A 54,958-nucleotide genomic window follows, 5' to 3' on the forward strand; every position below is an offset into this window, starting at 1 on the left:
CCGGCCGGGTCGCAGCGGACGGTGGACCGGGCGGGGGAGATCCACCTGCGGTTCCGGCGGCTGCTGCCCGGACTGCTCTACGGCGCCCGGTGGGGCAGCGCGGCGGTGTGCTCGGCGCGCAGGGCCTCATGACCGGCGGGGCTCGTACCAGGTCTCGCCCGCCGGTTCGCCCGCCATGTTCCACGCCCAGACGCGGGTCGGGGTGATCCGGCTGTAGACGCCGGGGCCGACGATGCCGGTGCGTTCGGCCGGGTCGTCGGCGATGCCGTAGATCCGGATGGCCCTCGCGACGAACGGGGTGAACGAGACCAGGTCGTCGACCACGAGCGACACCTGGCGGCGGCCGGCGGTGATGTTGCGGAACTTGCGGGTGTTCCTGACCTGGTCACCCGCGCCGCCGACCCAGATGTGCGTGCCGTCGCACTCGAACGCCAGCGGCACCACGTCGGGCCAGCCGTCCTCGTTGACGGTCGCGAGGCGGGCCAGCGGCTGTTCGCGCAGATAAGCGATCTCCTCGTCGGTGAACATGCCTCCTATACGACCAGCAACGCGCGTTTTCGACTACTTGGCGTCGCTGTTGAACGTGAAGAGGCACCAGCCGTCGGACTCCTTCTTCAGGAACCCGCCCGCCTTGGTCTCCGTACCGTTCAGCGTGTACCAGAGCCGGGCCTGGCCGGAGTCCTCCGCTTCGGTCGTGACGACCTTGTCGTGCAGCCGCAACTGCCCGCCCGCCGCGATGGCCCTCTCGGCCCACGTGTTGACGGCGCGGGCCGTCGAGCAGATGTAGAGGCGGGCGGCCGCGATGTCCTTGGCGTTGACCGCCTTGGCGAAGGCCTGCACGCGGCCCGTCGGGCTGTCCGGGTCCGGGTCCGGCGGCGGCTCCTGGGTGGTGGCCACCGGCACGAAGCCCATCTCGCAGACGACGTACCTGTTGTCCTCCTGGAAGAGCGCCAGCACGCCGCGCCGCTTCTCGGGCCCGCCGTCCGCCGGGTACTCGACGGACATGATCGCGACGGTCGCGTTCTTGTTGCCGTCGTTGTAGACCGGGTCGCTGGGCTTGATCTTGCGGACCTCGTCGACCTTGAAGACCGGCTTGGCGTCGCTCTTGCGCTTCGGGTCGAGCGGCTGGACGTCCCGGTAGAGGATCTCCTCGGCGAGCGAGATGTCCTTGTTCTCGGCTTTGTTGCGGCCGTCCTTGCACGTCAGCACGTTCACGAACTGGTCGATGTCGCGCCGGTTGAGCGCGTCCTCGATGGCCTTCGCGGCGCTTTCCGGCGTGGACTGGTCCACCGGGGCGGAGCTGGTCGCCGGTTTCTGCTTCATCCAGCCCGGCCAGAGCAGGCCCGTGCCGAGGACGCCGGCCCCCACGAGCAGCAGCGCCACGAGACCGAGCACGACGAAGACCACCGGGGACTTCTTCTTCGGCGGTCCGGGGTGCGGTTGCCCCCACGGCTGCTGCGGCGGTGGACCCCACGGCTGCTGGCCCTGCGGCTGGTGGTGCCACGGCTGTCGCGGCGGTCCGGACTGGTGGGGCGGCTGCGTCACGACGATCAGTCTGGCGGAGCCGGCGGCGCGGTGTGGCCCGAACGGGGGAACGTCCACCTGACGCGTGAGCGCCTGACCACCGCGAACTCAGGTCGCGGTCGCGGCCCGCAACGCCCACGGCACCACCGGGTCGAGCGACGTCAGCCGGTCGCGCAGCCGGGTGTCCACGGTCAGCACCCCCGACGCGAGCCCCGCCGCGACGTCGGGCCGGCGGTCGAGGTAGGTCTGGTGCAGCGTGCCGTCGCGGAGGCGTTCGTAGTCCTCGCGCCAGTGCCAGCCGACTCCGGGATCGAGGCGGGTGTTGGCCGCGTAGGACGCGCCGCCGTTCGCGATCTTGCGCTGGTACTGCTCGTAGCCGCGGTCCGGCACGTGCAGGATGTCGACGCCGGCCGTCGTCATCGGGCCGAGGAGCGGACCGGACACGCCGTGGTTGCCTTGGTCGACGGTGACCTCCGGGTCGCCGCGGTGGCAGGTCTTGGGCCCGATCCTGGTGCCGCGCGGGGACAGCGACGCCGTGTCGCGCAGGATCAACCGGTGCACCCAGCCACCGTCGGCGGACGGGTCGGCGACCAGGTTGTCGCGCCGCATCTCCACCACGCCGAACGCCGGGTCCACCGCGCCGAGGTCGTCCTTCAACGAGGCGGACGCGGGCCAGAAGAACTCGTCGGCGTCCGCGTTGATCACCCAGTCCGCGCCGTGCCCGGCGGCCGCGCGGCGGGCCATCGCGGTCACCCAGCGGCCCTGCTCGTAGTCCTGCGCCGGTTCGTGGTGCAGTTCGAGCACGCCCGCGTCGCGGTACGCCTCCAGGATCTCGATCGTGCCGTCGGCCGAACCGTTGTCGGTCGCGACGACGAGGTCCACTCCCGCGGCGAGGTGGTGTTCGATCATCGCGGCGACGACGTCCGCCTCGTCGCGGACGAGCAGGGTCATGATCAGGCGCACTCGCACAGCGTACGGACGGGGCCGGGCATGCTGGACGGATGCGTCCCCTGGTCCTGATCGACGTCGACGGCCCGCTCCACCCGTGGGCCGCGAACCCCAAGCCGGACAACTACCGGCTGTTCGAGATCAAGGTCGGCTGGCGCCGCAGGCTCCGCATCTGGCTCGACCCGGAGCACGGCACCCAGTTGAGACAGCTGGCGGAGGACACCGGCGCCGAACTGGCGTGGGCCACGACGTGGCTGCACCGGGCGAACACCGAGATCGGGCCACGTCTGGGCCTGCCGCAGCTCAAGGTGATCGAGTTCCACGACGAGACCGGCTGGAAGTACCCGGCGGTCGCCCGGTACGCCTACGAAAGGCCGCTCGTCTGGTTCGACGACGACTTCGGGCTGCACGCCGAGCGCCGCGAGCAGTTCGTCCACAAGCGACGACACCTGACCACCGCGCTGATCCACGTCGATCCCGGTACCGGGATCTCGGCACAACACCTGGGTGAGGCACGGAAAGCATTCAGCGGCAACCCGTAGGCCGCCGAGAATTCACGGTTGGAGTCGAGAAGGTCTCAACCGGCGCGGCTGGCTTGACAACGAAAGCATCCCGAGCCAATCCTCCGCTGGTGCTGAAGCGAGGGAACGTCACGACGAAGTTGATCGGCGTCGGTGCGCTGGTGCTGGCGGTGGCCGCCTGTGGCGCCCCGCCCGCCAAGGAGACGCCGGCTGGTGCCGCCGGAACCGCGAAGTCGGCGAGTGAGCTCGGTGGCATGGACAAGCTGGTCGAGGCCGCCAAGAAGGAGGGCAAGCTCAACGTCATCGCGCTGCCCCCGGACTGGGCGAACTACGGCGAGATCATCAAGGCCTTCGAGGCCGAGTACGGCATCAAGGTCGACTCCGCGCAGCCGGACGCCTCGAGCCAGGAAGAGATCAACGCCGCCAAGCAGCTCAAGGGCAACGACCGCGCGCCCGACGTGTTCGACCTCGGCCTGAACGTGGCGCTGGCCAACAAGGACCTGTTCGCCCCCTACAAGGTCAGCACCTGGGACGACATCGCCACGGAGCTCAAGGACGCGGACGGCCTCTACTACGGCGACTACGGCGGCTTCATGTCGATCGGTTACGACGCCGCGAAGGTGCCGGCGCCGACGAGCGTGAAGGACCTGCTCAAGCCCGACTACAAGGGCAAGGTCGCGCTCAACGGTGACCCGACGCAGGCCGGTGCCGCGTTCTCCGGTGTCGTCATGGCGGCGCTGGGCAACGGCGGCAGCGCCGACGACATCGCGCCCGGTGTCGAGTTCTTCAAGCAGCTCAAGGCGGCCGGCAACTTCCAGCCGGTCGACCCGTCGCCCGCGACGATCGAGTCCGGTCAGACGCCCGTCGTCATCGACTGGGACTACACGAACGCCGCCCAGACCGACAAGCTCAAGGGCAAGCTCGACTGGAAGGTCGTCGTCCCGGCCGAGGCCCAGATCGGCGGCTACTACAACCAGGCCATCAGCAAGGACGCGCCGCACCCCGCGGCCGCCCGCCTGTGGCAGGAGTTCCTCTACTCCGACGAGGGCCAGAACCTCTACCTGAAGGGCATGTCCCGCCCGGTGCGCCTGGACAAGATGGGCGACAAGGCGGACAAGGCCGCGAAGGAGAAGCTGCCCAAGACCGACGGCAAGCAGGTGTTCCAGACGCAGGCCCAGGCAGACAAGGCCAAGGCCGTCCTGACCGCGACCTGGGCACAGGCCATCGGATGACCTCGGTCGCTCCTGTAGCGGCGGCAAAGCCCGGCGGTCCCACCCCCAGGGGTGGGGCCGCCGGTCGGCCATCTGTGGCCGCCTGGCTCGTCGCGGTGCCGTTCCTGGCGTTCGTCGGCACCTTCCTCGTCTACCCCACGGTGCTCGTGCTGTTCGGTGCCTTCCAGGACTCGAACGGCGCGTTCACGCTCGACAACCTCACGACGTTGTTCACGGGCGTCGTCTTCGACGCCTTCGTGCGCAGCATCGAACTCTCCGCGCTCACGGCGGTCATCGGCGCGATCTTCGGCGCGCTGCTCACGTGGGCGATCGCGGTCGGCAACCCCGACGGGATGCTGCGCCGGACCGTCGTCGCGGGCAGCGGTGTGCTCGCCCAGTTCGGTGGCGTGCCGCTGGCGTTCGCGTTCCTCGCGACGGTCGGCTTCGAGGGTCTTGTCACGAAGTTCCTGCGTGACAACGTTGGCATCGACCTCTTCGCCGGCAGCGCGTGGTTGTTCGAACTGCCCGGCCTGACGCTCGTCTACACGTTCTTCCAGATCCCGCTGATGGTGATCGTGTTCCTGCCCGCGCTCGACGGCCTGCGCCCGCAGTGGCGCGAGGCCAACGCGAGCCTCGGCGGCACGAGCTGGACGTACTGGCGCCACGTCGGCGGCCCGATCCTGACGCCGCCGTTCCTCGGCGCGCTGCTCCTGTTGTTCGCCAACGCCTTCAGCGCCTACGCCACGGCCGCGGCGCTCGTCTCGCAGGGCAGTCCGATCGTGCCGCTGCAGATCCGCGGGTTCCTCACCGGCGAGGTCGTGCTCGGCCAGGAGAACCTCGGCAAGGCGCTCGGCCTCGGCATGGTGATCGTGGTCAGCATCGCGATGGGCGTGAACGTGCTGCTGCAGAAGAGGGTGGCCAAGTGGGTTCGCTAGTGAAACAGCGCGTCCTGCGCACGATCGTCCTGCTGGTCCTCGGCGTCTACTTCATCCTGCCGCTGATCGCGATGGCGGAGTTCTCCACGCGGGGCAAGAACGACACGCGCAGCCTCGAGTCGTGGACGTCCATCGTCGACGACGAAGGCCTGATGGAAGCCCTCGTGAACTCGCTGCTGTTGTCGGTGACGAGTGCGGTGCTCATGTTGGTGCTCCTCGTGCCGACCATGGCGTGGATCCGGCTCAGGCTTCCCCAGTTGCAGCGGCTCGTGGAGTTCCTTTGCCTGCTGCCGCTGGCGATTCCCGCCATTGTGCTCGTGGTCGGCATGGCGCCGCTCTACGCTTGGGTGAACTACTTCTTCGGCGACTCACCGCTGACGCTGACGTTCGCGTACACGATCCTGGTGCTGCCGTTCGCCTACCGCGCGGTCGACGCCGGACTCGCCGCCATCGACCTGAAGACGCTGGCCGAAGCCGCGCGCAGCCTCGGCGCGTCGTGGTTCACGGTGCTGTGGAAGGTCGTCGTGCCGAACATCCGCGTCGCGCTGATCGGTGCTTCGCTGCTGTCGGTGGCCTTGGTGCTCGGCGAGTTCACCATCGCGTCGCTGCTCAACTTCGACACGCTGCAGGTGCAGGTCAACCTGCTCGGCAAGCGCAACGCGGGTGTGTCCATCGCGGTGTCGCTGCTGTGCCTGATCTTCGCGTTCGTCCTTCTGTTCGCACTCTCTTATGTCGGCCAGCGTCGCCGTCAGACCGTGGTCGAGGAGTAAGACATGGGTCATCTGGAACTCAAAGGACTGCGCAAGTCGTTCGGCGGCAACGTGGCGCTCGACGGCCTCGACCTGGAACTGGCCGAGGGCGAGCTCGTGTCGCTGCTCGGCCCGTCGGGCTGCGGCAAGACGACGGCGCTGCGCATCGTCGCGGGCTTCGAGACGTCCGACTCCGGCACGGTCACCGTGGGCGGCAAGGACATCACGAAGGTGCCGGCCAACAAGCGGGACATGGGCATGGTCTTCCAGGCCTACAGCCTCTTCCCGAACATGACCGCGGCGCAGAACGTCGCGTTCGGCCTGAAGATGCGCAAGGCCGACGCCAAGAAGGCCGGCGAGCTGCTCGAACTGGTCGGTCTCGCCCACCTCGGTGGCCGGTACCCGCACCAGATGTCGGGCGGTCAGCAGCAGCGCATCGCACTGGCGCGCGCTCTCGCGATCCAGCCGCGGGTGCTGCTGCTGGACGAGCCGCTGTCCGCTCTGGACGCCAAGGTCCGCGTGAACCTGCGCGACGAGATCCGCCGCATCCAGACGGAGCTCGGCATGACGACGCTGTTCGTCACGCACGACCAGGAGGAGGCGCTCGCCGTCTCCGACCGGGTCGGCGTGATGTCGCACGGCCGCCTGGAGCAGCTCGACACCCCGTCCGTCGTCTACCGCGAACCGAAGACGGCTTTCGTGGCGCAGTTCGTCGGCGTCACGAACTCGGTCGAGGCCAAGGCCGAGGGCCAGACCGTGGTGGTGAACGGCGTGACCGTGGCGACGACGCACGACCAGCCGTCCGGGAGCGACGTCCGTGTCATCGTGCGGCCGGAGGACATCGGCGTTTCCGCGCACGACGGCGACGCCAATGGCAAGATCGTGGGCGACGTGCTGACCCAGTCGTTCCTCGGGCCGGTCACGCGGATCTCGGTCAGGGTGGGGGAGCAGGTGCTGCGCATCGACCAGCCCTCCAACACCGCCGCCGCGTACCAGCCGGGCACGCGGGTCGCGCTCGACCTCAGCGAATCAAGGATCATGGTGGTACCGGGATGATCAAGAAGCTCCTCGCGCGCGACACGGCGGAGGCCCACCGGGTCGCGACGCCGCTGGAGCTGCTGTTCGACCTGAGCTTCGTGGTGGCGGTCGCCCAGGCCGCCGCCTCGTTGCACCACGCCGTCTCCGAGAACCACGCCGGTGCCGGCCTGCTGGCGTTCTGCATGGCGTTCTTCGCGCTGTGGCTGCCCTGGCTGAACTTCACCTGGTTCTCCAGCGCGTTCGACAACGACGACACGCTGTACCGGATCATCACGATGGTCCAGATCGCCGGTGTCCTCGTGATCGCGGCCGGCATCCCCGCCGTCTTCGAGCACCAGGACTACCGGATCGTCGTCGGCGGCTACGTCGTCATCAGGCTCGCGATGGTCACGCACTGGCTGCGTGCCGCGCGGGACAACCCGGAGCACAAGGCGTGCGCGTACCGGTACGCGGGCGGCATCGCGGCCATGCAGGTGCTGTGGGTGCTGTGGCTCTTCGTGCCGCCGGGCCTCGCGCTCGCGTTCTGGGTGCTCGGCATGATCACCGAACTGCTGATCCCGGCCTGGGCCGAGCGGACGACCGCGACGACCTGGCACCCGCACCACATCGCCGAGCGGCACGGCCTGTTCACGCTGATCGTGCTCGGCGAGTCGATCCTGGCGGCCACGCTCGCGTTCCAGAAGGGCTTCGACAGCGGCGTCAACCTCATCTCGCTCGCCGCCGCCTCGCTCGTCATCGTGTTCTCGGTGTGGTGGATCTACTTCGAGGCGCCTTCCCACCTGCACAGCCTGAAGAAGGCGTTCCTCTGGGGTTACGCGCACCTGTTCGTCCTCGGCTCGATCGCGGCACTGGGCGCCGGTCTCGCGGCTTCGGTCGACTACGACCTGCACATCTCGCACGCGCCGGGCACGACGGTCGCCGCGTTCACGACGGTGCCGCTGGCCGTGTTCTTCCTGTGCGTCTGGTACGTGCAGGACTGTCCCGGCCAGGACGGGCCGCGCAAGTACCTTCTGCCGATCGGGTCGGCGGCGGTGCTGGCGGCGACGTTCGGACCGGCGCCGATCCACGTGACGGCGGGGATCTCGCTGCTCCTGGCGGTCGCGACGCGGCTGGTGCTGCCGGCCGATCAGCGCGTCGAGGTGTAGTCCCGCATCGCCGCGTTGCCGGCCGGCAGGCCGTACTCGGCGACGAGCCGGCCGAAGCTGACGCTGTAGGTCAGCCAGGCGCCGGGAGAGCAGGCGAGCGCGTCGACGAGCCGGCGCTGGCGGTCGTCCAGCGCGGGGTAGGCGGTGCCCCGCGGGAGCGCTCCCGCGGGGAACGCCAGGCGCAGGGCCTCCTTGACGGCGTAGAACGTACTGCCGCCGGGGACGTCGAGGATGCGCCGCAGGAGCGCGTCGAACGTCCGGTCCGCGTGCCGTCGGCCGGTCAGCCGCAGCGCACCGCCCGCGTAGCCGGCGAGGTTGCCGCGCAGGAACGGAACCTCGTCGTTGTCGGGAAGCGCGCGGACGGTGGTGATCAGTTCGTCGACGACGTCCTGGGTCGCCTCTTCTCCGTCGACGGTGGCCAGCGCGACAGCGGCGCCCCACCGGGCGATCGGCCTCGGGTCGTCGAGCGTGATCGTGGGACGGCCGCGAAGCAGCCCCATCGCGACTGACGCGGTCGCCGCCACCACGCCTTCGTCGTCTCCTCCGGTGATGTTCGCCAGTGCCTTCAGGCTTTCCGGTGCGTCCTCGGGGAACCAGGCCAGGGCGTACGCCGCCATGCGGGCGACCGGCGGTTCCCGGGTCAGGAGTTCGCGGAACACCGGAACCCCGGCGCGGACGGCGTCATACGCGCGCAAGCAGGTGCGTGCGTAGCTCTCATGGCCGTGCTCGTCGAGGTCGTCGCCACTTGCCGCCTGTGCCCGGTAGCGGGCGATGGGCAGACCCTCTGGCAGCCACCACTTCCCGTCGAACTCGGTGGCGATCGAGGTGAGCAGGCTCAGCACCTGCGGTTGCTCATGGCACTCGGGCGCGGTCAGCACCTCCAGCACGAACGGGATCGCGCCGGGCGTGGCCTCGTAGATCGTGTTCTGGTGGTAGATGTGCTCGGACAGCGCCCTGAGCGATCGCCGGCGATGCTCCTCGTCGCGGGACACCAGGCCGCGGAGTTGGTCGGGAAGGCCGGCAGCCGGTCCGAAGGCGTGGTCCAGCTCCGCCCAGTCGACCTGATCAAGTCCGTTCAGCACGGACGACATCCTGACAGGCCGTGGAGTTCGGCGGGTTCGCCTCGTTCTGACACCGGTGGTGCGATGATCGTCGCCATGACCGGTGTCCGTGAACTCCGCTTGGTCGTCACCGCTGACGACTACGACGAGGCCCTGCGTTTCTACCGAGACGTGCTGGGGCTTGAGCAACGGGCGGCGTTCACGTCCGACGGCGGCAGGGTCACGATCCTCGAAGCCGGCCGGGCCACGCTGGAGATCACCGATCCGCCGCACGCCGCGTTCATCGACGAGGTCGAGGTCGGCAGGCGCGTCGCGGGGCACGTCCGGGTGGCCTTCGAGGTGGACGACTCCGCCGCGGCCACCCGTGCGCTGGAAGCCGCCGGGGCCGAGGTGATCGCGGAGCCGACTCGCACGCCGTGGAACTCGCTGAACGCCCGCCTCCAGGCGCCGGCCGGGTTGCAGCTGACGTTGTTCCAGGAGCTGGGCGACTAGATGACGATCTCCGCTGCCGGGTACCGCGACCTCGCGAACCGGGACGTGCTGGCGTGCGCCGTGGTGACGGTCGCCGCGAAGCTGCCGATGTCGATGACGCCGCTGATGATGGTGTTCCTCACGAGAGGACTGCCCGGCGGGTACGTGCTGGCCGCATCGCTGGTCGCCGTCTACGTGCTGGGCGAGGTGCTCGGCGCCGCGCTGCTCGGGCTCTTCCTCGACCCGTCGCGGATGCGCGGGCAGCTGTCGGTCGGGCTGCTCGTCGGCGCCGGGGCGTTCACGACGCTGGCGCTGACGCAGAACGTGACGGTGCTGGCGATCGCGGCGTTCGTCGCGGGTGCCGGGCCGTCGACCACGCCCGGCGGGTTGCGGGCGATGCTGCTCGGGCTGGTGCCGGACGCGTTGGTGCCCAAGGCGATGGGCTTCGACGCCATGATCACGCAGGTGGTCTGGGCGGTGGCGCCCGCGCTGGTGACGGTGCTGGCGCTGAGCGTCGACCACCGGGCGCCCGTCGTCGTGTCCGTGTCGCTGGTCGTCGTGGCGGCGTGGCTGGTGTTCATTCTGCCGCGCGGGCACGTGACGTCGCGGTCCGGCACGGCGAAACCCCGTGTGGTGGCGTCGGCCTGGCCGATCTACCTCGTGAGCGCGGCGGCACTGGTGCAGCTGGCGGTCGCGGAACTGGTGCTGCCCGCGTTGCTGGAGCACCGGGGGATCGGGATCGGCTGGATCGGGCCGCTGCTCATGGGCTTCGCGGCGTGCAGCGCGCTCGGCGCGGTGCTGTACGGGCTGCGGCCGTGGCCGGGAACGTTCCGCACCCAGGGTCTGGTGCTGCTCGTCGTCACGGCGACGTGCGTCGGCGCGCTGGCGTTGTTCCCGAACCTGCCGGGCATCGCGGGCGCGTTGCTCGCCGCCGGGCTGTTCCAGTCCGGCGTGCTGGTGACGCGCAGTCTGGCGTTGCGCGAACGGCTTCCCGTCGGCGCGCACGCCGCCGGGTTCTCGATGATGTACGCCGTGACGGGCGCGGGCTACGGCCTCACGGCCGTCGTCGCCGCGTGGGCGATGGACGTCGGCTCACCGGTGTGGGCGGTCTTCGGCGGCGTCGCGGTGACCCTGGTCCTGACAGCAGTCAGCGCGGCTGCCGAACACCGGCAGCCGCGCTGATCTGGGTGGCAGCTACTACCCGCGGTAGAAGTTGCCCTGGGTCTGCACGTTCAGCTCGTCCGTGCGGAACAGCTTCGCCACGAACGTGCGCGGGTCGCGCATGTCGATGACGTCGAAGCCGCGGCCCATCTCCGAGGAGTAGATGTAGCCGTTGTACCAGTAGGTCGACCAGGTGCCGCCGCCCAGGCCGTTCGGCATCGCGCCGCGCTCGAAGAAGCCGATCTCACGAGGCTTGGCCGAGTTCGTGAAGTCCCACACCGAGATGCCGCCCTGGTACCAGGACTGCACCATGATGTCCTTGCCGGGCACCGGGATCAGCGAACCGTTGTGCGCGACGCAGTTCTCCGTGTCGCCCTGCATGCGCGGGATCTTGTAGTAGGACTTGAACACCAGCTTGCGGTTCTTGCCCTTGCCCACGATGTCGTAGATGCCGTTGGCACCCCGCGTCGGGCCGATCTTCTCGTTGCACGTCGCGGCACCACCGCCACCGAGCTCGTCGGTGAAGACGACCTTGGTGCCGCTGTTGTTGAAGGTCGCGGAGTGCCAGAACGCGAAGTTCTTGTCGTCCTGCACGCGGTTGATCTCGACCAGGTTCTCCCGGTCGGAGATGTCCCAGAGGACGCCGTCACCCATGCAGGCGCCGGCCGCGAGGTCCAGCTGCGGGTAGACGGTGATGTCGTGGCAACCCGAGGTGGCCGAGGTGTAGCCGGTCTCGATGGTGCCGGTGCGACCAGCGTTACCGCCGTCCGGGAAGAGGACCGGGGCCTTCAGCAGCGAGGCCGCGGCCGGGTTCTTCACCGGCACCTTGACGATGGAGATCTTGTCGTGCGGCGGCTGGCAGTCCGGGAACGTGGCGTTGGGCGAGTAGGAAGAGACGTAGAGGTACACGTCCTTCTTGTTCTTGCTCGGCACCATCGTGTGGGTGTGCGAACCGCAGGCGGTCTCGACGGCGGCGACGTAGCGCGGGGCGCTCTTGTCACTGATGTCGAAGACCTTGATGCCCTCCCACGACTCCTTGATCGTCGCGGGCTGGGAGACACTGGTGCACGAGTTGTCGCTGCGCGACGAGTCGGTCGACAGGAACAGGAGGTTCCCGTACACCGAGATGTCGTTCTGCGAGCCGGGGCACAGGACCTGGCTCTTGATCGTCGGCTTCTTCGGGTTGCGGATGTCGTAGATGACGAAGCCGTCGTAGTTGCCGACGAACGCGTAGTTGTCCTGGAACGCGATGTCGGTCTGCGTCGAGCTGAGCGGAGCCTGCTTGTCCAGGTGGGCGACCGGGACCATGTTGCGGCTGCGGCTGATCTCGTCGACGCCCGGCATGCCGTTGGCGCCCTCCGCCCGCGACTCGAGCTGAGCCTCGCTCAGTCCCTTGCCGTCCGCCGGCAGGTCTGGCTCGGCGTACGCGGGCGCGGTCACCGTCGACAGCGTCAGCGCGAGCGCCCCCAGAACCGCCAATGGCGCTCTGCGACGCCGGGCCGTTGCGCTTGAAGTCACAGCTGTACCCCCTCGGTACGGGTTTGTGTGGGGGAGTATGACCCTTTCGCCTTGCTAAAGGCCAGCGTCTTTCGGAGGGTATTGTCCGGAGCATGCGTTCTGGGGTCATGGTCATCGTGGCGGCATTCGCCCTGCTGGCAGGCTGTACGTCGGAGCCCGCCGCGGCACCGGTCATCGCGCCGGACACGCCCGGCGGCTCGGCGCCGACCGTGGCGCCCTCGGACGTCACCGGCAGGATCCCGCCGCCGCCGAACGACGCCGACCGCGAGTACGTGGCGATGATGATCGCCCACCACGAGCAGGCCCTCGCCATGACGAGGTTCGCTCCCGACCGTGCGCAGAACGAGACGGTGAAGGGCCTGGCGGACCGCATCCGGTTCAGCCAGGAACCCGAGATCGGCGCCATGAAGCAGTGGCAGCGCACGTTCAACGCCATCGGAACGCACGGTGACCACAGCTCGATGCCGGGCATGGCCACGCAGGACCAGTTGAACGCCCTGGGCGCTGCGCGCGGCAAGGACTTCGACCGGATGTTCCTCGAACTGATGATCAAGCACCACGAGGGTGCGATCAAGATGGCGACCGACGTGCGCGGGGCCGGCACCAACGTCCAGGTCGAGGAGATGGCCGACGACGTGGTGGCCACGCAGGACGACGAGATCAAGCGGATGAAGAAGCTCCTGACAGAGCTGTGAGCTCGGCGCGCACGGCGTCGGCGTCGGGCTGACCGAGGTCCTCGAACGTCCGCATCGCTTCGGTCCACGCCTCACGGGCTTCGCCGGTGTCGCCCAGTGCCAGGTGCACGTCGCCGAGCGACACCATCGTCACCGACAGGCCGTAGCGGTCGCCGCAGGAGCGGTAGGCCTCGACGGACGAGCGGTAGTGGTGGGCCGCGTCCTCCAGCCGGCCGAGTTCGCGCAGGCTGTAGCCGATGCTGTCTCGGCCTCGGCGAACCGGTTGCCGAGTTCGCGGTTCCCCCATGTGGGGCGAGGGCATCTCCTACTCGGTGCGCTGCCGGGGCAGAACCATGTCTTCGGCGTGCGTGAACCGCTCCGGCTCGTTGCCGGTGACCAGGCGCGCGATCGTGCGGTGGCCCTTGTGCGCCTCGCGGAACGCGTCGGAGGCGACCCAGGCGCGGAAGGCCTCTTCGGACTCGAACTCGTTGACCGAGACGTACGGCTGGTCGTCCTGGGTCGGCTTGAGCAGCGTGCTGCGCAGCAGGCCGGGGACTCCGGGCAGGTGGGTGCGCATGTTGCCGCGGAAGTACCGCTCGAACTCCTCGGACATGTCCGCGTTCACGAACATCCGGTTGGTCGCGATGAACATCCTGGCCTCCTGATCCCGACGCTCTGTCGGGAACTATTCCAACTCCCCGTCGGGAAATCAAGCGCGATACGATCCCGATGTGCCGAGGATCAGCGCAGACACCGTGGCGGAACACCGCGCGAACCGGTTGCGTGCCCTGCTGGACGCCGGGCGGGACATAGTGGCGACCGAGGGTGCGGAGGCGCTGACGCTCGCGTCGCTCGCCAGACGCGTCGGGCTGTCGCGGCCGAGCCTCTACGAGTACTTCCGGTCGCGTGAGGAACTGGTCGCCGCGATCGTGTCCGACGCGCTGCCGGAGTGGGCGGACAAGCTGGAGGACGCGGTCAACAGCGCGTCCTCCGTGCCGGCGAAGATCGAGGCGTACCTGCGCACCGAGCTCGCGATCATCACCGACGGCAGCCACGGGGCGGTGGTGGCGTTGTCCGCGCACACGTTGCCGGACTCGTCGCGCGAGCAGATCCGGGCCGAGCACGAACGGTTGCTGGCGCCGCTGGTCGGTGTCTTCAGGACGGCCGGGGTGGAGCGCGCGCCGTTGCGGGCGATGCTGGTGCACGCGATGGTCGAGGCGACGTCGCGGATGATCACACCGGGTCGCACCGAGCACAACGAGGCGGTCATCCGGACGTTGCTCGACCAGGTGGTGCACGGGCTGGACAAGCCCATCAGCTGAACGGCACGACCTCGCCGTGGCGGACGAGTTCGCCGTGGTGCCGCGGGTTCAGCGGGTCGAGTGCCAGGTCCAGCAACGCCGTCGCGGCCTGGGCCGGGGTCGGAGCGGTGCTGACGTCCCACCACAGCGCGGACGTGGGCGTGTTGATCATCCCAGGGCACACCGCGGCGACCAGGATTCCTCTGGCCAGGTCGGTTTCACGGCGTTCACGCGCGAGCACGCGCACGGCGGCGACCTGGCCGATCTTGGACGGGATGTTCGCGAACCCGGGCCACGCCCCGGCTTTCGCCCTGCCGTCCTTCACCTCGTCGCGCCAGCGGGCGATCTGCTCGTCCACCTCGTCCAAAGAGGACGGTTCGGTGAACCGCCTGTGCAGCACCGGTGCCAGCTGGCGGAGGGTGCCGAGCGAACTGGCGACCACGATCAGCCTGCCGTTGTCGTTCAGCAGCGGCGCGAAGGCTCTCAGGAGCCTGGTGGTGCCGAAGTTGTTGACCTCGGTGTAGGTGTCGATGAACGCGGGCGGGTCGTCACCGGGGCCGACGCGCATGACGGCGTTGCCGAAGACGACGTCGACGCCGCCGTGTCGTTCTTCCAGCTGTGCGGCGAGTTTCGCGGCGGCATCCGGATCCGCGACGTCCAGGAGTTCGCCGCGGACCTCGGCGCCGTTGCCGGGAACGCGCCGCACGGCGGCGGCGACCCTTTCGGCGTCCCTGCCGGTGAGGTAGACGGTGTCGGTGGGCCGCAGGCGCTGTGCGAGTCCTTCGGCCAGTGCCAGGCCGAGGCCCTGGGTGGCGCCGGTGACGAGCGCGATCGTCATGTCTCAGGCCTTCGCGAGGAGGGTTTCGGAGTACGTCCAGAGGCGGGCCGCGTTGTCCGGGTCGACGGCGTAGCGGGCGACGCCGTGCAGCGGGCCGTCCCACGCGCGGACGAACGCGTCGACGGAGGCGAGGTCGGTCAGGTCGACGCCTTCGGCGACCTCGGCGGCGGTGCTGCTGAAGCCGAACTGAGTCTTGATCACGCTTTCAAGCTAGGCCGCGCGGAGATATGCGGGTAGCGAGAGATTCTCATCTGGGGTATGCGTAGGCGTCATGGCCCTGACCGATGCGTCGCTGGTGGCGCTGCGCGTGTTCCGCGAAGTCGCCGAGCGCGGCACCTTGACCGCGGCGGCGACCGCGCTGGGTTACACGCAGTCCGCCGTGTCGCGGCAGATCGCGGCCCTCGAACGAGCGGCGGGCACGGAGCTGCTGGAGCGGCGGCACGACGGGGTGCGGCTCACCCCGGCCGGGCGGCTCGTGCTGCGGCGTGCGGCCGTGGTCGTGGACCAGGTCGACGCTGGTGCCCGCGAACTCGCGGGTCTGCCGGAGGACGTGAGCACCATCAGGCTCGGCTGGATCGCGACGGCCGGGGCGTGGATGGTCCCGCGTGCCCTGGCGGCGCTGGGACGCACGCATCCGTCGATCACCGTGGTCACGCGCGAGGGGAGCACGCCGGCGCTGGTGCGTGCGTTGCGGGCGGGCACGTTGGACATCGCGTTGATCTCGTCGGCGCCGCCGTTCCGCGCACCTGACGACGAGACGCCGCCGCTGGCGGTGGACACCCTCGTCGAACGCAGCCTGCGCGTTGCCGTGCCGTCCACGCATCCGGTGGCGCGCAACGACTTCATCGACGTCGCCGACCTGCGGGGCCAGCGGTGGATCTCCGGCCCCGGCGACCCGTGGGTGATGGGGGTCTGGCCAGGGCTGGACGAACGGCCCGTCGTCGCCCACACGGCGCGGGACTGGCTGGCGAAGCTGCAACTGGTCGCGGCGGGCCTTGGCATCACGACGATCGCCGCGTCGCTGGTGGGCGTCGCGCCCGCGGGAGTACGGATCCTGCCGGTGCGGGGCGGGCCCGCCGAGCAGCGCCGCACCGTGCTCGCGCGGCTGCCCGGACCCGTGCCGGAGCCGGTGGCACGCCTGGCCGCCGCGCTGCGGGCCGCCGTTCTGGAGACTGAGTAGCGGCATCAACCGATCGGTTGATCCGGGTCCCGCCCGTTGTTCGATGATCTTCGCTCCCCGTTCGCCGAGGCTGGGGACATGGCGATCATCGAAGTGCGCGACCTCGGGAAGAGGTACGGGCCCCGCGTGGCGGTGGACTCCGTGTCGTTCGAGGTGGCCGAGGGGGAGATCTTCGGGGTTCTGGGGCCGAACGGGGCGGGCAAGACGACGACCGTCGAGTGCGTGTCGGGGCTGCGGACGCCGGACCGGGGGACCGTGTCTGTGCTGGGGCGGCGACCGGCGGACGTCCGCGAGTCGATCGGTGTGCAGCTGCAGGCCTCGGAGTTGCCGGAACGGATGCGGGTCGGCGAGGCGCTGGCGTTGTTCTCGTCGTTCTACCCGTCGCCGGCCGACTGGTCCTCGCGACTGGGGCTGGTGCCGCACCTGAAGGCGGAGTTCGGGCAGCTGTCCGGCGGGTTGAAGCAGCGGTTGTCGATCGCGCTCGCGCTGATCGGGTCGCCGCGCATCGCGGTCCTGGACGAGCTGACGACGGGGCTCGACCCGCAGGCGCGGCGGGACACGTGGTCGGTGATCGAGGAGGTGCGGTCGGCCGGCGTGACGATCCTGCTGGTCACGCACTTCATGGAAGAGGCGGAACGGCTCTGCGACCGGGTCGCGGTGTTCCGCGGCGGCCGGATCGTCGCGCTGGACACGCCCTCCGCGCTGGTGTCGCGTGTGGACGGTGCCACTCGGGTGCGGTTCGTGCCGTCCGTCGCGCTGGACGTGTCATTGCTGGAGGCACTGCCGGAGGTCACCTCGGTGTCGTCGGTGGGGGAGCAGCTCGTGGTCAGCGGGTCGGAGAACCTGCTGCACGCGGTGACCTCCCTGCTGGCACGGCGGCAGGTCGTGGCACGCCAGCTCCGCGTCGACCAGGTCTCGCTGGACGACGCCTACGTCGAACTGACCGGGGGTCGTGATGTTGAAGATCATTGAGATCGAGGCGCGGTTGTTCGTCCGCGACCGGCTGAACTCGTTGTTCGCACTGGTGTTCCCGAGCCTGTTGTTGCTGGTGCTGGGGGCGATCCCGGCGTTGCGGACGCCTGATGAGAACTTCGGTGGGCAGCGGTTCATCGACAGCTACGTGTCGGCGCTCGTCGTGTTCACGCTGGCGTTCATCGGGTTGCAACGCCTGCCCGCGGTCGTGGCGACCTACCGGGAGAAGGGCGTGCTGCGGCGACTGTCCACCACGCCCATGCACCCGGCGCGGTTGCTGGCCGGGCAGATGGTGGTCAACTTCGTTGCGGTGATCTTGTCGGTGCTACTCCTTATCATCGTGGGGTACGTCGTTTTCGGCGTCGACCTGCCTCATCACCCCCTCGGCCTGGCGTGTGCCGTGGTGCTGGGAGGCGCGGGCACGTTCGCGTTGGGTCTGGTGATCGCCGCCCTGGCCCCGAACGCGCGTTCGGCCGGTGGCTGGGCGACGGTGGTGTTCATGCTGCTGATGTTCTTCGGCGGTGTGTACCTGCCGCGGTTCATGCTGCCTTCGGCGATTCAGGCGATCGGTTCGTACACGCCTCCCGGTGTGGAGGCGCTGCAGCAGGCGTGGCTCGGTACCGCGCCGGACTGGAGGCATCTCGCGATCATGGGGCTGGTGAGCCTCGTGGCAGGTACCGTCGCGGCCAAGACCTTCCGCTGGGAGTAACTCGTGGACATGGCCGCGTTGGACAGGTGGGAACGCAGGCTCGTCTCGATCGCCCGCGTGATCCCGTACTTCGTGCTGACCGTGACGACGGTGTTGTACTCGATCTTCACCACGCAGTCGGTGCCGGAGCGCTGGTTCACCTACGGCGTCGTGGCATTCGGTTTCGTGTGGATGTTGTGGTGGTTCACGCTGCATCCCGCGTGGCACGGCAGGCCGGAGCTCATGGCCGTGTTCGTCGGTGGCATGGTCGTGTTCTACGGCGTGCTCGGCCTGCAGGAGCACTGGTTCGGCGCGGTGTCGTACGCGGTCTACGTCCACGCGAGCGAGGTCCTGCGCGGCCGCTGGATGTTCTTCGTGGTGGCGGTGACGGCCGGGCTGGCGACGCTGTCGTTGTTCGGCGGCTACCCGCCCGCCGGCGAGGAGGCGGCGTTCTGGTTGCTGCTGCTCATCTTCGTGGTGGTGGCGTGCACCTTCACCTACGTCGGCCACGTGACGACCGAACAGTCCAGGCTGCGCAAGGAACTCCTCGAGGAGAACGAGGGCCTGCACGCCCAGCTGGTGGTGCAGGCGCACGAGGCGGGTGTGCAGGACGAACGCCACCGCATGGCCGGCGAGATCCACGACACGCTGGCCCAGGGCCTGGCGGGCATCATCACGCAGCTGTCGGCGGCCACGGCCACCGACTGGGAACGCCGCGTGGCGGTGGCCGCGGAACTGGCGCGCGAGAACCTGGCCGAGGCCCGCCGCTCGGTGCACGCCCTGCGCCCACCGGCCCTGGACTCGGCGGCGCTGCACGAGGCCCTGGACGACGTGGCGGCGGGCTGGTCGAAGCACAACGGCGTATCGATCTCGGTCACGCTGACCGGAGCCGTGCGCGAAACGCACCCGGAGGTGGAGGTCGCGTTGCTGCGCACCGCGCAGGAGGCACTGGCGAACGTGGCGAAGCACGCCTCGGCGTCCCGGGTCGGCCTGACCCTGTCGTACATGGAGGACGTGGTGACCCTGGACGTGCGCGACGACGGAGTGGGCTTCGACCTGGCTGTCCCGTCCGACGGCTTCGGCCTGCCCGCGATGCGCCACCGCGTGCACCGCCTGTCCGGCGCGTTGTTCGTGGAGTCCGAACCGGGCGCGGGCACGGCGATCTCGGCGCGGGTGCCCGCGTGATCCGCCTCGTCATCGTCGACGACCACCCGGTCGTCCGCGACGGCCTGCGCGGCATGCTGTCCACCGGTGACTTCGAGGTGGTGGGCGAGGCCGCGTCCGGAGACGAGGCGGTCGCCGTCGTCACGGCGGTGTCGCCGGACGTGGTGCTGATGGACCTGCGCATGCCGGGTTCGGACGGCGTGTCCGCGATCGAGCGGCTGCGCGACCACCCGTGCCGCGTCCTGGTCCTCACCACCTACGACACGGACCGCGACGTGCTGCCGGCCATCAAGGCGGGTGCCACCGGCTACCTGCTGAAGGACACCCCGCGCGACGAACTGCAACGCGCCATCCGCGCCGCGCACGCGGGCGAGGCGGTGCTGTCGCCCGCCGTGGCCACGAGGCTGCTGGGCCAGGTGCGCGAGCCCGCGCTGGAACCGCTGTCCACAAGGGAGCTCGACGTGCTGGCGCTGGTCTCCAAGGGGTCGACGAACCGGGCGGTGGCGGCGGCGTTGTTCATCAGCGAGGCCACGGTGAAGACCCACCTGCTGCACGTCTACGCCAAGCTGGGGGTGTCGGACCGGGCCGCGGCCGTCGCGGTGGCGTACGAGCGCGGGCTGCTGAGGGGAGCCGGGCGGTGACCTGGCCGGTGCAGGCCCTCGACGGAGACCGAAGATCGCAAGGTGAGGACCATGCGGCGGGACCACTTCGGTTGGTCCCGCCGCCTGCGGCAACTCCCCCTTGCCAGTGGCACCCCCCGATGCCACTCCCTCACCCCTCGCGATGAAAGAACTCCCCCCAGTCCCCGAGATACGAGAAACCGCCGGGATCACTCGTCCGGAGTAGTCCAGAGCTCGTCGACCATGGATTTCGCCGTGTCGGTGAGGTGCTGGCCGCCGAAGCGGCCGATGCGCGTCCACGGGCCGAGGCTCACCTCGTAGACGTGCGTGTCCCACGCCTCGGGGTGGGTGAGGTAGCCGAGGTAGTCGTTGGCGTACCCGACGGGCAGCACCGTGCGGTCGTCGCCGGACATCGACTTCAGCTCGGAGCCGAGCTCCACGAACGGCTCACCGGGCAGGCCGGCGAGAGCGAGTCCGCCGATGCGCAGCACCTGCACCTCGGCGTCGATGGGACCGGTGCCGCGATCGATGGCGACGAGGACTTCCTCGGTGTCCTGCACCAGTCGCGTGAGCTGGACGATCTCGGCCTTCGGGGCGTCGCGGTCGATGGCGTCCGCAAGTGCGCTCTGGCGGTCGATCAGCTCGGCCTCGAAGGGCCCCCGGTCCGGCAGGCTGCGGGAGTCGACCTGAACGGTGCGCTGGACGGCCGTCACCGGGCCGTCGAGTTCGGTATCCCCAGGGATGTCGAGCGCGGTCTGGGCGAGGTACATGCCCATGCGCGCGTTGTGGGCGAACAAGTTCCGGATGACCTCGAAGTCCGGGTTGTTCTCCTCGTCGAACCTGGAACCGCCGTGCGTGAGCGGGTCGGGCGGCGCTTCCTGGTTGCCGGCCGCACCGGGGAGGAACAGCGCGGCCTGGCAGTGCGGTTCGTTGAGCTCGAGCATCGCGGACGTGACGCCGGGGAAGTCGGCCGACACGTACGGCTGCACCTGCACGTACACCGGGTGCGTGGTGAAGTGGTAAAGGACGGTGCTCCACTCGTCGCCCTGGAGCCGCACGACGGTGACCTCGGGGTCCTCCGGCGGGGCACCGGGGTAGACGCGGCCGTTGCGGTTGATGGCCAGCGTGCCGCGCAACACCTCGCCCGTGCCGACCGTCACGGTCACCGGCCGCCGGCTCTCGACGGCTTCACGCGCGGCCTGGACGATCCGGTCGCGGAACGTCGCCAGCCAGTCCTGGTCGGGAAACGGCCGGAAGCCGGCCGTCTCCGGACTGGAGTGCGTGTGGGAGCTGGCGATCATGACGTGCGTGGGCGGCACCCCGGTCTGCTGCTGGATGCGTTCGCGGACCTCGGCGGTGAAGTCGCGGCCCGGCCCGAGGATGCTGTTGTTGATGCCGAGCGAGTCGACGGCGATCACGATCACGGTTTCCCCGTTGGTGATCGCCGTGGCACGGACGAACAGCGGGTCGTGCACTCCGAGGAACAGCGAGTGCCGCGGTTGACCACCCAGATAGGGAGCCGTGGAAGGCGGCGTCACATCTACTTTCGCCGAACCGGCCTGGAATGGCATGACCCTCACCCCTGTACGTGGATTACCTGTACAAGTGCAGGTTCCAGTCGCCCAGATGTGAAATGTCCTTGAGATCGCCCGAATGGAGGAACTCGTCCCTGAGCACGGTGGCGAGCGCGGCGCCACCGTCCTCGAGCTCGACGACCCCGATCTCCAGTTCGGCGGGCTCGGCGGGGATCAGGTGGTCGCGCAGCACCGTGAGCGGGAGGTCGTACAGCTCACCGACCACCTGTGCCCTGCCGGAGGCGTGCATGGCGGGGAACTCGTCGCGGACGGAGAAGTAGCGGTATTTAGGCGCGCTCTTCACCCGGCCGAGCATCGGCGTGCCCTGGAGCTGGCTGTGCAGGGGCCCGCCCCGCATGCCGCCGCCGTTGAGAAAAATAAGTGTCATTCTCTTCTGACCTCGGGTTCTCGAGTGGAGTCTGTTTGTGAAAGGTGTGCCGGCCTGCGGTTTCCCGCTGGGTGAACGGTCCGTTCATCCACCTTCGTCGAGATGATCAGGAACTTGTCGGGAGATGATTTCGTTGCGCCAGGAGGAAGCGCGCGGGGGTGCGGTGGATCGAGGCGGTGAGGTCGCTCAGCGGTAGACCGGTGCCGCCGTGCCTGAGTGTGACGAGCTCGGCGGCGATCGACACCGCGGTCTCCGCCGGACTGCGGCCGCCCAGGTCGAGACCGACCGGCGAACGCAGCCGCGCCAGCGACGCCTCCGCAACGCCTTCCGAGCGCAGGCGTGCGAGCCGTTCGGCGTGGGTGCGGCGGGAGCCCAGGGCACCGACGAACGCCAGCGGCCTGGACAGGGCCTCCACCAGCACGGGGATGTCGAACTTCGGGTCGTGCGTCAGCACCACGACGGCGGTGGAGTCGTCGGTGTGGGTCGCCGCGAGGTAGCGGTGCGGCCAGTCGACGACCACGGAATGTGCTGCGGGGAAACGGGACGGAGTGGCGAACACGGGGCGTGCGTCGCACACGGTCACGTGATAGCCGAGGAAGCGTCCGATCTCGGCCACCGCGGCGGCGTGGTCGATGGCGCCGAACACCAGCAGGCGCGGCGGCGGCATCCACGACTCGGTGAACACCCTGTCTTCCGCCTCGAAGCGCACCGACACCGGGCGTCCGTCGGCAGAAGCCTCCAAGGCCGCGCGCAGCGAAGGGGAATCGCGTTGCACCAGCACGTCCAGTGAGCCGCCGCAGGTGAGGCCGACCGCGAACGCCGTGTCGTCGGAGTAGCCGAACGAGGTGAGTGCCGGCACTCCTGACTCCAGGACCTGGCACGCCAGGTCGTAGACCTCGGCCTCCACGCAGCCGCCGGACACGCTGCCGATCACCTCGCCGGACGGCCCGACGGCCATCGCGGCGCCGGCCGGGCGCGGCGCACTGCCCCGCACGGCCACCACCGACGCGACCGCGAACCGGTCCCACGACAGCAGGGTCGGCGCCAGGTCACGCATCGCACGCTCCTTTCAGGGCTAGGCGGTGTCTGACGATTTCGTTCAGTGGGAGGCGCGGGCGAGCGATCCGCGGACGGTGCCGCCGCGACGGCCTCATACCGGGCGTGTTCGGGCGTTGCGGCGGTGCCGCCTCTGGGACCCTCGGCCGCGACTGTCGCGGACGAGACCTGCAGGACAGGGCGAGGTCCCGGCCGGGTGGCCGCCTGGCCGGGACGCCGCGTCACTTGCCGCTGATCAGGTCCACGCCGAAGTACACGGCGAACATCAGGGCGAGGCCGGTCATCAGCCAGCCAGGCCAGCGGCCCTTGCAGACGCGCAGCACGACGTAGGACACGAGGCCCGCGCCGATGCCGTTGGTGATCGAGTAGGTGAACGGGATGATGGCGATGGTCAGGAAGACCGGGATCGTGTAATCCGTTTCCTGCCAGGGGATCCGGCGGATCTGGGTCATCATCAGGCCGCCGATCACCACCAGCGCCGGGGCCGCCGCCTGCGCGGGCACGACCGTCGCCAGCGGTGTGAAGAGCAGTGCCACCAGGAACAGGCCGCCGGTCACCACCGAGGCCAGGCCGGTTCGGGCGCCTTCGCCAACGCCCGCGGCCGACTCCAGGAACACGGTGTTCGGGGCGGACCCCGTGACGCCACCGGCGATCGCGCCGGCGCCGTCGACCATCAGGATCCTGCCCATGCCCTCGACCTTGCCGTCCTTGGTCAGGCCCGCCTCGTCGGAGACCGACGTGATCGTGCCCATGGCGTCGAAGAAGCCGGACAGCACCAGCGTGAACAGGAAGATCGTCGCCGCGATCACGCCGGCGGACACGAAGCCGCCGAACAGGTCCACCCGCCCGAACAGGCCGAAGTCCGGTGAGCTGACCACGGAGTCGGGCAGCGACGGGGTCACGAGACCCCAGCCCTCGACGTCGAACGCGGCGTTCACGCCGATGGCGACGACGGTGGCCACCACGATGCTGATCAGCACGGCACCGGGCACGCCGCGCGCCAGCAGCACGATCATCAGCAGCAGGCCCAGGCAGAAGATCGCGATCGGCCAGCCGCTCAGGTGGCCGTCGACGCCCATCCGCACCGGCACCGTCGAGTGCGCCGCGTCCGGCGTGCGGGTCACGAAACCGGCGGAGACCAGTCCCACCAACGCGATGTAGAGCCCGATGCCCACGGTGATCGCGATCTTCAACGGCTCCGGGATCGCGTTGATGATCCGCTCGCGGACGCCCGAGGCGGCCATGACCACGATGCAGATGCCCTCCAGCACGACCAGACCGAAGGCCTGCGCCCACGTCATGGCCGGTGCCATCTGGAAGGCCACCACGCCGTTGACGCCGAGACCGGCGGCGATGGCGAGGGGAGCGTTGCCGACGAGTCCCATGAGGACGGTCATCACGCCGGCGGCGAGCGCCGTGGCCGTGGTGATCTCGGCGATGGTGAGCTTGGCGCCGGTGATGTCCGCGGACGCGCCGAGGATCAACGGGTTCAGCAGCACGATGTACGACATCGCGACGAACGTGGTGATACCGCCGCGCACCTCGCGTCCGAACGTGCTGCCGCGCTCGGTGATGCGGAAGAACTGGTCGAACGACGAGGACGTCGGTCGGCTCCGTAACTGGGTCATTGAAGGACGGCCTTTCCCATGCCGGTGGGCGCGTTCCAACGCCGGAACGCGTTTGTGCGATGCGAGCTCCGGTCAGCTAGACAGGCTTGTGGCCGTCAGTAATCGATACGGGTTGCGAGTGACGTCCACGCGGTGAACGGGGCGTTGTCCTCACCAGTGGAGATCTGATGTACCGGCAAGTCCCATTCCGAGCGGGGCTTGCTGAACAGCTCGTAGAACTCCCGGTCGTCGAACCCGGCCGCCGCCGCGTCGTCGCGGTCGGCGGCGTAAATGACCTTGTCCACCCGCGCCCAGAGCGCGGCGGACAAGCAGAGGGGACACGGCTCGCACGACGAGATCAAGGTGCAGCCGGTCAAACGGAAGTCGCCGAGCGCCTGGCAGGCCGCGCGGATCGCGACGACCTCGGCGTGCGCGGTGGGGTCGAGGTTCGGCGTCACCTGGTTCACGCCGGTGGCGATCACCTCGCCGTCACGGACGATCATCGCGCCGAACGGACCCCCACCGGAGGCCACGTTGCGGGTGGCCAGGTCGATGGTGGCGAGCAGATGTGCGTTCACGGCAGAAAACTCCAGATGATCAGGTACCGGTGAGGTGTTCCGGGCGGACCGGGACGCGGGTGAGCGCCAGGCCGGTCGCCGCGCGGATCGCCGCCACGATCGCCGGGGTCGACGAGATGGTGGGCGGTTCGCCGACGCCCCGGATGCCGTACGGGGCATGGGGATCGGCGAGCTCGAGCACGTCGATGCTCATCGGCGGCATGTCGAGCACGGTGGGGATGAGGTAGTCGGTGAAGGACGGGTTGCGGACCTTGCCGCCGGAGGTCTGGATCTCCTCCATCACCGCGAGGCCGAGGCCCTGGGCGGAACCGCCCTGGATCTGACCGATCACGGCCTGCGGGTTCAGCGCCTTGCCGACGTCCTGCGCGCAGTCGAGCGACACCACGCGCACCAGACCGAGGTCGACGTCCACGTCGACGACGGCGCGGTGGGCGGCGAAACCGTACTGGACGTGCGCGTTGCCTTGTCCGGTGACGGGATCGAGAGCCTCGGTGGCACGGTGACGCCACTCGGTGGTCTCGTCGATCACCTCGTCGCCGATGTCGGTACGGCCTGCCAGGCGATCGCGCACGATCGCACAGGCGGCCTTCACCGCGCCACCGGTGACGTACGTCTGGCGCGAGGCGGAGGTCGAGCCGCCGTTGCCGATCGTGGTGTCCATCGGCAGCACGGTCACGCGCTCGATGCCGAGCTCCGTCCGCACGATCTGCTGCATGATCGTCACCAGGCCCTGGCCGACCTCACACGCGGCGGTGTGCACCGCCGCGGTCAGCGAGCCGTTGACCATCGAGACCCGGACGCGCGCGGTCGAGTAGTCGTCGTAGCCCTCGGAGAAGCAGATGTTCTTGATGCCGACCGCGTAGCCGACGCCGCGGACGACGCCCTCGCCGTGCGTGGTGTTCGAGACGCCACCTGGCAGTTCGCGGATGTCCGAGGACGTGCCGGCGGGCAACGGCTTGTCCTGCACCAGCTTCAGCAGCTGTGCGACGGGTGCGGCCGAGTCGACGACCTGACCGGTCGGCATCACCGAACCCTCTGTCATCGCGTTCCGCACGCGGACGTCGACCGGCGACATGCCCAGCGCCTCCGCCAGCTTGTCCATCTGGGACTCGTAGGCGAAACCTGCCTGCACGGCACCGAATCCGCGCATGGCGCCGCAGGGCGGGTTGTTCGTGTAGAGGCCGTAAGCGTCGATCGTGATGTTGTCGACCTCGTACGGGCCAACGCCCAGCGTCGCCGCGTTGGCCACGACAGCGGGTGTCGAGGAGGCGTACGCGCCGCCGTCGAGGTACATCTTCGTGCGGACGTAGACGAGCTTGCCGGTGTGGTCGGCACCGTGCTCGTAGTACAGCACGGCCGGGTGCCGGTGCACGTGCCCGTAGAACGACTCTTCGCGGTTGTAGACCATCTTCACGGGCTTGCCGGTGTGCAGGGCCAGCAGGCACGCGTGCACCTGCATCGACAGGTCCTCGCGGCCACCGAACGCGCCGCCGACACCGGACAGCGTCAGCCGCACCTGCTCCTGCGGCAGGCCCAGCGCGGCCGCGATCTGGTCGCGGTCGACGTGCAGCCACTGCGTCGCGACGTAGAGGTCCACCGAACCGTCGGTGGCCGGCACCGCGAGCCCGGACTCCGGCCCGAGGAACGCCTGGTCCTGCATGCCGACCTCGTACCGCCCGGTCACCACGACCTCGGCCTCGACGTCCTGCGAGCCGCGCCGGATCGGCACGTGCCGCACCAGGTTGCCGCCGGGGTGCAACGGGGTGTCGTCCGCGGCGGTCTCCATGTCCACGACGGGTTCGAGCACGTCGTAGGTCACGACGATCTTCTTCATCGCCCGCAGCGCGGTCTCCGGGTGGTCGGCGCCGACCAGCGCGACCGGTTCGCCCTGGTAGCGCACGACGTCCACCGCCAGCACCGGCTGGTCCTTGTGCTCCAGCCCGTACAGGTTGCGGCCGGGTACGTCCGAGTGCGTCAGCACCGCGTACACGCCCGGTACCTTCAACGCCTCCGTCAGGTCGACCGAAGTGATGCGGGCGTACGGGTGCGGCGAACGCAGCGTCGCGCCCCAGATCATGTCCTCGTGCCACAGGTCGGACGAGTAGGCGAACTCGCCGCGCACCTTCAGGTTGCCGTCCGGGCGCTGCGGCGACGTCCCGATGCCACCCGACACCGCGGAGGTCAGTTCGGCGGGAGTGAGGGTCATCGCGCAGCCTCCTGGAGCTTGGCGCCGGCCGCGGAGAGGTCACGGGCCAGCTCGTCGGTCGACGCCGTCAGCAGGACACCGTCCCGCACCACGACCTCACCGCCCACGATCAACAGTTTCAACGGCGGGGGAGTGCCGAGCACCAGTGCCGCCACCGGGTCCGCGATCCCCGCGTAGTCCATTCCGGACAGGTCCCACACGGCGAGGTCCGCGACCTTGCCCGGCTCGATCGAGCCCAGCGAGTCCGCGCGGCCCAGCACCCGCGCGCCGCCCATCGTGCCCATCCACAACGCCTTGCGGGCGTCCATCGCACCCGGTCCGCCGCGCTGCCGTGCCTGGTACAGGGCCGACCGCAGCTCGACGACCAGGCCACCGTCCTCGTTGGACGCGGCACCGTCGACCCCGAGACCGACCGGCGCGCCGGCGTCCAGCAGGTCACGCACCGGTGCGATCCCGGTGCCCAGCCGCCCGTTCGACGTCGGGCAGTGCGCGGACCCGGTCGAGGTGGCCCCCAGCCGTTTCACCGCGTCGGCGTTGAGGTGCACGGTGTGCGCGAGCCACACGTCCGGCCCGAGCCAGCCGAGCTGCTCGGCGTACTCGGTCGGCGTGCACCCGTTCTCCGCCAGGCACTGCTCTTCCTCGTCCATCGTCTCGGCGAGGTGCGTGTGCAGCCGGACGCCGTGACGACGAGCCAGGGACGCGGCGCCGGTCATGAGTTCACGCGACACCGAGAACGGCGAGCACGGCCCCACGGCCACCCGGACCAGCGCGTCGTCCGCCGTCGAGTGGTAGTCGCCGATCGCCTGCTCGGTCGCGATCAGCGCGGCCTCGGTCTCCTCGACCAGGTTGTCCGGTGGCAGCCCGCCGTGCGACTGGCCGCGGTCCATCGAGCCGCGGATCGCTTCCAGGCGGATGCCGATCCTGCGTCCCGCCGACACCAGCGCGTCGAACACGTCGCCGCCACCGGACGGGAAGACGTAGTGGTGGTCTGCGGCCAGTGTGCAGCCCGTCAGCGCCAGCCGCGCGAGCCCGGCCGACGCCGCCGCGTGCGTCACGGTGTCGTCCAGCCCGCGCCACACCGGGTAGAGCGCGGTCAGCCACTCGAACAGCGTGGCGTCGGTCGCGAGGCCGCGCGTCGCCCACTGGTACAGGTGGTGGTGGGTGTTGATCAGCCCCGGCGTGACCAGGCACGACGACGCGTCGACGTAGGTGTGCGACTCGGAGGGCCGGAGCGCCGGGCCTGCACCGACGGACTGGATTCGTCCACCGTCGATCACGACGTGCCCGGACAGGTGCTCGGTCCCGGACTCGTCCACGGTGGACACCGCGCAGCGGTCGAGGACGATCATCGGCGCGACGCCGCCAGTCGCACGGCGTCCAGGATCTTCTCGTACCCCGTGCAGCGGCACAGGTTCCCGGCCAGCGCCTCGCGGATCTCCGGATCCGACGGGTTCGGCACGCGGTCCAGCAGGTCGTGTGCCTGCACCACGAGGCCGGGTGTGCAGAACCCGCACTGCACGGCGCCCGCCTCGACGAACGCCTCCTGCACCGGGTCGAGCGTGTCGCCGTCGGCCAGCCCTTCGACCGTGCGCACCTCCCGGTCCTGGACCTGCCCGGCCGCGACCAGGCACGCGCACACCGGCACGTTGTCCAGGTACACCGTGCACGAACCGCACTCGCCCTGCTCGCAGGCGTTCTTCGAGCCGGGCAGCCCGAGCCGCTCGCGCAGCACGAACAGCAGCGACTCGCCTTCCCAGACGTCGTCGGCCTGGCGCTGCTCGCTGTTGACCGTCACGTTCACGCGCATGCCCGCTCCCCGTCTACAAGTTCCTGCCAGGCCCAGCCCAGCGTCCTGCGTGCCATCACCGCGAGGGCGTGCTTGCGATACGCCGCCGACCCGCGCACGTCGTCGATCGGTGACGCCGCCCGCGAGACCAGCTCGCCGAACTCGCGCTTCACCGAGTCGAGCAACGGCTTCGGGTTCTTGAAGTCCAGTGCCGAAGCCAGGAACTGCTCGGCCTCGTGCGCCCGGCGTGGTGTGGGAGCAGCCGAACCGACCGCCGCGCCCACCCGGTTCTCCTCGGGGAACAGCGAGATGCCGAACGAGCACACCGCGATCACCATGGCGTTGCGCGTGCCGACCTTGGAGAACTGCTGTGGCCCCTTGGCAGGCGTCAGGTGAACCGCCACGATCAGTTCGTCGGGCTCCAGCGCGTTCCGCTTCACCCCCAAATAGAACTCGGCGGCGGGGATCATCCGCGTGCCGCGCACGGAGGCCACCTCGATGACCGCGCCGGACGCCAGCAGCACCGGGTGCGTGTCCCCCGCGGGGGAGGCCGCGCCGAGGTTGCCGCCGACCGTGCCGCGGTTGCGGATCTGCGGCGACCCGACCGTCCGTGAGGCCATGGCCAGCCCCGGCAGTTCGGCGCCGAGCTCGTCGATGATCCGCACGTACGGCACGCCCGCGCCGATCCGCAGCCCGTCGGACCACTGCTGGAGCTCGGGAACCCGGGTCAGGTCGAGCAGGGCGGAGGGCCGTCGGTGGTCGTAGTTCAGCTCCACCATGACGTCCGTGCCGCCGGCGATCGGCACGGCGTCAGGGCGCTGGGCTTTCAGCTCCAACGCCTCCGCAAGCGTTTCCGGTCGAAGGAAGTCCATCGTCAGCTACCTCGGTAGGTGGAGTAGGCGAACGGCGACAGCAGCAACGGCACGTGGTAGTGCTGCGCCGGATCGGAGTAGTCGAAGGTGAGCACGACCTCGGGGAAGAACGGCGCGGCCTCCGCCGTGTCGAACACCAGCCGGTAGACCCCGGCCTCCAGGCCGTCACCCCATCCGGTGATCCGGCCGTCGGTGTTCGTCTCGGCGTTCGCCACCTCGGTCCCGTCGCGTCGCTGCAACGACACGGCGATACCGGCGAACGGCCTGCCTCGTGCCGCGTCCAGCACGTGCGTGGAGATCGTCACTCGCCCTCCCATCTGGTTGTGAGCCAGTACACAGACCCACTGTGTCCTTGAGCTACGGCCGCGTTACATGAATCGCCAGGCTCCTACAGACCGTGAATTTGTGCTTTCCTACAAACACGAATGGACGAAAGTGACCTGTCATGTTGCTGCTGCGGACGTTGCTGCAGATGCCGGAACTGCGCCTGAGCCTGCACACCGGTGAAGACCAGCTCGACCGCACCGTCACCCGCGTGTACGGAACGGAGCTGCCCGACCCCAGCCGGTACCTGTCCGGAGGGGAGCTCGTGCTGTCCGGCCTGCTCTGGCACCACGGCGCGCAGGACTCCGAGACGTTCGTCCACTCGCTCGCCTCGGCCCGCGTCGCCGGCCTGGCCGCGTCCGAGACCGAGAACCGCGCGCTGCCCCTCGACCTGGTCGACGCCTGCGTCCGCCACCACGTGCCGCTGCTCGAAGTGCCCGTCGACCTGTCGTTCGCGACCATCACCGAACGCGTCTCGATGGAACTGGTGGGCCTCTCCCGCCACCGCCGCCTGCTGAACGTCGTGGCGGAGGGTTCCGGCCTCCCCGCGCTGCTGCTCGCCGGCTCCCACGAGCTCGGCGCGTCCTGCTGGGTGCTGTCCACGGCGGGCCGCGTCGTCGCGGGCGGCGAACTGCCCGACCGGCTCACGCTGGTCAAGGAGTTCCTGCAGGCCGGCCGCCTCCCGAAGACGGTCAAGGGCGTCACCCTCGTGCCCGTCTCCGAACGCGGCGGCAACCGGCTCACCAGCTGGATCCTCGTCGTGGGCGGCTCCGTGCAACCTGAGGCCGCCGCCGAGCTCGCGTCACTGGTCGCGCTGGAAAGGCTGCGCGAGGCGCAGGGAAGGCAGATCGAGAACCGCACCGCCGCGCCCCTCGTCTCCGCCGTGCTGAGCGGCTCGGCCGACCTGGAGTCCCGGCTGGCGGCGGCCGGCCTGGAACGCGCCCAGCTGCGGGTGATCAGCGCGGTGACGTCCGACCAGCGCGCCGACCTCGCGGCGGCGGTGCTGGAGGAGGCGCTGCCCCAGGCCCTCGTGACCCCGGTCGGAGACACCGTCTACGCGGTGGCCGTCGCCGCCGACGCCCAGCCCGACGACCTCCGCGAGGCGATGCGCGTGATGGAACCGGGCCTCGGCTCGTCCCGCGTGCTCGTCGGCATCAGCTCGCCGGTGGGGTCCCGCGGCCTGCGCGGCGCCGCGGAGGAAGCCACGCACGCGCGCCGCCTGGGAGAGCGCCGTGGCGGCCGCACGTGTGTGGTGGCGGGCGAGGAGATCGCGCTGCACCAACTGCTGCTCGCGGGCGTGCCGGAGGAGTTGCGCACTTCGTTGCGCCGACGGCTCCTCGGGCCCGTCCTGGACTACGACGCCGAGCACGGGTCGGATCTCGTGGGCACGCTGAAGGTGTTCCTGGACTGCTCCGGCTCGTGGACGGCGGCGGCTGCCCGGTTGCACGTCCACGTGAACACGTTGCGGTACCGGGTGGGGCGCGTGGAGGAGCTGCTCGGCACCGACCTGGCGGAGTTCGAGGCGCGCGTGGACCTCTTCCTGGCGTTGCAGGCGGGGTAGCTTGGGCTGGTGCCCGACCATCGGCCGATCGAACGGATCGCGGCCGACCTTCGTCGTGTGCGCCGGGTGCGGGCCGGGTTCGAGCCCGGCGCGTCGGCGGCCAAGAAGATCGGCGCGCGTCAGGCGTACGACGCGCTGCTCGTGCAGGCGTGCGATGCGCTGGGCGTCGAGCACCGGCTGGGTTCCTTGCCAGAAGGCATGGATCGCGAGATCGAGCGGTTGCGGGTCGAGGAACGCTTGAGGGACCACGGGTTGTCAGTCTGACGGCTGATGCCGTTCGAGCCTTCAGGCTGATGCTCGGACGCACCTCCGCTTCCTACTGTTCGGGCCATGAAGACCGCCGCTTTACTCGTGGGCCTGCTGCTGGCCGGGATCACCGGCTGTGCGGTAGCGCCCAGCATCCGTGTGGTGGTCGAGGGAACGGGCACGACCGATCGGCTCACCTACGCGTTCCCCGGCGAGGAGGAACGCACGCTGCGCAACCCCGATCTGCCGTTCGAGCGCATGGGCAAGCGCAAGGGGCGGGTCGTCGTGCGGCTCGAGGGAGTGCACGGCGAGCTCACGTGCAAGATCATCATCAACGGCCGGCAGGTGCGGTCCTCGACGTCGCGGACCGGTGCCGCACTCACCTGCGATCACTCGATGGCCGTCTGATGTAAGACGAGGAAAGCCCGTAGCTTCAACGTGTCGGGGAGGTACGGGTTGATGAGTGACGTGCTGGCTGTCAGAGCCACAGGAGTGATCAGGGGCAGGAACGACGTACCGCCGCGATTCCGGCCACCCGCGCCGCCGCGGCACTTCGTCGGCAGGGACGCGGAGCTCGCGAGCATCAGGGCCGGGGTGACGGTGCTGCACGGCGCGGCGGGGGCGGGTAAGACCGCGCTGGCGCTCAAGTGGTTGTGGGAGAGGGGATCTGGCGATCAGCTGTACCTCGATCTGGCCGCGCACGACCTGGGGCGCGTGCTGCGGGCGTTCGGGCTGAGCGCCGAGCCCGACGACGAACGTGCCGTGTTCCGCAGTCTCGTGCTGCGCCGGCAGTTCACCCTGTTGCTGGACAACGCGGACTCGGCCGAGCAGGTGACGCCGCTGCTGCCGCCGTCGGGCACGGTGCTCGTGACCAGCCGGGTCAGGCTGGACCTGCCGCAGGCGCACGAGATCGCAGTCGGGTCGCTCACCGACGACGGGCGGCTCGGGCCGTTGCTCGACCGGTCCTATGTGGAGCTTCCCGAACGGCAGGCGCGGCTCTACCGGCTCTGCGCGTGGGAGCCTGACACGTTCGGCGTACCGGTGGCGGCGGCCATCGCGGGGGAGTCCGAGTGCGACGTCGAGGACGCGCTGGACGACCTGGTGGAGAAGTCGTTGCTGACCGAGGTTGGGGACGCGTTCCGGTTTCATGATCTCGTGCGTGCCCATGCGCGCGCAAAGCGCTATCAATAGTAAATAGGGTCCACGGGCGTTTAACGCAAAGCACTCCGTTGAACGAACTTCGTTGGCGCTGAACGGTTGTCCACACCTCCCCGTCCCTTTCGGGAATCCGAATCAGTCATATCCTTCGCGTCATGCCGAAGGATTTCCGGGCCACGACTCTCGAACGCGCCATCGGGCGGCAGCTGGCCGGGTGGCGCGACGAGCGCGAGCTGAGCCTCACCGAGGCCGGCCGGCGCGTGGGCTTCAGCAGCGCCAAGCTGTCCATGATGGAGAACGCGGTGCAGCCGTCGGCGCCCGTGGACGTCATGGCGCTCGGCTACGTCTACAAGGTGCCCACTCCGGAATGGCAGGCCGTGGTGCTGCGCGCGCAGTACGCGGAACAGGTGCGCACGCGCTCGGTGAACGACGGGCCGCATTTCGACCCGGCGGCGGATTTCGTGAACCTGGTGTTCGAGGCGACGTCGCTGCGGGTGTTCACGACCGATCTGGTTCCGCCGGTGTTCCAGCTCCCCGGATACGCGAACGCCGTGCTGCAGTCCGACGACCCGGTGCGGACGGCACGGCTCGCGCTGGTGCGGGAGGCGTGGTCGGCGCGCCTGAACGACAGGGACCCGCTGATGGTGCGGGCCGTGTTCCCGGAAGCGGTGCTGCGGCACGTGATCGGCGGGCCGCGGGTGATGAAGGCGCAGCTGCTGCACCTGATGGAGGTCAGCGAGCACGAGACGGTGAGCGTGCAGGTCGTGCCGCGCGACGCGGGGGCGTATCCGGCGATGGGGTCGCCGTTCACCCTGCTCGGGTTCCCGCACCGGCAGCACAACGACGTGGCGTACCTGGAGACGTTCATCAAGGGCGACTACGTCGAGGAGGCGGGGCTGATCGAGGGGTGCGCGCAGCGGTTCGCGGGCCTGCGGAAGATCGCGCTCGGGGAAGGCGAGTCGCTGGAACTCATCGCCGAGGCGGCGGCTGACCTGTAGTGATGTCGACACTGCAAGGAGGTGGTACTGCGTTGTGGTTTCGCTGGGAGAGATCGGCCAGAGCCTGAACAGGGTGCTCGACAAGGCTGCGGAGGCCGGCGCCGCCCTTCGAACCGCGGTGGAACTGGCCGAGAATGCGCGGGACCTCCTGCAGTCGGCCAGCGGGGGCAGCCTGCAAGCGGATGTCGAAGCTTCGAACGCTCGGTTCACCCAGGCTGTCGAGGGCATCGCCGAACTCCATCAGCACCTTGGTGCTGCGATCGACGGAACCCAGAAGATTCTGCACGGCCTCGAGCTCGGCGGGAGGGTCGCAGCACCCCGTCCTGCTGCGCTATCGACCTCGGTCCCGTTGCCTCAACCAGGTGTTCGCGAACGTGTGGACCAGTTGCGTCGGGCTCTTCCGCCGCCGGTGCAGCCCCGATCAGGGCAGAAGACCCATGGGCGCTGGTTCACGGATCTCGATGAACCCGGAACGCCCGCGAGGGAGTTGGCCAGTGGCCATGACGAGTAGAGCTGGCTGCCCATCAGCACCTCCGCGACATGGGGATGCCTGGCACGCCGATGACCACCGCGGACGTAGAGATCAAGATTGCGGTGCACATGGCGCGCAACGGTATTCAGCACGCGACGGTCGTCTTGAACAACACGCCCTGCAAGGGTCGATTCGGATGTGACACGCAGGTTCCGGTAGTGCTTTCGGAAGGCAGCAGCCTGACCGTTCACGGAGTCTCTCCGGACGGACGGATCATGCAGAAGACCTATACAGGAGGGGCAGCGGCGCCGTGGAGCTAGAGGTCTGGGGCGAAGAGGGCGCCGAAGAAGCGACATTGGTGCGTACTTCTGCTGAGTTCGCGGCACTCCTCGAAAAGGCGCGGGCAGTCGACTACCCGATCTTGTTGGAAGTTCTCGACGCTGCTTCGCCTTATCGGGTGATCTTCAACGTGGGGCTGCGCGACGGCCTCGGCGTGCTGCGGTACGCGGGGGGAGAACATCCCGGCGGTGTGTACAGCAGAAATCCGCATCATGTGCCTGATCAGGCTGAAGTGGTGTTGTACTACTACATGAACAGTGATCATGAGTTCCCGGCCAGTGCTCACTACCCCGTCGACGTGGTAGTGCGGGCGTGTACCGAGTTCATGGAGACCGGGGGCGCTCGGCCGACTGGTGTCGAGTGGCAGTCCTGGCCCGCGACCGCGAGTGCGAGTGCGCCGTGACGGCTGCTGACCTGCAGTGATGTCGGGTTCCTGAGAAAACTCCTGTTCGCCGCCCAGCCGGGGAAGGATCGGGGACGCACACCCCGATCCGATAGGAGACGGCATGTACCGCAGATTCGGTGTCCTGCTCGCGGCGGTCCTGGGCGTCACGCTCACCGCCGCGGCGCCGGCCACCGCAGGCGCGTCAAAGCACTTCCCCACGGAGTTCTCCCTGCCCAACGGGTGGCAACCGGAAGGCATCGCGATCAGTGGCACGACGGCCTACTTCGGGTCGCGGGCCGACGGGTCGATCTACGCGGCGGACCTGCGCACCGGCAAGGGCAAGGTGCTCGCCAAGGGGCCCGGCACGCCGTCGCTCGGTCTGAAGGTCGATGACCGCAAACGGCTGTGGGTCGCCGGTGGTGTCGGTGGCGACGCACGGGTCTACGACACGCGTTCCGGCACGTTGCTGGCGACGTTCCAGTTCGCGACCGCGGACACGTTCGTCAACGACGTCGTGCTGACCGAGAAGTCGGCGTGGTTCACCGACTCGCGCAAGGCGGTGCTCTACGAGGTGCCGCTGAACCTGAAACCGCACCGCACGCTCGCGCTGACCGGCGACCTCGTCGTCACCCCCGGCGCGACGAACCTCAACGGCATCGTCACCGGGCTCGACGGCGGCCTGATCGTCGTGCAGAGCAACACCGGAAAGCTGTTCAGGATCGATCCTCGGAGCGGGAAATCGACCGAGATCAATTTGAGCGGTCAAACACTCACCAATGGCGACGGTCTGTTGCGTGAGGGACGTCAGTTGTACGTGGTGCAAAACCGGCTGAACAAAGTCGCGCGCTACACGCTCAGCCGTGATGGCGCGACGCTTGCGGCGGAACGCACGGACGCGCGGTTCGACGTTCCCACGACGGTCGCCGCGTTCGGCAAGCGCCTCTACCTGCCGAATGCCCGCTTCAGCACGCCTCCGACGCCCGAGACGACCTACACCGTCGTCGCGGTCGAGCGTCCGTAGGAGAACGAGCGTCAGAACTAGCCCGTACGGGGGTTCTTGCCTAGTGAGAACCCCTGTACCGGCTGTTGCTCAACTCACTCGACTGGGTAGCCTGCCAACCGCGTACTGCGTGTGATCGCTGTCATTGGGTAACGATGATCGTTCGCCGTAACCTAATTACAGCCGAAGGAGTTACTCAGGTAACCCGCAGCGCTAGCCGTGGGACACAGGAGACCGTGAGAGCGCTGTGAACGAGAAGAGCGGTTACACACCGACCAACTACCGGACCATTCGGTCGCGGCTGGCCGGTGTCGTGGTCGTTCCCAGCGTGGTGCTGCTGGTCATGTGGGCCGTTTTCTCCTCTTACACCCTTTTCGACGGTTTCTACATGCGGTCCGTCGCGTCCGGGGTGAAGGCCACGACGATCCCGTCCGTCGAGGCGCTCGCCGGTCTGCAGAAGGAACGCCAGCTGACCCTGGAGGTCCTCAGCAACGCCGAGGGCGTCGACAGGGGCGGGCTGGGGCGCCAGCGCAGCGTCACCGACGAAGCGGTGCGCAAGATGCGGGACGCGTTCACCGAACTCTCCGAGAGCGCGCCCCAGGACACGGCCGATCGGATCAACGCGCTCAACTCCGTGCTGGACGAGCTGCCGCAGCAGCGTTCGCGCGTCGACTCGGGGTCGGCGAACCCGCAGGCGCTCTACGACTACTACAACGGCCTGCTCGACTCGGGCGTCGCGCTGCTGTCCCGGCAGGCGCGCCTCGTGCCCGACTCGGAGGCGAGCCAGGCAGGCGTCCAGGCCGTCACGATCTTCCAGACCTCCGACTGGCTCTCGCGTGGCGCCACGATCGGGTCGCGCGGACTGCTCAACGGCACGTTCACCGCGCCCGAACGCGTCGAGTTCGCCCGGCTGACCGGCGCCTACCACTCGGGCCTCGACTCCACGATCCCGTTCGCACTGGAGCAGCCGCGCGTGCAGTACGACGCGTTGCGCGGCAGCACCGAGTACCGGACGCTGCTCGACCTCGAGGGCCGGATCATCAATGGCGACGCGACCGTCACCGACGTGCAGTGGCGCGCCGTGGCCAGCCCCGTGCACGACAACCTCGTCGGCCTCGCGGTCACGCAGGCCCGCAACGCCTCCGACCTCGGTCTCGACAAGGCCGACAGCCGGGTCGCCGCGGTGCTGATCGGCAGCCTCATCGCGTTGCTCGCGGTCGTCGTCGGCATCGTGCTGGCGTTGCGGATCTCGAACCGGCTCGTGTCGAAGGCCCTGGTCATGCGGCTGGCGTCGCTGCGGGAGGACACGCTGCGGCTCGCGCAGGAACGGCTGCCGCACATCGTGGCCCGGTTGCGCGGCGGCGAGCAGGTGGACGTGCACCGCGACATGCCGCCGCTGGACTACGGCAACGACGAGATCGGCCAGGTCGCGGACGCGTTCAACGCCGCCCAGTACACGGCGGTCGCGGCGGCGGTGAAGGAGACGCAGGCGCGCGAGGGCGTGAACCGGGTCTTCCTCGACATCGCGCACCGAAATCAGGGGCTCGTGCACCGCCAGCTCAAGATCCTCGACAAGCTGGAACGCGAGGAGGAGCACCCCGAGCAGCTCGACTCGCTGTTCCAGCTGGACCACCTGGCGACCCGGGCCCGCCGCAACGCGGAGAACCTGATCATCCTCGCCGGCGAGCAGCCCGGCAGGCAGTGGCGCAAGCCGGTGCGGCTGAGCGACGTCATCCGCTCCGCCGTCGCCGAGACCGAGCAGTACGTCCGGGTCAAGGTCAACCCGGTGCCCGACCGCGCACTGGTGGGCGTGGCCGTCGCCGACACCATCCACCTGCTCGCCGAGCTCGTCGACAACGCGACGGCGTTCTCGTCACCGCGCTCCGAGGTCGTCATCCACTCCAGCGCCGCGCAGCACGGCCTCGTGGTGGAGATCGAGGACCACGGCCTCGGCATGACGCAGGAGGAACGCCTCCAGGCCAACGCGAAGCTCTCCAACCCGCCCGACTTCGAGACGATGGCGTTCCGCGGCGAGTCCAGGCTGGGACTGTTCGTCGTCGCCCGGCTGGCCGCACGGCGGGGCATCAAGGTGGAGCTGCGCGACTCGCCCTACGGCGGCACGGTCGCGTTGTGCGTGCTGCCGCCGAACATCGTCGCCCCGCACAACACCGCGGGCGACATCACCGAGACCACGCAGATGCCGGTGCGGTCGTTCCACGACGAGTACCACGGGCACACCGAGGACCACCCGAGCTTCCCCGTGAAGGTGAATCCCGAAGTGCAGGAGGCACTGAACGCGGGGCTGAGAGCGCTCGTAGAACCTGATATGAGCACAGTCGCCCCAGCTGCCGTGTCCGCACCCGACGCATCGGTGGAAGCACCACCCTCCGCGGCACCCCCGGCGCAGGACGGGAAGGCACCCCTTCCCCGCAGGAAGAAGCGGCAGAACCTCGCGCCGCAGCTCATGCAGTCCTCGGAGGAGCCGCCGCACGCCGAGCCGGTGACCGGCGAAAGGTCGGCCGAGCGGACCCGTGACGGTTTCGCCGCGTTCCAGCGCGGTACCCGTGACGCCCGGCTGACCGACGACTGGAGATCAGAAGGAGCCCCCTCGTCATGAAGGACAACGCAAGCCAGCACGGCGAACTGAACTGGTTGCTGGAGGACCTGATCCAGCGAGTGGTCGGCGCCCGCCACGCGGTCGTGCTGTCGGCGGACGGACTCCTGCTCGGCCGTTCGGCCGGGCTGTCCCGCGACGACTCGGAGCACCTGTCCGCGATGGCGTCGGCGTTCCAGTCGCTCGCCCGCGGCACCGGACGGCACTTCGGCGGTGGCGCCGTCCGGCAGACCATCGTGGAGATGGAGCACGCGTACCTCTTCGTGACGGCCGCGGGTCACGGGGCTTGCCTGGCCGTGCTGGGCGAGGAAGATGCAGACATGGGCATGATCGCGTACGAGATGAACATGCTGGTGAAGCGTGTCGGCACGTACCTCTCGTCGGCTCCGCGCGCGGAGACCGCGACTGTGCCCTCGGCGCGTGAGTCGCGCTGATGACCTCGCGCGAGGACTGGTGGTACGACGAGGCCGCGGGGCCGCTGGTGCGGCCCTACGCGATGGTGCGCGGCCGTACCCGGCCGAACGCGCCCGACCTGCACCTCGTGACGCAGGTCCGAGCTTCCGCGTTTGCGTCCGACCAGACGTCGCTGACGGTCGAACATCGCGAGATCATGGCCCTGTGCGCACGCCCGCTCTCGATCGCCGAGGTCGCCGCCTACCTCGACGTGCCGCTGATCGTGGTGAAGGTCCTGCTGTCGGACCTCATCGAGCGTGGTGACGTGCTCGTGCAGAACTCGTCCCCCAAGGTTCCCGACCGGAACCTCCTGCAGGCCGTACTGGATGGTGTTCGTGGGATCTGATGGCCAGCTGATCGTGCCGACCGCGGTCAAGATCGTCATCGCGGGCGGGTTCGGCACCGGCAAGACCACGATGGTCGCGTCGGTGTCCGAGATCCCGCCGCTGCGGACCGAGGAACTGCTCACCGAGGCCGGCGTGCACGTCGACGACCTCGCCGGCATCGAGGGCAAGGACACGACCACCGTCGCCCTCGACTTCGGCCGCATCACCATCAACACCAAGGTGGTGCTGTACCTGTTCGGCACGCCGGGCCAGAACCGGTTCTGGTTCATGTGGGACGAGCTGGCGACCGGCGCGATCGGCGCCGTGGTCCTGGTGGACACGCGCCGGCTCGACTCGTCGTTCCCCTCGATCGACTTCTTCGAGCACCGGGCCATCCCGTTCATCGTCGCCGTGAACTGCTTCGACGGGTCGCAGCTGTACACGGTGGACGAGGTCCGTCATGCGCTGGACCTCGATGAGGCGATTCCGGTGGTGCTGTGCGACGCGCGGGACCGGGAGTCGTCGAAGACGGTGCTGGTCGAGTTGATCCAGCACTCGATGAACCGGCTGGCCGCTGTCTAGGCGTACACCCGACGCCGTGAGCCGCCCCATCAGCCCCAGACTTGAGCGCACCTGGCTCAAGTTCTTCACCGCACGCGGGGACCTTTCGTGCGGTCTGACGGCACGAAGGGTCCCCGCGTGCCGTCAGGAGGCCCGCTCGCGGGGAGCGGGCCTTCCGTCGTGGGCTACTTGTCGTGGGGCTACTTCGCGTAGTTGTGGAAACCGCGGCCCGACTTCTTGCCCAGCAGGCCCGCGTCCACCATGCGCAGCAGCAGCGGCGGCGGCGAGTACAGCGGCTCCTTGAACTCGTCGTACATCGACTCGGCGATGGCCTTCGTGGTGTCGAGGCCGATCAGGTCGGTGAGGCGCAGCGGACCCATCGGGTGCGCGCAGCCGAGCACCATGCCGTTGTCGATGTCGTCGGCCGAGGCGAAGCCGGACTCGAGCATGCGGATCGACGAGAGCAGGTAGGGGATCAGCAGCGCGTTGACCACGAAGCCGGCGCGGTCCTGCGAGCGGATGACCTCCTTGTGCAGGGTCTCGCGCACGAACTGCTCCGCGCGGTCCTGCGTGGCGGCGCCGGTCAGCAGCGACGGCACGATCTCCACGAGCTTGAGCACCGGCACCGGGTTGAAGAAGTGCACGCCGATGACCTGCTCAGGGCGACCGGTGGCCATGCCGAGCTTCATGATCGGGATGGACGACGTGTTGGACGCGAAGATCGCGTCGTCGTCCTGCACGACCTTGTCGAGCGCGGTGAAGACGTCGGTCTTGACCTGCTCGTTCTCGGCGACCGCCTCGACCACGAACTGCCGGTCGGCGAACTCGCCGATGTCGGTGGTGAACCGGATGCGCCCCAGGGCGCCGTCGCGGTCCTCCTCGCTGAGCTTGCCGGACTTGACGCCCCTGGCGAGCGAGGTGGCGATCCGCCCCTGCGCTGCCTCGGTCGCGGCCGCGTTGACTTCGACGACGATGACGTCGAGGCCGGCGCGGGCGCTCACTTCGGCGATTCCGGAGCCCATGAGACCGGAACCGACGACTCCCACACGTTGAATGTCACTCACGTGACCGATCCTGCCACGACCTGCTCGAAACGAGGTCGCGGAGCGAGCGGCGGCACGGCCGATGAGGCCCGTGCCGCCGAGGATCGGCGCTCCCGAGCTGTCAGATCAGAGACCGAGGCCGAGGCCGTCGGTCAGGCCGCCGACGCCGTCGAGCACGTCGAGGTCGGTGACGCCACCGAGCACGTTCCCGGCCGTGCCGTCGACGACGCCGTGGACGGTGTCGTGCACGCCGCTGACCGGCGCGACGTCCGGGACGACCTCGTGGACCACGTCGGTGACGGTCGTGACGTCGGTGGTGACGGCGCCGAGCACGCCGGGCACGCCGTCGACGGAGACGACGTCGGTCACGCCGGTGACGGTGCCGAGGACGCCGTCGACGTCCGCCACACCGGTCACACCGGTCACCGTGCCGAGGACGTCGCCGGTGCCGGCGAGACCCGTGACACCGGACAGGTCGGTGATGTCGCCGAGGTTCGCGACGTCGCCCAGGCCGGCCACGTCACCGAGGCCGGGGACGACACCGGTGACGCCGTCGAGGGTGCTCGACACGTCGCAGTGACCGGACAGGTCGCCGGCGAAGCCGTTGGCGGCGTCGAGGTTCGCGAGGCCCGTGAGGGCGTTGTAGGACGAGAGGCCGTCGACGTCCGCGATCGAGGCGGCGTCGAGCACCAGCGGGAGGATCTCCTGGACGTCACCGGGGGTGATGTCGCTCAGGCCGCAGGCGCTGAGGACGCCTTCGGGGTCGAGGTCGAACGCCGTCAGGGCCGCCGGGTCGTTCAGGAGGTTCAGGGCGAACTCCTGCAGCGTGGCCGGCTGGGCCTCCTGCGGCACGGCCACGGGGGTGGCCGGGGCGGACGCCTGCGGCGCGGCGGGCTGAACGGGCTGCTGCGGGGTGGCCGGCTGAATGTCCTGCTGCATCATGGAAGTGGAGCTCCTACGGCGGGTCGGGGGATGTCGCAGGAACCGTATTGAGGTCGGCATCCCCCCGGCATCGGGTGTGATCCCCGTACTTCGGACGGCTGAACTCCTTAGGGGCCGAAGGTCACCGTTAGGGGCATGCCGCGCCTCGTTAGGGGCCGCAGACGCCGAACGGCGGCACGGCCGACCAGGCCCGTGCCGCCGAGGAATGACGCTCGCCTGCTCAGTCGAGCTCGGCCTCCGCCTTCGCGATCGCCGCGAACTCCTCCTCCGGAGCGTTCGCGACGAGGTGATGGCGGCTGTAGAACCAGTAGTACGCAACGGCGACCAGCACGATGCCCGCCGTCACAGCGGCAGCGATCTCGTCGACGAAGAACGTCGCGATGACCGCGGCCACGGCCAGGACCAGTGCCACGCTGGTGGTCACCACACCGCCAGGAGTCCGGTACGGGCGAGGCAGGTCCGGCGCCGTCTTGCGCAACACGATGTGCGACAACATCATCAGCACGTAGGACAAGGCCGCGCCGAACACCGCGATGTTGATGAGCCGCGCGCCACCCGTCACCGGGTCGACCGACTTCATCACCGTCGCGAGGACGAACCCGATGGTGCCGGGCACGATCAGGGCGAGATAAGGCGTCTTGCGCTTGCCGGTCTTCGACAGCCAGCGCGGCAGGTATCCCGCGCGGGACAACGCGAACAGCTGCCGCGAGTACGCGTAGATGATCGAGAAGAACGACGCGACCAGACCCGCGAGGCCGACGTAGTTGACCAGTTGCGCCAGGAACGTGTCGCCGCCGTAGGCCGCGCGGACCGCTTCGGGCAACGGGTTTCCGGACGCCTCCAGGGCCTTCGAGCCCGCACCGCCGGGCGCGACGAGCAGGATCGCCGCCGCGAACACCAGCAGCACGACCATCGCGCCGATGATGCCGCGAGGCATGTCCCGCTTGGGATCGCGTGCTTCCTCGGCGGCGAGCGGCACGCCCTCCACCGCGAGGAAGAACCAGATCGCGAACACGATCGCGCCCCACGCCCCTGTCACGCCCATAGGCAGGAACGAGCCGTCGCCGATGTCGAACAGCTTCGAGGAGTCGAACTTCGGGATCATGCCCGCCACGAACGCCACCAGGGCCACGACCGCGACACCGGTGATCACGAACATCACCCGCAGCGCCTCGCCGACGCCGTAGAGGTGGATGCCGACGAACACGATGTAGCACACCAGGTACACCGGCCAGGTGGCGTCCAGCAGGCCGAGTGCTTTGACGTAGTCGCCGATGAACACCGAGATCGCCGCGGGAGCGATGGCGTACTCGATGAGGATGGCGATACCTGTGGCGTACCCGCCCAACGGGCCGAGCGCGCGCCTCGCGAAACCGTAGCCCGCACCCGCCACGGGGAGTGCTGAGGCCAGTTCGGCGAGACCGAACACCATGCACGTGTACATCGTCGCCATCAGGATCGTGGCGACCAGCATCCCGCCCCAGCCACCTTGGGCGAGGCCGAAGTTCCACCCGGCGAAGTCGCCGGAGATCACGTACGAGACACCTAGCCCGGCCAGCAGGACCCACCCCGCTGCGCCACGCTTGAGCTGACGGTGCTCCAGGTAGTCGCTGCTCACCTTCTCGTACTCGACGTGCTTGGCCATATGGACTCCTAATAGTCCTTTAAGCAGTGGTTGAGGGTGGCGCTCGTCACCCGGTGGTGTCAAGATGATGCGGTCAATGGCTCGCAGACATACCTTTGGAGGAACGCGGAGATGCTGACCGTCGAGGAGTTGCGCGTGGCCGTGGACACCGGTGAGATCGACACCGTCCTGGTCGCGATCGTGGACATGCAGGGCCGCCTGCAGGGCAAGCGGTGCGCCGCGCGGTACTTCCTCGACGAGGTTCTCGGGCACTCCGCCGAGGGCTGCAACTACCTGCTCGCCGTCGACGTCGAGATGAACCCGGTCAGCGGCTTCGAGATGTCGAGCTGGGAGCGCGGGTACGGCGACTTCGTGATGAAGCCGGACGTGGAGACCCTGTGCCGCGTGCCGTGGCAGGAGGGCACCGCCCTCGTCATGTGCGACGTCGTCTGGGAGAACGGCGACCCCGTCGTCGCCTCGCCGCGGCAGGTCCTGCGCAAGCAGCTCGACCGGCTCGCCGCGCTAGGCCTGGACTGCTACGTCGGCACCGAGCTGGAGTTCATCCTCTTCGACGACTCCTACGAGCAGGCGTGGAACGCCGGCTACCGCGACCTCACGCCGTCCAACCAGTACAACGTCGACTACTCGTTGCTCGGCACCGCGCGCGTGGAACCGTTGCTGCGCGCCATTCGCAACGGCATGACGGGCGCCGGCATGGTCGTCGAGTCGGCCAAGGGCGAGTGCAACCCCGGCCAGCACGAGATCGCGTTCAAGTACACGACGGCGCTGCGCACGTGCGACCAGCACGCCATCTACAAGAACGGCTCCAAGGAGATCGCCTCCCAGCAGGGCAAAGCGCTCACGTTCATGGCGAAGTACAACGAACGCGAGGGCAACTCCTGCCACATCCACCTCTCCCTGCGCTCCAAGGACGGCGAGCCGGTCTTCGCCGAGGGCCACGGGATGTCGCAGCTGATGAAGCACTTCCTCGCGGGCCAGCTGGCCGGGCTGCGCGAGCTGACCTACTTCCTCGCCCCGAACATCAACTCCTACAAGCGTTTCGTGAAGGGCTCGTTCGCGCCGACCGCGGTGGCGTGGGGTCGCGACAACCGCACGTGCGCGCTTCGGGTCGTCGGCCACGGCCACGGGCTGCGGTTCGAGAACCGGGTGCCCGGCGGCGACGTGAACCCGTACCTCGCGGTGGCGGCGCTGATCGCGGCCGGGCTGCACGGCGTCGAGCAGAAGCTGGAGCTGGAGGACGAGTTCGTCGGCAACGCCTACGCGTCGGACCGGCCGACGGTGCCGACGACGCTGCGCGAGGCCGCGGAGCTGTTGAAGGCCAGCGAGATCGCGCTGGCGGCGTTCGGCAAGGACGTCGTCGACCACTACCTGAACGCGGCCGAGGTCGAGCTGACCGCGTTCGACGCGGCGGTCACGGACTGGGAGAAGGTGCGCGGGTTTGAGCGCCTCTAAGCCGCTCATCGGCATCAGCACGTACTTGGAGCGCACGCGCTTCGGGCTGTGGGACGTGGAGGCCGCGGTGCTCTACCGCGGTTACCTCGACTGCGTGGTCGAGGCCGGGGGCAACCCCGTCATGCTGCCGCCGGTCGGCACCTGGAACGCCGAGACCATCGGGTTCCTGGACGGTGTGGTGATCGCGGGCGGCGCCGACATCGACCCCGCCGCCTACGGTGCCGAGAGGCACGAGCGGACCGGCGAACCGAGCCGTGCCCGCGACGACGCCGAGTTCGCGCTCGTCGACGCCGCGCTGAAGCTCGACCTGCCGGTGCTCGGCGTGTGCCGGGGGATGCAGGTCCTCAACGTGGCGCTGGGCGGCACGCTGCACCAGCACATCGAGGGCCACAACGAGGCTCCCGGCGTGTTCGGGCACACCGAGATCGAGGTCGTGCAGGACACGCACCTGTACACGATCATCGGCCCGGAGACGACCGTGCAGTGCCACCACCACCAGTCGCTGGACCGCGTGGCGGACGGGCTGCGCGTCACCGCGAAGGCACCCGACGGGACCGTGGAAGCCGTGGAGCTGGAAGGCGCGCGGTTCGTCGTCGGCGTGCAGTCGCACCCGGAGCAGGACATCGAGGACCTGAGACTTTTCGAGGCACTAGTGGCAGCGGCAAGGAGCAAAGCGTCGTGACCTTTGACGTCATCAACCCCGCCACCGAGAAGGTCGTGCGGTCCGTGCCGCACACGACCCTCGGTGACACGGACGCGGCGATCGGCCGGGCGCAGAAGGCGTTCGAGAGCTGGCGGAACGTCGCCCCCGGCGATCGCGCGAGGCTGCTGCGGAAGTTCGCGGAGGTCGTCGACGCGCACGTCGAGGAGCTGGCACTGCTGGAGGTCGAGAACTCCGGCCACACCATCGGCAACGCGCGGTGGGAGGCCGGCAACGTCCGCGACGTGCTGCAGTACTACTCGGCCGCGCCGGAACGGCTGTTCGGCAAGCAGATCCCGGTCGCGGGCGGGCTCGACGTCACGTTCCACGAACCGCTCGGCGTCGTCGGCGTGATCGTCCCCTGGAACTTCCCGATGCCCATCGCGGGCTGGGGGTTCGCCCCGGCACTGGCCGCGGGCAACACGGTCGTCCTGAAGCCCGCCGAGATCACGCCCCTGACCGCTATCCGCCTCGGCGAGCTCGCGCTGGAGGCGGGCATCCCCGAGGGCGTGTTCCAGGTGCTGCCGGGCAAGGGCGGCGTCGTCGGCAACCGCTTCGTCACGCACCCGCTGGTGCGCAAGGTCGTCTTCACCGGCTCGACCGAGGTCGGCAAGCAGATCATGGCCGGCTGCGCGAACCAGGTGAAGCGGGTGACGCTGGAGCTGGGCGGCAAGTCGGCGAACATCGTCTTCGCGGACTCCGACCTGGAGAAGGCGGCCGCCACGGCGCCGTACGGGGTGTTCGACAACGCGGGGCAGGACTGCTGCGCCCGGTCGCGGATCCTCGTGCAGGCCAGCGTCTACGACAGGTTCATGGAACTGCTGGAACCCGCCGTCCAGGGCGTGAAGGTCGGCGAACCCGGCGACGAGGCGACCGAGATGGGGCCGCTCATCAGCGCGGCGCACCTGCGCAAGGTCGCGTCTTACGTCCCAGACGACGCTCCCGTCGCGTTCCGCGGCACCGCGCCGGACGGGCCGGGGTTCTGGTTCCCGCCGACGGTGCTCACGCCCGCCTACGACCACCCCTCGGTCACCGAGGAGATCTTCGGACCGGTCGTCGTCGTGCTGCCGTTCCAGGACGAGACCGACGCGATCCGGATCGCGAACGACTCGGAGTACGGCCTGTCCGGGTCGATCTGGACGAACGACGTCGGCCGTGCGATCCGCGTCTCGCGAGCCGTCGAGGCCGGAAACCTCTCGGTGAACTCGCATTCGTCCGTCCGCTACTCGACGCCGTTCGGTGGCGTGAAGCAGTCGGGCCTCGGCCGTGAGCTCGGCCCGGACGCGCTCGACTCCTTCACCGAAGTCAAGAACGTCTTCATCGCTACCTGATTCCGGGCAACTGTTTCCGGCGAACCTGAGGAGAACAAGAGATGGTGCAGCGACTCGAGGGCCGCGTGGCCGTCGTGACGGGTGGCGGCAGCGGGATCGGACTCGCGACCGTGCGCAGGTTCGCGAGCGAGGGCGCGAAGGTCGTCGTCGCCGATCTCGAGCCGGCCACCGGCAAGGCGGCCGCGGACGAGATGGGCGGACTGTTCGTCCAGGTCGACGTGACCGAAGAGGAACAGGTCAAAGCGCTGTTCCAGACCACTGTGGACACCTACGGCAAGCTGGACGTCGCGTTCAACAACGCCGGTATCTCGCCGCCCGACGACGACTCGATCCTCACCACGGGCATCGAGGCGTGGGAGCGCGTCCAGAAGGTGAACCTCACGTCGGTTTATTTGTGTTGCAAGTACGCCATCCCGCACATGCAGGCGAACGGCAAGGGCTCGATCATCAACACCGCGTCGTTCGTCGCGACGATGGGCGCGGCGACGTCGCAGATCTCCTATACGGCGTCGAAGGGCGGCGTGCTGGCGATGTCGCGTGAGCTCGGCGTGCAGTTCGCGCGCGAGGGCATCCGCGTCAACGCCTTGTCGCCCGGCCCGGTCAACACCCCGCTGTTGCAGGAACTGTTCGCGAAGGACCCGGAACGGGCGGCACGGCGTCTCGTGCACGTACCGCTCGGTCGGTTCGCCGAACCCGAGGAAATCGCCGCGGCCGTCGCGTTTCTGGCGTCCGACGACTCGTCGTTCATGACGGCGTCGAACTTCCTCGTGGACGGCGGCATCGCCGGCGCGTACGTGACACCGCTCTAGCCGTGGTGGAACACGCGCAGGAGGCGTTGTTCCGCCCGGTGCGGGCGGGCAACGCCTTCGAGGAGACCGTCGAACGGCTCATGCAGTCCATCCGGCTCGGCGTCGTCGCGCCGGGTGAGCGGCTGCCGTCCGAACGGGAACTGGCCACCCGGCTCGGCGTGAGCCGGGTGACCGTGCGCGAGGCCATCAGGTCGTTGCAGGAGAACCACTACGTCGAGTCCCGGAGGGGCCGGTACGGCGGCACGTTCGTCAACGAGGTGCTGCCGAAGTCCGCGCCCGCCAAGGACTTCGGCGACGTCCACGACGTGCTGACGCTGCGCAGGGTGCTGGAGACCGGCGCCGCCGAGACCGCGGCGGGACGGTCGCTGGGCCCCGCCGAACGACGAGGACTGCGCGCCCGGCTGGAGGAGGCCTCCACTTCAACGCTCGCGGAATATCGGCGCAAGGACTCGCGGCTGCACCTGGCGATCGCCGAGGCCACCGGGTCCGCCGCGCTGACCGCCGCCGTCGCCGAGTCGCGGATGCGCGCCAACGAGCTGCTGGACCACATCCCGCTGCTCGAACCGAACCTCGCGCACTCCAACGCCCAGCACGAGCGCATCATCGCCTCCATTTTGGACGGAGACCCGGTGGCGGCACGGCAGGCGATGGCCGAGCACCTCGACGGCACCGCGTCGTTGTTGCGAGGCTTTCTGGTCTGAGGTGTCAGACCGTGCTCCGCACCGGTGGGAATGGTCACGGTTGGGAAAGCGAGCCGATGTAAACGTTTGCAGGGTAGAATGTCGTGTTGTCATGCACATTCCGCATGGAACAACCCTTGGCGAGAGCCTTGCGGACAGTTACCGTCCGAATACCTCGGGGACTTGCAGCGCGAGGAGCTGTTGATGCCAGGGTTGCGCAAGGTGTTTCGCGACGCCATGGGCCGGGTGCACTCACTCCGTGTCTTGTCCGCCGCGGGCATGGTGAGCCTCACGAACTTCAAGATGTCCATGCAGGCGTTGCAAGAGGTCAAGGTCTGGGGCCCGAACGTCACGGCGCTGCGCCGGTCCGTCCGGCTGAACCCGGACGGCATCGCCGTCGTCGACGAACGGGGATCCGTCACCTACCGGCAGCTCGACCGGCGCTCGAACGCGATCGCGCAGGGCCTGCGCGCGCTGGGCATCCAGCACACCCACATCGTCGCGCTGATGTGCCGCAACCACCGCGGCATGGTCGAGTCGCTGCTGGCGTGCGCGAAACTCGGCGTCCGCGTGCTGCTGGTGAACACCGGGTTCGCCGCCCCGGTCGTCCTGGACCTCCTGCAACGTGAACGCGCGTCGCTGGTCATCCACGACGAGGAGTTCACCCCGCTGTTCCACCAGCTGCCGCCGTCGATCCCGCGGTGGCTGTCGTGGTCGCGCGACGGACTGGACCGCCGCACGCCGACACTGGACCAGCTCGTGGCCAAGGCGCCGCGTGGAGAGCTCGAACCGCCGCGCGAACCGGGTGTCGTGATCCAGCTGACGTCCGGCACGACCGGGACGCCCAAGGGCACGGCCCGCGAGATCAAGTCGGTGCTCACCGCGTCGGACTTCCTCGACCGCATCCCGATGCGCTCGGGCGAGTCGACGTTCATCGCCGCGCCGATCTTCCACTCCGTCGGCTACTCGCACCTGACGCTCGCGATGTCATTGGGGTCGCGCGCCGTGCTGCACCGCCGTTTCGACCCGCGCAAGACGCTGTGGTCGGTGCAGGGCCAGCGCTGCACGACGCTCGTACTGGTGCCGACCATGCTGCAGCGGATCATGGAGCTCGACCGGCACGTGATCGACTCGTACGACCTCTCGCACCTCGACGTCGTGTTCTCCTCCGGCGCGCCGATCACGCCGGACCTCGTCGAACGCACCCAGGCCGTGCTGGGCCCGGTGCTCTACAACCTCTACGGCTCAACGGAAGTCGCGGTCGCCACGATCGCCACCCCCGAGGACCTCGCGGCCGCGCCGTCCAGCGTCGGCCTGCCGCCGCACAACTGCGTCGTGCGCATCTACGACGCCGAGGGCAACCGCATCACGCGGTCGTTCGTGACGGGCAAGATCTACGTGCGCGGCTCGCTGACCGTCGACCTCTACACGGACGGCACGCAGAAGGAGTCCATCGACGGGCTCGTCGCGACCGGCGACCTGGGGCACTTCGACCCCGGCGGCCGGCTGTACTTCGACGGCCGCGAGGACGACATGATCGTCTCCGGCGGCGAGAACGTGTACCCGGTCGAGGTCGAGAACCTGCTCATGACGCACTACCGGGTGCGGGACGCGGCGGTGCTCGGCGTCCCGGATCCCGAGTACGGGCAGCGGCTGCGCGCGTTCGTGGTGCCGGTCGCCGGGACGCGGATCGACGTGCGGGAGCTGCGCGAGTTCGTGCGCACCCGGCTGGCGCGGCACAAGGTGCCGCGCGAGGTCGTCGTGGTGCCGCAGTTGCCGCGCAACGCGACCGGGAAGGTGCTGCGGCGCCAGTTGCTGGCGATCAGGCTCGGGCCGCAGCCCCACTAGAACGTTGGGCGGAACGCACGCCACCGCAGAACGAGGGGGACTAATCCCGCGTTGGCGCGCGTTCCTGGTTTTGGGGAGCGCACGCCCAGCGCCGTCGGGGATTCGGTGTTCGCTGGGCGTGCGCTCGGTCGGTCACCGCTCGAAGCGGTCGCCGGGACGGCCCTCACCGAAGGGGCCGCGCTGCTCGAAGCGGTCGCCACCGCGCTCGTTGCCGCGGTCGGGACCTCGCTCGCCGCGCTCGTACATCCGCACGTGGCCCGGGCCGCCGCGGTGGTCGAAGCGGTTCGCGGCGACCGCTCCCACGATGCCGCCGCCGAGGACGAGGCCCAGCAGGCCCACGGCGACCAGCTGCGTGGCGCGGTGCCGCACGAAACGCCGTCCCCGGCCAGGGCCCGCCGGCACCGCGACCGCAGGGGGCGCCACCGGAGGGGGCGGAGGTGGTGTCGGTGCTTCCGCTGCCGGCGCGGGTGCTTCCGCTGCCGGCGCGGGTGCTTCCGCCGCCGGCGCGGCGGGCTGCCGGCCCGGCAGCTCAGCGGTCTGGTGCTGACCAGGCGTGGCCGGTGCTTCGGCCGGCAGCGGGGTCGTTGCCTGGTCCGGGGCAGGCGGGGTGGCCTGCGGCTCGTTCTTGGACGGCTCCCTCGGTGGAGGCGTCTGTCCCTGCTCGCTCATGTCCTCAACGATGCGCCGTTCGACTGAGCTGGGGCTGACAGCCACCTGTTCGTTTCCTGAAGTCCTCCGGAGTCGCGCCGTGAGTTCACTACGGGCCTGGAACCAGCGAAAACGTGCCGCTGGTCGGCGTAGGTCGCGCCGAAGAGCTCGTCGTCCAGGACACCGGTCCACAGGAAGTGCAGCGTCGTGCGCGTGCCGTTGCGGGCGTCGCGGCGTGCGTAGTGATCGCGCAGATCGGCGTAGAGCAGGCGCAGTTCGTCCCGGTTGGACTCGGTGAGGCGGACCGGGCATTCGACGACCAGGTCGGACATGATCGATGCTCCATTCGGCGGGCCGGGAGTCAACAGCGTGCTCGCCCCTGGCGCTCGGCCGCATCCGAAAAACCACTCAGAAGCGCGTACGTAGGTATGGCGGACAGAATCCACTTGCGCGCACCGGCTTCAATCGAGGCATGGAACTCGTACCACTCCGCAAGGAGTTCGCGCAGGCCATGCTCGACGGCGGCCCGAACAACGACGAGGTCAACCGGTTCACCGGTACTCACGCGACGTTCACGCTGGAGGATTGCGAGGCGTACATCGAGCGGACGCTGAACGACCCGGACCGCTACACCCGCGCGATCACCGAGGACGGGAAGTATCTCGGCGAGGTCGTTCTCACCATCAATCCGCACAACCGGTCAGCGGGTATGCGGATCGTCCTGTGGGACGGCTTCGGCAAGGGGTACGGCTCCCTCGCGATCAAGCACGTCCTCGACCACGCCTTTCACGAGCGAGGGCTGCACCGGGTCGATCTGGAGGTGTACGACTTCAACGACCGGGCCATCCACGTCTACAAGAAGCTCGGCTTCCGCGAGGAGGGCCGGTTGAGGGACGCCCTGCTCTGGGACGGCGTCTTCCACGACGCGATCGTCATGTCCGTCTTGAGCACCGATAACATCTGATCCGAACACCCCACCACATCGAACGTAGGAGTCACCGTGTCCGAGTCGCGCCCAGCAGTCGCCCAGAACCCGCCGCGCGTGGTGGTTCCGGCTGGGACGACGGCGGGCACGGCCGTGCGTGAGGCGGGCCTGCCGGGCAAGGGTTCCGACGCGATCGTCGTCGTGAAGGACGCCGAGGGCCACCTGCGCGACCTGTCGTGGACCCCGCAGGTCGGCGTCGAGGTCGAGGCCGTCGCCGCGGACACCGAGGACGGCCGCAGCGTCGTCCGCCACTCCGCCGCGCACGTGCTGGCACAGGCCGTGCAGCAGCAGTTCCCCGAGGCCAAGCTCGGCATCGGCCCGCCCGTCAAGGACGGCTTCTACTACGACTTCCAGGTCGACAAGCCCTTCACGCCCGAGGACCTGCAGGCGCTCGAGAAGCGCATGAAGCAGATCATCAAGTCCTCGCAGCGGTTCTCGCGCCGCGTCGTCGAGTCGATCGACTCCGCGAAGGCCGAGCTGGCGGCCGAGCCGTTCAAGCTGGAGCTCGTCGACATCAAGAGCGACGTCGACACCAGCGAGGTCATGGAGGTCGGCGGCGGCGAGCTGACGATCTACGACAACCTCGACCCGCGTTCCGGTGAGCAGGTCTGGGGCGACCTGTGCCGCGGCCCGCACGTGCCGACCACCAAGCACATCCCGGCGTTCAAGCTGACCCGCGTGGCCGCCGCGTACTGGCGCGGCAACGAGAACAACCCGCAGCTGCAGCGCATCTACGGCACCGCGTGGGAGTCGCAGGAGGCCCAGGAGGAGTACCTGGAGCGCCTGGCCGAGGCCGAGCGCCGCGACCACCGCAAGCTCGGTGTCGAGCTCGACCTGTTCTCGTTCCCGGACGAGATCGGCTCCGGCCTCGCGGTGTTCCACCCCAAGGGCGGCATCATCCGCAAGGCGATGGAGGACTACTCCCGCCAGCGCCACACCGAGGCGGGCTACGAGTTCGTCTACTCGCCGCACATCACCAAGGGCAAGCTGTTCGAGGTCTCCGGTCACCTGGACTGGTACAAGGACGGCATGTACCCGGCGATGCACCTCGACGCCGAGTTCAACGAGGACGGCACGGTCCGCAAGCCCGGCCAGGACTACTACCTCAAGCCGATGAACTGCCCGTTCCACGACCTGATCTTCAAGTCGCGCGGCCGTTCCTACCGCGAGCTGCCGCTGCGCATGTTCGAGTTCGGCTCGGTCTACCGCTACGAGAAGTCCGGCGTGGTGCACGGCCTGACCCGCGTGCGCGGCATGACGCAGGACGACGCGCACATCTTCTGCGCGCGCGACCAGGTCCGCGACGAGCTGAAGTCGCTGCTGACGTTCGTGCTCGACCTGCTGCGCGACTACGGCCTCGACGACTTCTACCTGGAGCTCTCCACCAAGAACCCGGAGAAGTTCGTCGGCCCGGACGACATCTGGGAGGAGGCGACCGCGACGCTCGCCTCGGTCGCCGAGGAGTCCGGTCTCGAGCTCGTGCCCGACCCCGGTGGCGCCGCGTTCTACGGCCCGAAGATCTCCGTGCAGGCACGGGACGCGCTCGGCCGCACCTGGCAGATGTCGACCATCCAGCTCGACTTCATGCTGCCCGAGAAGTTCGAACTGGAGTACACCGGCCAGGACGGCTCCCGCCAGCGCCCGGTCATGATCCACCGCGCGTTGTTCGGCACGGTCGAGCGGTTCTTCGGTGTGCTGACCGAGCACTACGCGGGCGCGTTCCCGGCGTGGCTCGCGCCGGTGCAGGTGATGGGCATCCCGGTGACGTCCGAGAACGCCGACCACCTGTTCGCGGTGCGCGACGTGCTGCGCAGGGCCGGTATCCGGGTCGACGTGGACGCCTCGGACGACCGCATGCAGAAGAAGATCCGCAACCACACCATGCAGAAGGTGCCGTTCATGCTCCTGGCCGGTGCCAAGGACGTGGAGGCGAACGCGGTGTCGTTCCGGTTCCGCGACGGCACCCAGATCAACGGCGTGCCGGTGGAGCGGGCGGTCGAGCAGATCGTCGAGTGGGTCGGCCGTCGCGAGAACGCCTCGCCCACGGCGGAACTGCTCTCGTGACGCCTGAGTTCTCCGAGCAGGCCGGTGTGGGGGTCCACGACGCGTTGCAGCGCCTGTGGACCCCGCACCGCCTGTCGTACGTGCAGGGCGCGGGCAAGGCCGACGGTGACGAGCCCGCCGGCTGCCCGTTCTGCCGCGTGGTCGAACTGTCCGACTCCGACGGTCTGATCATCGCGCGCGGGGCCGAGGTCTTCGCGTTGCTGAACCTGTACCCGTACAACCCCGGTCACCTGATGGTGCTGCCGTACCGGCACGTGGCGGACTACCCGGAGCTGACGGTCACGGAGACCGCGGAGCTCGCCGCGTTCACGCAGAGGGCCATGAAGGTCGCGCGGCACGTGGCGGCGCCGCACGGGTTCAACATCGGCATGAACCAGGGCGTCGTCGCCGGCGCCGGGATCGCCGCCCACCTGCACCAGCACGTGGTGCCGCGGTGGGGCGGAGACGCGAACTTCATGCCGGTCATCGGCCACACCAAGGTGTTGCCGCAGTTGCTGGGGGAGACCCGGCAGCTGCTGGCGGACGGCTGGAAGGCAGTCGACTGATCGTTTTGCGGCGTCTATCTGTTGACTTTCGATAGATCGCAAG

At 69.2% G+C, this 54,958-nt stretch carries 62 protein-coding genes (1 of these 62 cut by a window edge); 38 read left to right on the forward strand and 24 right to left on the reverse strand.

The window, feature by feature from the left end:
* A protein-coding gene (locus LX88_RS35020; protein WP_258952074.1) for a hypothetical protein crosses the window boundary here: on the forward strand, positions 1-132 show its 3' portion. Its footprint begins 801 nt before the window's first position; only the last 132 of its 933 coding nucleotides appear in the window; its start codon lies beyond the left edge, outside the window; it ends in the stop codon at positions 130-132.
* Here the strand turns inward: LX88_RS35020 and LX88_RS35025 are convergent.
* From LX88_RS35025 to LX88_RS35035, 3 genes are all read right to left on the reverse strand, one after another.
* Positions 127-528 carry a PPOX class F420-dependent oxidoreductase gene (locus LX88_RS35025; RefSeq protein WP_258952075.1) on the reverse strand — a complete coding sequence of 134 codons (402 nt, stop codon included), beginning with the start codon at positions 526-528 and terminating at the stop codon, positions 127-129. The genes LX88_RS35020 and LX88_RS35025 overlap by 6 nt on opposite strands.
* A 33-nt stretch (positions 529-561) precedes the next feature.
* Positions 562-1,545 (reverse strand): hypothetical protein, encoded by a 984-nt coding sequence (locus tag LX88_RS35030; protein WP_258952076.1) that lies wholly within the window; start codon positions 1,543-1,545, stop codon positions 562-564.
* Between the two features lie 87 nt (positions 1,546-1,632).
* Positions 1,633-2,487, reverse strand: coding sequence for a glycosyltransferase family 2 protein (locus tag LX88_RS35035; protein WP_258952077.1), 855 nt, complete (start codon positions 2,485-2,487; stop codon positions 1,633-1,635).
* A 38-nt stretch (positions 2,488-2,525) separates the two neighbouring features.
* On the opposite strand from LX88_RS35035, the gene LX88_RS35040 reads away from it, so the two are divergent.
* From LX88_RS35040 to LX88_RS35065, 6 genes are all read left to right on the forward strand, one after another.
* A complete protein-coding gene (locus LX88_RS35040) occupies positions 2,526-3,014 on the forward strand; it encodes an HAD domain-containing protein (RefSeq protein WP_258952078.1) in 489 nt (162 codons plus the stop codon).
* An 89-nt stretch (positions 3,015-3,103) separates the two neighbouring features.
* The gene (locus tag LX88_RS35045) at positions 3,104-4,225 is read left to right on the forward strand and encodes an ABC transporter substrate-binding protein (protein ID WP_258952079.1); all 1,122 of its coding nucleotides are present in this window, start codon (positions 3,104-3,106) and stop codon (positions 4,223-4,225) included.
* Positions 4,226-4,299: 74 nt separating this feature from the next.
* Positions 4,300-5,139, forward strand: coding sequence for an ABC transporter permease (locus LX88_RS35050; protein ID WP_090066923.1), 840 nt, complete (start codon positions 4,300-4,302; stop codon positions 5,137-5,139).
* Complete coding sequence (locus LX88_RS35055) at positions 5,127-5,909, forward strand: ABC transporter permease (RefSeq protein WP_258952080.1); 783 nt, start codon at positions 5,127-5,129, stop codon at positions 5,907-5,909. The genes LX88_RS35050 and LX88_RS35055 overlap by 13 nt, the downstream gene beginning before the upstream one ends.
* A gap of 3 nt (positions 5,910-5,912) precedes the next feature.
* Entirely contained in the window at positions 5,913-6,944 is a 1,032-nt protein-coding gene (locus LX88_RS35060; RefSeq protein WP_258952081.1) for an ABC transporter ATP-binding protein, read from the forward strand.
* Complete coding sequence (locus LX88_RS35065) at positions 6,941-8,071, forward strand: low temperature requirement protein A (RefSeq protein ID WP_258952082.1); 1,131 nt, start codon at positions 6,941-6,943, stop codon at positions 8,069-8,071. The genes LX88_RS35060 and LX88_RS35065 overlap by 4 nt, the downstream gene beginning before the upstream one ends.
* On the opposite strand, the gene LX88_RS35070 is transcribed toward LX88_RS35065, so the two are convergent.
* Positions 8,053-9,153: a hypothetical protein gene (locus tag LX88_RS35070; protein ID WP_258952083.1), complete on the reverse strand. Its 1,101-nt coding sequence runs from the start codon at positions 9,151-9,153 to the stop codon at positions 8,053-8,055. The genes LX88_RS35065 and LX88_RS35070 overlap by 19 nt on opposite strands.
* Before the next feature lie 75 nt (positions 9,154-9,228).
* Between LX88_RS35070 and LX88_RS35075 the strand changes: the two genes are divergently transcribed.
* Positions 9,229-9,624, forward strand: a complete 396-nt coding sequence (locus LX88_RS35075; RefSeq protein ID WP_258952084.1) for a VOC family protein — start codon at positions 9,229-9,231, stop codon at positions 9,622-9,624.
* Positions 9,625-10,785 carry an MFS transporter gene (locus tag LX88_RS35080; protein WP_258952085.1) on the forward strand — a complete coding sequence of 387 codons (1,161 nt, stop codon included), beginning with the start codon at positions 9,625-9,627 and terminating at the stop codon, positions 10,783-10,785.
* Positions 10,786-10,800: 15 nt separating this feature from the next.
* On the opposite strand, the gene LX88_RS35085 is transcribed toward LX88_RS35080, so the two are convergent.
* A complete protein-coding gene (locus LX88_RS35085) occupies positions 10,801-12,108 on the reverse strand; it encodes an LVIVD repeat-containing protein (RefSeq protein ID WP_258952241.1) in 1,308 nt (435 codons plus the stop codon).
* Positions 12,109-12,374: 266 nt separating this feature from the next.
* On the opposite strand from LX88_RS35085, the gene LX88_RS35090 reads away from it, so the two are divergent.
* A complete protein-coding gene (locus LX88_RS35090) occupies positions 12,375-12,977 on the forward strand; it encodes a DUF305 domain-containing protein (RefSeq protein WP_258952086.1) in 603 nt (200 codons plus the stop codon).
* On the opposite strand, the gene LX88_RS35095 is transcribed toward LX88_RS35090, so the two are convergent.
* A complete protein-coding gene (locus LX88_RS35095; RefSeq protein WP_258952087.1) occupies positions 12,943-13,263 on the reverse strand; it encodes a tetratricopeptide repeat protein in 321 nt (106 codons plus the stop codon). The two genes, LX88_RS35090 and LX88_RS35095, sit on opposite strands and share 35 nt — an antisense overlap.
* Positions 13,264-13,281: 18 nt before the next feature.
* On the reverse strand, positions 13,282-13,608 hold the full coding sequence (locus LX88_RS35100; protein WP_030477998.1) for an antibiotic biosynthesis monooxygenase family protein: 327 nt from the start codon (positions 13,606-13,608) through the stop codon (positions 13,282-13,284).
* Positions 13,609-13,687: 79 nt separating this feature from the next.
* Here LX88_RS35100 and LX88_RS35105 point away from each other — a divergent pair, with 79 nt between their 5' ends.
* Entirely contained in the window at positions 13,688-14,278 is a 591-nt protein-coding gene (locus LX88_RS35105) for a TetR/AcrR family transcriptional regulator (protein WP_090066928.1), read from the forward strand.
* On the opposite strand, the gene LX88_RS35110 is transcribed toward LX88_RS35105, so the two are convergent.
* Entirely contained in the window at positions 14,271-15,095 is an 825-nt protein-coding gene (locus tag LX88_RS35110; RefSeq protein WP_258952088.1) for an SDR family NAD(P)-dependent oxidoreductase, read from the reverse strand. The two genes, LX88_RS35105 and LX88_RS35110, sit on opposite strands and share 8 nt — an antisense overlap.
* 3 nt (positions 15,096-15,098) lie before the next feature.
* Positions 15,099-15,296: a hypothetical protein gene (locus LX88_RS35115; RefSeq protein ID WP_258952089.1), complete on the reverse strand. Its 198-nt coding sequence runs from the start codon at positions 15,294-15,296 to the stop codon at positions 15,099-15,101.
* 70 nt (positions 15,297-15,366) lie between these two features.
* Here LX88_RS35115 and LX88_RS35120 point away from each other — a divergent pair, with 70 nt between their 5' ends.
* The 5 genes from LX88_RS35120 to LX88_RS35140 all read left to right on the forward strand — a co-directional run bounded on the left by LX88_RS35120 (position 15,367) and on the right by LX88_RS35140 (position 19,740).
* The gene (locus LX88_RS35120; RefSeq protein ID WP_258952090.1) at positions 15,367-16,275 is read left to right on the forward strand and encodes a LysR family transcriptional regulator; all 909 of its coding nucleotides are present in this window, start codon (positions 15,367-15,369) and stop codon (positions 16,273-16,275) included.
* 78 nt (positions 16,276-16,353) lie between these two features.
* Entirely contained in the window at positions 16,354-17,247 is an 894-nt protein-coding gene (locus LX88_RS35125) for an ABC transporter ATP-binding protein (protein ID WP_258952091.1), read from the forward strand.
* Positions 17,231-17,956 (forward strand): ABC transporter permease, encoded by a 726-nt coding sequence (locus tag LX88_RS35130; RefSeq protein WP_258952092.1) that lies wholly within the window; start codon positions 17,231-17,233, stop codon positions 17,954-17,956. The genes LX88_RS35125 and LX88_RS35130 overlap by 17 nt, the downstream gene beginning before the upstream one ends.
* Before the next feature lie 9 nt (positions 17,957-17,965).
* Complete coding sequence (locus LX88_RS35135) at positions 17,966-19,120, forward strand: sensor histidine kinase (RefSeq protein ID WP_258952093.1); 1,155 nt, start codon at positions 17,966-17,968, stop codon at positions 19,118-19,120.
* The gene (locus LX88_RS35140; protein WP_258952094.1) at positions 19,117-19,740 is read left to right on the forward strand and encodes a response regulator; all 624 of its coding nucleotides are present in this window, start codon (positions 19,117-19,119) and stop codon (positions 19,738-19,740) included. Before LX88_RS35135 ends, LX88_RS35140 begins: the two co-directional genes overlap by 4 nt.
* 188 nt (positions 19,741-19,928) lie before the next feature.
* Here the strand turns inward: LX88_RS35140 and LX88_RS35145 are convergent, their stop codons facing one another.
* The 10 genes from LX88_RS35145 to uraH form a co-directional block, all read right to left on the reverse strand.
* A complete protein-coding gene (locus tag LX88_RS35145) occupies positions 19,929-21,290 on the reverse strand; it encodes a hypothetical protein (protein WP_258952095.1) in 1,362 nt (453 codons plus the stop codon).
* Positions 21,291-21,312: 22 nt separating this feature from the next.
* A complete protein-coding gene (locus LX88_RS35150) occupies positions 21,313-21,681 on the reverse strand; it encodes an allophanate hydrolase-related protein (protein ID WP_258952096.1) in 369 nt (122 codons plus the stop codon).
* 106 nt (positions 21,682-21,787) lie between these two features.
* Positions 21,788-22,738 (reverse strand): XdhC family protein, encoded by a 951-nt coding sequence (locus LX88_RS35155; RefSeq protein ID WP_258952097.1) that lies wholly within the window; start codon positions 22,736-22,738, stop codon positions 21,788-21,790.
* Between the two features lie 220 nt (positions 22,739-22,958).
* Positions 22,959-24,365, reverse strand: a complete 1,407-nt coding sequence (locus LX88_RS35160; RefSeq protein WP_258952098.1) for an NCS2 family permease — start codon at positions 24,363-24,365, stop codon at positions 22,959-22,961.
* Between the two features lie 95 nt (positions 24,366-24,460).
* The gene (locus LX88_RS35165; RefSeq protein WP_258952099.1) at positions 24,461-24,922 is read right to left on the reverse strand and encodes a nucleoside deaminase; all 462 of its coding nucleotides are present in this window, start codon (positions 24,920-24,922) and stop codon (positions 24,461-24,463) included.
* A 19-nt stretch (positions 24,923-24,941) separates the two neighbouring features.
* Entirely contained in the window at positions 24,942-27,128 is a 2,187-nt protein-coding gene (locus tag LX88_RS35170; protein ID WP_258952100.1) for a molybdopterin cofactor-binding domain-containing protein, read from the reverse strand.
* Positions 27,125-28,477 carry an 8-oxoguanine deaminase gene (locus LX88_RS35175; RefSeq protein WP_258952101.1) on the reverse strand — a complete coding sequence of 451 codons (1,353 nt, stop codon included), beginning with the start codon at positions 28,475-28,477 and terminating at the stop codon, positions 27,125-27,127. Before LX88_RS35175 ends, LX88_RS35170 begins: the two co-directional genes overlap by 4 nt.
* Positions 28,474-28,935 carry a (2Fe-2S)-binding protein gene (locus tag LX88_RS35180; protein WP_258952102.1) on the reverse strand — a complete coding sequence of 154 codons (462 nt, stop codon included), beginning with the start codon at positions 28,933-28,935 and terminating at the stop codon, positions 28,474-28,476. The genes LX88_RS35175 and LX88_RS35180 overlap by 4 nt, the downstream gene beginning before the upstream one ends.
* Complete coding sequence (locus tag LX88_RS35185; RefSeq protein ID WP_258952103.1) at positions 28,926-29,786, reverse strand: FAD binding domain-containing protein; 861 nt, start codon at positions 29,784-29,786, stop codon at positions 28,926-28,928. The genes LX88_RS35180 and LX88_RS35185 overlap by 10 nt, the downstream gene beginning before the upstream one ends.
* A gap of 2 nt (positions 29,787-29,788) precedes the next feature.
* Positions 29,789-30,103, reverse strand: coding sequence for a hydroxyisourate hydrolase (gene uraH / locus LX88_RS35190; RefSeq protein ID WP_090066944.1), 315 nt, complete (start codon positions 30,101-30,103; stop codon positions 29,789-29,791).
* A 128-nt stretch (positions 30,104-30,231) separates the two neighbouring features.
* Between uraH and LX88_RS35195 the strand changes: the two genes are divergently transcribed.
* The 13 genes from LX88_RS35195 (at position 30,232) to LX88_RS35255 (ending at position 40,244) form a co-directional block, all read left to right on the forward strand.
* Entirely contained in the window at positions 30,232-31,671 is a 1,440-nt protein-coding gene (locus LX88_RS35195) for a PucR family transcriptional regulator (RefSeq protein WP_258952104.1), read from the forward strand.
* 9 nt (positions 31,672-31,680) lie between these two features.
* On the forward strand, positions 31,681-31,935 hold the full coding sequence (locus LX88_RS35200) for a hypothetical protein (RefSeq protein WP_443674884.1): 255 nt from the start codon (positions 31,681-31,683) through the stop codon (positions 31,933-31,935).
* 66 nt (positions 31,936-32,001) lie between these two features.
* A complete protein-coding gene (locus LX88_RS35205) occupies positions 32,002-32,325 on the forward strand; it encodes a hypothetical protein (protein ID WP_143086772.1) in 324 nt (107 codons plus the stop codon).
* 51 nt (positions 32,326-32,376) lie between these two features.
* Positions 32,377-33,108, forward strand: a complete 732-nt coding sequence (locus LX88_RS35210) for an ATP-binding protein (RefSeq protein ID WP_258952251.1) — start codon at positions 32,377-32,379, stop codon at positions 33,106-33,108.
* A 122-nt stretch (positions 33,109-33,230) separates the two neighbouring features.
* Positions 33,231-34,073, forward strand: a complete 843-nt coding sequence (locus tag LX88_RS35215) for a helix-turn-helix domain-containing protein (RefSeq protein ID WP_258952105.1) — start codon at positions 33,231-33,233, stop codon at positions 34,071-34,073.
* Positions 34,074-34,107: 34 nt separating this feature from the next.
* Positions 34,108-34,584: a hypothetical protein gene (locus tag LX88_RS35220; RefSeq protein ID WP_258952106.1), complete on the forward strand. Its 477-nt coding sequence runs from the start codon at positions 34,108-34,110 to the stop codon at positions 34,582-34,584.
* A 2-nt stretch (positions 34,585-34,586) separates the two neighbouring features.
* Positions 34,587-34,865: a DddA-like double-stranded DNA deaminase toxin gene (locus LX88_RS35225; protein WP_258952242.1), complete on the forward strand. Its 279-nt coding sequence runs from the start codon at positions 34,587-34,589 to the stop codon at positions 34,863-34,865.
* Positions 34,856-35,287: an Imm1 family immunity protein gene (locus LX88_RS35230; RefSeq protein WP_258952107.1), complete on the forward strand. Its 432-nt coding sequence runs from the start codon at positions 34,856-34,858 to the stop codon at positions 35,285-35,287. The genes LX88_RS35225 and LX88_RS35230 overlap by 10 nt, the downstream gene beginning before the upstream one ends.
* Before the next feature lie 103 nt (positions 35,288-35,390).
* Positions 35,391-36,290, forward strand: a complete 900-nt coding sequence (locus LX88_RS35235; protein ID WP_258952108.1) for an NHL repeat-containing protein — start codon at positions 35,391-35,393, stop codon at positions 36,288-36,290.
* A 226-nt stretch (positions 36,291-36,516) separates the two neighbouring features.
* Positions 36,517-38,886, forward strand: coding sequence for a sensor histidine kinase (locus LX88_RS35240; RefSeq protein WP_308203480.1), 2,370 nt, complete (start codon positions 36,517-36,519; stop codon positions 38,884-38,886).
* On the forward strand, positions 38,883-39,317 hold the full coding sequence (locus LX88_RS35245) for a roadblock/LC7 domain-containing protein (protein WP_090066952.1): 435 nt from the start codon (positions 38,883-38,885) through the stop codon (positions 39,315-39,317). Before LX88_RS35240 ends, LX88_RS35245 begins: the two co-directional genes overlap by 4 nt.
* Positions 39,317-39,682, forward strand: a complete 366-nt coding sequence (locus tag LX88_RS35250; RefSeq protein ID WP_090066953.1) for a DUF742 domain-containing protein — start codon at positions 39,317-39,319, stop codon at positions 39,680-39,682. Before LX88_RS35245 ends, LX88_RS35250 begins: the two co-directional genes overlap by 1 nt.
* On the forward strand, positions 39,663-40,244 hold the full coding sequence (locus LX88_RS35255) for a GTP-binding protein (protein ID WP_258952109.1): 582 nt from the start codon (positions 39,663-39,665) through the stop codon (positions 40,242-40,244). Before LX88_RS35250 ends, LX88_RS35255 begins: the two co-directional genes overlap by 20 nt.
* 179 nt (positions 40,245-40,423) lie before the next feature.
* Here the strand turns inward: LX88_RS35255 and LX88_RS35260 are convergent, their stop codons facing one another.
* From LX88_RS35260 to eat, 3 genes are all read right to left on the reverse strand, one after another.
* Positions 40,424-41,287 (reverse strand): 3-hydroxybutyryl-CoA dehydrogenase, encoded by an 864-nt coding sequence (locus LX88_RS35260; RefSeq protein WP_258952110.1) that lies wholly within the window; start codon positions 41,285-41,287, stop codon positions 40,424-40,426.
* Positions 41,288-41,392: 105 nt separating this feature from the next.
* Positions 41,393-42,205 (reverse strand): IniB N-terminal domain-containing protein, encoded by an 813-nt coding sequence (locus LX88_RS35265; RefSeq protein WP_258952111.1) that lies wholly within the window; start codon positions 42,203-42,205, stop codon positions 41,393-41,395.
* A 223-nt stretch (positions 42,206-42,428) separates the two neighbouring features.
* Positions 42,429-43,853, reverse strand: coding sequence for an ethanolamine permease (eat, locus tag LX88_RS35270; protein WP_258952112.1), 1,425 nt, complete (start codon positions 43,851-43,853; stop codon positions 42,429-42,431).
* 111 nt (positions 43,854-43,964) lie between these two features.
* Here eat and LX88_RS35275 point away from each other — a divergent pair, with 111 nt between their 5' ends.
* The 6 genes from LX88_RS35275 (at position 43,965) to LX88_RS35300 (ending at position 50,673) form a co-directional block, all read left to right on the forward strand.
* Positions 43,965-45,305, forward strand: coding sequence for a glutamine synthetase family protein (locus tag LX88_RS35275; RefSeq protein ID WP_258952113.1), 1,341 nt, complete (start codon positions 43,965-43,967; stop codon positions 45,303-45,305).
* Positions 45,292-45,987 carry a gamma-glutamyl-gamma-aminobutyrate hydrolase family protein gene (locus tag LX88_RS35280; RefSeq protein ID WP_258952114.1) on the forward strand — a complete coding sequence of 232 codons (696 nt, stop codon included), beginning with the start codon at positions 45,292-45,294 and terminating at the stop codon, positions 45,985-45,987. The genes LX88_RS35275 and LX88_RS35280 overlap by 14 nt, the downstream gene beginning before the upstream one ends.
* Complete coding sequence (locus tag LX88_RS35285; protein ID WP_258952115.1) at positions 45,984-47,336, forward strand: aldehyde dehydrogenase family protein; 1,353 nt, start codon at positions 45,984-45,986, stop codon at positions 47,334-47,336. The genes LX88_RS35280 and LX88_RS35285 overlap by 4 nt, the downstream gene beginning before the upstream one ends.
* Positions 47,337-47,377: 41 nt before the next feature.
* Entirely contained in the window at positions 47,378-48,145 is a 768-nt protein-coding gene (locus tag LX88_RS35290) for a 3-oxoacyl-ACP reductase (protein ID WP_258952116.1), read from the forward strand.
* Between the two features lie 2 nt (positions 48,146-48,147).
* On the forward strand, positions 48,148-48,846 hold the full coding sequence (locus tag LX88_RS35295; protein WP_372511483.1) for a FadR/GntR family transcriptional regulator: 699 nt from the start codon (positions 48,148-48,150) through the stop codon (positions 48,844-48,846).
* Between the two features lie 183 nt (positions 48,847-49,029).
* Positions 49,030-50,673 carry an AMP-binding protein gene (locus LX88_RS35300; RefSeq protein WP_258952117.1) on the forward strand — a complete coding sequence of 548 codons (1,644 nt, stop codon included), beginning with the start codon at positions 49,030-49,032 and terminating at the stop codon, positions 50,671-50,673.
* Positions 50,674-50,805: 132 nt separating this feature from the next.
* Here LX88_RS35300 and LX88_RS35305 read toward each other — a convergent pair whose 3' ends face one another.
* Entirely contained in the window at positions 50,806-51,342 is a 537-nt protein-coding gene (locus LX88_RS35305) for a hypothetical protein (protein WP_258952118.1), read from the reverse strand.
* Positions 51,339-51,653 (reverse strand): hypothetical protein, encoded by a 315-nt coding sequence (locus LX88_RS35310; RefSeq protein ID WP_090066962.1) that lies wholly within the window; start codon positions 51,651-51,653, stop codon positions 51,339-51,341. Before LX88_RS35310 ends, LX88_RS35305 begins: the two co-directional genes overlap by 4 nt.
* A gap of 140 nt (positions 51,654-51,793) precedes the next feature.
* On the opposite strand from LX88_RS35310, the gene LX88_RS35315 reads away from it, so the two are divergent.
* The 3 genes from LX88_RS35315 to LX88_RS35325 all read left to right on the forward strand — a co-directional run bounded on the left by LX88_RS35315 (position 51,794) and on the right by LX88_RS35325 (position 54,915).
* Positions 51,794-52,285, forward strand: coding sequence for a GNAT family N-acetyltransferase (locus tag LX88_RS35315; protein WP_258952119.1), 492 nt, complete (start codon positions 51,794-51,796; stop codon positions 52,283-52,285).
* 78 nt (positions 52,286-52,363) lie between these two features.
* A complete protein-coding gene (gene thrS / locus LX88_RS35320; protein WP_258952244.1) occupies positions 52,364-54,370 on the forward strand; it encodes a threonine--tRNA ligase in 2,007 nt (668 codons plus the stop codon).
* Positions 54,367-54,915: an HIT family protein gene (locus LX88_RS35325; protein WP_090066964.1), complete on the forward strand. Its 549-nt coding sequence runs from the start codon at positions 54,367-54,369 to the stop codon at positions 54,913-54,915. The genes thrS and LX88_RS35325 overlap by 4 nt, the downstream gene beginning before the upstream one ends.
* The last annotated feature ends 43 nt before the right edge of the window (positions 54,916-54,958 follow it).

Source organism: Lentzea californiensis, assembly GCF_024648825.1.
Lineage (GTDB): Bacteria > Actinomycetota > Actinomycetes > Mycobacteriales > Pseudonocardiaceae > Lentzea > Lentzea californiensis.

Coding starts and splice junctions, on each gene's coding strand:
- LX88_RS35025 (WP_258952075.1), bottom strand. CDS start 528: ATGTTCACCGACGAGGAGATCGCTTATCTGCGCGAACAGCCGCTGGCC.
- LX88_RS35040 (WP_258952078.1), top strand. CDS start 2,526: ATGCGTCCCCTGGTCCTGATCGACGTCGACGGCCCGCTCCACCCGTGG.
- LX88_RS35060 (WP_258952081.1), top strand. CDS start 5,913: ATGGGTCATCTGGAACTCAAAGGACTGCGCAAGTCGTTCGGCGGCAAC.
- LX88_RS35065 (WP_258952082.1), top strand. CDS start 6,941: ATGATCAAGAAGCTCCTCGCGCGCGACACGGCGGAGGCCCACCGGGTC.
- LX88_RS35075 (WP_258952084.1), top strand. CDS start 9,229: ATGACCGGTGTCCGTGAACTCCGCTTGGTCGTCACCGCTGACGACTAC.
- LX88_RS35080 (WP_258952085.1), top strand. CDS start 9,625: ATGACGATCTCCGCTGCCGGGTACCGCGACCTCGCGAACCGGGACGTG.
- LX88_RS35085 (WP_258952241.1), bottom strand. CDS start 12,108: ATGCCGGGCGTCGACGAGATCAGCCGCAGCCGCAACATGGTCCCGGTC.
- LX88_RS35090 (WP_258952086.1), top strand. CDS start 12,375: ATGCGTTCTGGGGTCATGGTCATCGTGGCGGCATTCGCCCTGCTGGCA.
- LX88_RS35095 (WP_258952087.1), bottom strand. CDS start 13,263: ATGGGGGAACCGCGAACTCGGCAACCGGTTCGCCGAGGCCGAGACAGC.
- LX88_RS35100 (WP_030477998.1), bottom strand. CDS start 13,608: ATGTTCATCGCGACCAACCGGATGTTCGTGAACGCGGACATGTCCGAG.
- LX88_RS35110 (WP_258952088.1), bottom strand. CDS start 15,095: ATGACGATCGCGCTCGTCACCGGCGCCACCCAGGGCCTCGGCCTGGCA.
- LX88_RS35120 (WP_258952090.1), top strand. CDS start 15,367: ATGGCCCTGACCGATGCGTCGCTGGTGGCGCTGCGCGTGTTCCGCGAA.
- LX88_RS35125 (WP_258952091.1), top strand. CDS start 16,354: ATGGCGATCATCGAAGTGCGCGACCTCGGGAAGAGGTACGGGCCCCGC.
- LX88_RS35130 (WP_258952092.1), top strand. CDS start 17,231: ATGTTGAAGATCATTGAGATCGAGGCGCGGTTGTTCGTCCGCGACCGG.
- LX88_RS35135 (WP_258952093.1), top strand. CDS start 17,966: ATGGCCGCGTTGGACAGGTGGGAACGCAGGCTCGTCTCGATCGCCCGC.
- LX88_RS35145 (WP_258952095.1), bottom strand. CDS start 21,290: ATGCCATTCCAGGCCGGTTCGGCGAAAGTAGATGTGACGCCGCCTTCC.
- LX88_RS35150 (WP_258952096.1), bottom strand. CDS start 21,681: ATGACACTTATTTTTCTCAACGGCGGCGGCATGCGGGGCGGGCCCCTG.
- LX88_RS35155 (WP_258952097.1), bottom strand. CDS start 22,738: ATGCGTGACCTGGCGCCGACCCTGCTGTCGTGGGACCGGTTCGCGGTC.
- LX88_RS35160 (WP_258952098.1), bottom strand. CDS start 24,365: ATGACCCAGTTACGGAGCCGACCGACGTCCTCGTCGTTCGACCAGTTC.
- LX88_RS35170 (WP_258952100.1), bottom strand. CDS start 27,128: ATGACCCTCACTCCCGCCGAACTGACCTCCGCGGTGTCGGGTGGCATC.
- LX88_RS35175 (WP_258952101.1), bottom strand. CDS start 28,477: ATGATCGTCCTCGACCGCTGCGCGGTGTCCACCGTGGACGAGTCCGGG.
- LX88_RS35180 (WP_258952102.1), bottom strand. CDS start 28,935: ATGCGCGTGAACGTGACGGTCAACAGCGAGCAGCGCCAGGCCGACGAC.
- LX88_RS35185 (WP_258952103.1), bottom strand. CDS start 29,786: ATGGACTTCCTTCGACCGGAAACGCTTGCGGAGGCGTTGGAGCTGAAA.
- uraH (WP_090066944.1), bottom strand. CDS start 30,103: ATGGGAGGGCGAGTGACGATCTCCACGCACGTGCTGGACGCGGCACGA.
- LX88_RS35195 (WP_258952104.1), top strand. CDS start 30,232: ATGTTGCTGCTGCGGACGTTGCTGCAGATGCCGGAACTGCGCCTGAGC.
- LX88_RS35205 (WP_143086772.1), top strand. CDS start 32,002: ATGAAGACCGCCGCTTTACTCGTGGGCCTGCTGCTGGCCGGGATCACC.
- LX88_RS35210 (WP_258952251.1), top strand. CDS start 32,377: ATGAGTGACGTGCTGGCTGTCAGAGCCACAGGAGTGATCAGGGGCAGG.
- LX88_RS35215 (WP_258952105.1), top strand. CDS start 33,231: ATGCCGAAGGATTTCCGGGCCACGACTCTCGAACGCGCCATCGGGCGG.
- LX88_RS35235 (WP_258952108.1), top strand. CDS start 35,391: ATGTACCGCAGATTCGGTGTCCTGCTCGCGGCGGTCCTGGGCGTCACG.
- LX88_RS35245 (WP_090066952.1), top strand. CDS start 38,883: ATGAAGGACAACGCAAGCCAGCACGGCGAACTGAACTGGTTGCTGGAG.
- LX88_RS35250 (WP_090066953.1), top strand. CDS start 39,317: ATGACCTCGCGCGAGGACTGGTGGTACGACGAGGCCGCGGGGCCGCTG.
- LX88_RS35255 (WP_258952109.1), top strand. CDS start 39,663: ATGGTGTTCGTGGGATCTGATGGCCAGCTGATCGTGCCGACCGCGGTC.
- LX88_RS35265 (WP_258952111.1), bottom strand. CDS start 42,205: ATGCAGCAGGACATTCAGCCGGCCACCCCGCAGCAGCCCGTTCAGCCC.
- eat (WP_258952112.1), bottom strand. CDS start 43,853: ATGGCCAAGCACGTCGAGTACGAGAAGGTGAGCAGCGACTACCTGGAG.
- LX88_RS35275 (WP_258952113.1), top strand. CDS start 43,965: ATGCTGACCGTCGAGGAGTTGCGCGTGGCCGTGGACACCGGTGAGATC.
- LX88_RS35290 (WP_258952116.1), top strand. CDS start 47,378: ATGGTGCAGCGACTCGAGGGCCGCGTGGCCGTCGTGACGGGTGGCGGC.
- LX88_RS35300 (WP_258952117.1), top strand. CDS start 49,030: ATGCCAGGGTTGCGCAAGGTGTTTCGCGACGCCATGGGCCGGGTGCAC.
- LX88_RS35305 (WP_258952118.1), bottom strand. CDS start 51,342: ATGAGCGAGCAGGGACAGACGCCTCCACCGAGGGAGCCGTCCAAGAAC.
- LX88_RS35310 (WP_090066962.1), bottom strand. CDS start 51,653: ATGTCCGACCTGGTCGTCGAATGCCCGGTCCGCCTCACCGAGTCCAAC.
- LX88_RS35315 (WP_258952119.1), top strand. CDS start 51,794: ATGGAACTCGTACCACTCCGCAAGGAGTTCGCGCAGGCCATGCTCGAC.